The 40,746-nt window shown below is 70.7% G+C and carries 39 protein-coding genes; 14 read left to right on the forward strand and 25 right to left on the reverse strand.

Annotation, left to right across the window (positions count from 1 at the left end):
• Positions 1-96 precede the first annotated feature (96 nt).
• Entirely contained in the window at positions 97-1,353 is a 1,257-nt protein-coding gene (locus ACWDR3_RS31505; RefSeq protein WP_450355970.1) for an MFS transporter, read from the forward strand.
• Positions 1,354-1,434: 81 nt separating this feature from the next.
• Here ACWDR3_RS31505 and ACWDR3_RS31510 read toward each other — a convergent pair whose 3' ends face one another.
• Positions 1,435-1,965, reverse strand: coding sequence for a DUF6790 family protein (locus tag ACWDR3_RS31510; RefSeq protein ID WP_450355971.1), 531 nt, complete (start codon positions 1,963-1,965; stop codon positions 1,435-1,437).
• Between the two features lie 57 nt (positions 1,966-2,022).
• On the opposite strand from ACWDR3_RS31510, the gene ACWDR3_RS31515 reads away from it, so the two are divergent.
• Complete coding sequence (locus tag ACWDR3_RS31515) at positions 2,023-2,457, forward strand: MarR family winged helix-turn-helix transcriptional regulator (RefSeq protein ID WP_450355972.1); 435 nt, start codon at positions 2,023-2,025, stop codon at positions 2,455-2,457.
• A gap of 32 nt (positions 2,458-2,489) precedes the next feature.
• Here ACWDR3_RS31515 and ACWDR3_RS31520 read toward each other — a convergent pair whose 3' ends face one another.
• The 5 genes from ACWDR3_RS31520 to ACWDR3_RS31540 form a co-directional block, all read right to left on the reverse strand.
• Positions 2,490-4,049 (reverse strand): carboxylesterase/lipase family protein, encoded by a 1,560-nt coding sequence (locus ACWDR3_RS31520; protein WP_450355973.1) that lies wholly within the window; start codon positions 4,047-4,049, stop codon positions 2,490-2,492.
• A gap of 15 nt (positions 4,050-4,064) precedes the next feature.
• The gene (locus ACWDR3_RS31525; RefSeq protein WP_450355974.1) at positions 4,065-4,706 is read right to left on the reverse strand and encodes a GOLPH3/VPS74 family protein; all 642 of its coding nucleotides are present in this window, start codon (positions 4,704-4,706) and stop codon (positions 4,065-4,067) included.
• Positions 4,707-4,820: 114 nt separating this feature from the next.
• Positions 4,821-5,480, reverse strand: a complete 660-nt coding sequence (locus ACWDR3_RS31530) for a response regulator (RefSeq protein WP_450355975.1) — start codon at positions 5,478-5,480, stop codon at positions 4,821-4,823.
• Positions 5,477-6,646, reverse strand: coding sequence for a sensor histidine kinase (locus ACWDR3_RS31535; protein WP_450355976.1), 1,170 nt, complete (start codon positions 6,644-6,646; stop codon positions 5,477-5,479). The genes ACWDR3_RS31530 and ACWDR3_RS31535 overlap by 4 nt, the downstream gene beginning before the upstream one ends.
• A 97-nt stretch (positions 6,647-6,743) precedes the next feature.
• Complete coding sequence (locus ACWDR3_RS31540) at positions 6,744-7,856, reverse strand: serine hydrolase domain-containing protein (RefSeq protein ID WP_450355977.1); 1,113 nt, start codon at positions 7,854-7,856, stop codon at positions 6,744-6,746.
• A 159-nt stretch (positions 7,857-8,015) separates the two neighbouring features.
• Here ACWDR3_RS31540 and ACWDR3_RS31545 point away from each other — a divergent pair, with 159 nt between their 5' ends.
• The 5 genes from ACWDR3_RS31545 to ACWDR3_RS31565 all read left to right on the forward strand — a co-directional run bounded on the left by ACWDR3_RS31545 (position 8,016) and on the right by ACWDR3_RS31565 (position 12,088).
• A complete protein-coding gene (locus tag ACWDR3_RS31545; RefSeq protein ID WP_450355978.1) occupies positions 8,016-8,483 on the forward strand; it encodes a GNAT family N-acetyltransferase in 468 nt (155 codons plus the stop codon).
• A 112-nt stretch (positions 8,484-8,595) separates the two neighbouring features.
• Positions 8,596-9,015 (forward strand): YciI family protein, encoded by a 420-nt coding sequence (locus tag ACWDR3_RS31550; protein WP_450355979.1) that lies wholly within the window; start codon positions 8,596-8,598, stop codon positions 9,013-9,015.
• Positions 9,012-10,157 (forward strand): RNA polymerase sigma factor, encoded by a 1,146-nt coding sequence (locus tag ACWDR3_RS31555; protein ID WP_450356006.1) that lies wholly within the window; start codon positions 9,012-9,014, stop codon positions 10,155-10,157. Before ACWDR3_RS31550 ends, ACWDR3_RS31555 begins: the two co-directional genes overlap by 4 nt.
• 76 nt (positions 10,158-10,233) lie before the next feature.
• A complete protein-coding gene (locus ACWDR3_RS31560; RefSeq protein WP_450355980.1) occupies positions 10,234-11,445 on the forward strand; it encodes a 4-hydroxybenzoate 3-monooxygenase in 1,212 nt (403 codons plus the stop codon).
• A 172-nt stretch (positions 11,446-11,617) separates the two neighbouring features.
• A complete protein-coding gene (locus ACWDR3_RS31565) occupies positions 11,618-12,088 on the forward strand; it encodes a hypothetical protein (protein WP_450355981.1) in 471 nt (156 codons plus the stop codon).
• A 14-nt stretch (positions 12,089-12,102) separates the two neighbouring features.
• Here the strand turns inward: ACWDR3_RS31565 and ACWDR3_RS31570 are convergent, their stop codons facing one another.
• The 4 genes from ACWDR3_RS31570 to ACWDR3_RS31585 form a co-directional block, all read right to left on the reverse strand.
• Positions 12,103-14,208 carry a bifunctional serine/threonine-protein kinase/ABC transporter substrate-binding protein gene (locus ACWDR3_RS31570; RefSeq protein ID WP_450355982.1) on the reverse strand — a complete coding sequence of 702 codons (2,106 nt, stop codon included), beginning with the start codon at positions 14,206-14,208 and terminating at the stop codon, positions 12,103-12,105.
• 5 nt (positions 14,209-14,213) lie between these two features.
• A complete protein-coding gene (locus ACWDR3_RS31575; RefSeq protein ID WP_450355983.1) occupies positions 14,214-16,379 on the reverse strand; it encodes a bifunctional serine/threonine-protein kinase/ABC transporter substrate-binding protein in 2,166 nt (721 codons plus the stop codon).
• On the reverse strand, positions 16,372-17,232 hold the full coding sequence (locus ACWDR3_RS31580; RefSeq protein ID WP_450355984.1) for a hypothetical protein: 861 nt from the start codon (positions 17,230-17,232) through the stop codon (positions 16,372-16,374). The genes ACWDR3_RS31575 and ACWDR3_RS31580 overlap by 8 nt, the downstream gene beginning before the upstream one ends.
• 152 nt (positions 17,233-17,384) lie before the next feature.
• Positions 17,385-18,161 carry a polysaccharide lyase family 7 protein gene (locus tag ACWDR3_RS31585; protein ID WP_450355985.1) on the reverse strand — a complete coding sequence of 259 codons (777 nt, stop codon included), beginning with the start codon at positions 18,159-18,161 and terminating at the stop codon, positions 17,385-17,387.
• 268 nt (positions 18,162-18,429) lie between these two features.
• Between ACWDR3_RS31585 and ACWDR3_RS31590 the strand changes: the two genes are divergently transcribed.
• Complete coding sequence (locus tag ACWDR3_RS31590) at positions 18,430-18,711, forward strand: hypothetical protein (protein ID WP_450355986.1); 282 nt, start codon at positions 18,430-18,432, stop codon at positions 18,709-18,711.
• Positions 18,712-18,718: 7 nt separating this feature from the next.
• Here the strand turns inward: ACWDR3_RS31590 and ACWDR3_RS31595 are convergent, their stop codons facing one another.
• Positions 18,719-19,510, reverse strand: a complete 792-nt coding sequence (locus ACWDR3_RS31595; protein WP_450355987.1) for an SAM-dependent methyltransferase — start codon at positions 19,508-19,510, stop codon at positions 18,719-18,721.
• Positions 19,511-19,622: 112 nt separating this feature from the next.
• Between ACWDR3_RS31595 and ACWDR3_RS31600 the strand changes: the two genes are divergently transcribed.
• From ACWDR3_RS31600 to ACWDR3_RS31610, 3 genes are all read left to right on the forward strand, one after another.
• On the forward strand, positions 19,623-19,865 hold the full coding sequence (locus ACWDR3_RS31600; RefSeq protein WP_450355988.1) for a hypothetical protein: 243 nt from the start codon (positions 19,623-19,625) through the stop codon (positions 19,863-19,865).
• A 251-nt stretch (positions 19,866-20,116) separates the two neighbouring features.
• Positions 20,117-22,102, forward strand: coding sequence for a galactose-binding domain-containing protein (locus tag ACWDR3_RS31605; RefSeq protein WP_450356007.1), 1,986 nt, complete (start codon positions 20,117-20,119; stop codon positions 22,100-22,102).
• A gap of 27 nt (positions 22,103-22,129) precedes the next feature.
• A complete protein-coding gene (locus ACWDR3_RS31610) occupies positions 22,130-22,738 on the forward strand; it encodes a TetR/AcrR family transcriptional regulator (RefSeq protein WP_450355989.1) in 609 nt (202 codons plus the stop codon).
• Positions 22,739-22,766: 28 nt separating this feature from the next.
• Here ACWDR3_RS31610 and ACWDR3_RS31615 read toward each other — a convergent pair whose 3' ends face one another.
• Positions 22,767-23,243 (reverse strand): RrF2 family transcriptional regulator, encoded by a 477-nt coding sequence (locus ACWDR3_RS31615; RefSeq protein WP_450356008.1) that lies wholly within the window; start codon positions 23,241-23,243, stop codon positions 22,767-22,769.
• A gap of 155 nt (positions 23,244-23,398) precedes the next feature.
• On the opposite strand from ACWDR3_RS31615, the gene ACWDR3_RS31620 reads away from it, so the two are divergent.
• Positions 23,399-24,133: an SDR family oxidoreductase gene (locus ACWDR3_RS31620; RefSeq protein WP_450355990.1), complete on the forward strand. Its 735-nt coding sequence runs from the start codon at positions 23,399-23,401 to the stop codon at positions 24,131-24,133.
• A 35-nt stretch (positions 24,134-24,168) separates the two neighbouring features.
• On the opposite strand, the gene ACWDR3_RS31625 is transcribed toward ACWDR3_RS31620, so the two are convergent.
• The 13 genes from ACWDR3_RS31625 to ACWDR3_RS31685 all read right to left on the reverse strand — a co-directional run bounded on the left by ACWDR3_RS31625 (position 24,169) and on the right by ACWDR3_RS31685 (position 38,106).
• Positions 24,169-26,232 carry a SpoIIE family protein phosphatase gene (locus ACWDR3_RS31625; RefSeq protein ID WP_450355991.1) on the reverse strand — a complete coding sequence of 688 codons (2,064 nt, stop codon included), beginning with the start codon at positions 26,230-26,232 and terminating at the stop codon, positions 24,169-24,171.
• Positions 26,233-26,760: 528 nt separating this feature from the next.
• Positions 26,761-27,261, reverse strand: a complete 501-nt coding sequence (locus tag ACWDR3_RS31630; RefSeq protein ID WP_450355992.1) for a flavin reductase family protein — start codon at positions 27,259-27,261, stop codon at positions 26,761-26,763.
• Complete coding sequence (locus ACWDR3_RS31635; protein WP_450355993.1) at positions 27,258-27,758, reverse strand: NAD(P)H-dependent oxidoreductase; 501 nt, start codon at positions 27,756-27,758, stop codon at positions 27,258-27,260. The genes ACWDR3_RS31630 and ACWDR3_RS31635 overlap by 4 nt, the downstream gene beginning before the upstream one ends.
• Positions 27,758-29,164 (reverse strand): MFS transporter, encoded by a 1,407-nt coding sequence (locus tag ACWDR3_RS31640; protein ID WP_450355994.1) that lies wholly within the window; start codon positions 29,162-29,164, stop codon positions 27,758-27,760. Before ACWDR3_RS31640 ends, ACWDR3_RS31635 begins: the two co-directional genes overlap by 1 nt.
• Before the next feature lies 1 nt (position 29,165).
• Positions 29,166-30,500, reverse strand: a complete 1,335-nt coding sequence (locus ACWDR3_RS31645) for an NtaA/DmoA family FMN-dependent monooxygenase (RefSeq protein ID WP_450355995.1) — start codon at positions 30,498-30,500, stop codon at positions 29,166-29,168.
• The gene (locus ACWDR3_RS31650) at positions 30,497-31,156 is read right to left on the reverse strand and encodes a cysteine hydrolase family protein (protein WP_450355996.1); all 660 of its coding nucleotides are present in this window, start codon (positions 31,154-31,156) and stop codon (positions 30,497-30,499) included. The genes ACWDR3_RS31645 and ACWDR3_RS31650 overlap by 4 nt, the downstream gene beginning before the upstream one ends.
• Positions 31,156-32,217 carry an LLM class flavin-dependent oxidoreductase gene (locus tag ACWDR3_RS31655; RefSeq protein WP_450355997.1) on the reverse strand — a complete coding sequence of 354 codons (1,062 nt, stop codon included), beginning with the start codon at positions 32,215-32,217 and terminating at the stop codon, positions 31,156-31,158. Before ACWDR3_RS31655 ends, ACWDR3_RS31650 begins: the two co-directional genes overlap by 1 nt.
• An 81-nt stretch (positions 32,218-32,298) precedes the next feature.
• A complete protein-coding gene (locus ACWDR3_RS31660; protein ID WP_450355998.1) occupies positions 32,299-33,408 on the reverse strand; it encodes an ABC transporter substrate-binding protein in 1,110 nt (369 codons plus the stop codon).
• A gap of 70 nt (positions 33,409-33,478) precedes the next feature.
• Positions 33,479-34,339 (reverse strand): ABC transporter permease, encoded by an 861-nt coding sequence (locus ACWDR3_RS31665; RefSeq protein ID WP_450355999.1) that lies wholly within the window; start codon positions 34,337-34,339, stop codon positions 33,479-33,481.
• 17 nt (positions 34,340-34,356) lie between these two features.
• The gene (locus ACWDR3_RS31670; protein ID WP_450356000.1) at positions 34,357-35,184 is read right to left on the reverse strand and encodes an ABC transporter ATP-binding protein; all 828 of its coding nucleotides are present in this window, start codon (positions 35,182-35,184) and stop codon (positions 34,357-34,359) included.
• A 150-nt stretch (positions 35,185-35,334) separates the two neighbouring features.
• Positions 35,335-35,781 (reverse strand): hypothetical protein, encoded by a 447-nt coding sequence (locus tag ACWDR3_RS31675; protein WP_450356001.1) that lies wholly within the window; start codon positions 35,779-35,781, stop codon positions 35,335-35,337.
• An 82-nt stretch (positions 35,782-35,863) separates the two neighbouring features.
• Positions 35,864-36,463: a TetR/AcrR family transcriptional regulator gene (locus ACWDR3_RS31680; RefSeq protein ID WP_450356002.1), complete on the reverse strand. Its 600-nt coding sequence runs from the start codon at positions 36,461-36,463 to the stop codon at positions 35,864-35,866.
• A 137-nt stretch (positions 36,464-36,600) separates the two neighbouring features.
• Entirely contained in the window at positions 36,601-38,106 is a 1,506-nt protein-coding gene (locus ACWDR3_RS31685; RefSeq protein ID WP_450356003.1) for a glycoside hydrolase family 3 protein, read from the reverse strand.
• A gap of 500 nt (positions 38,107-38,606) precedes the next feature.
• Here ACWDR3_RS31685 and ACWDR3_RS31690 point away from each other — a divergent pair, with 500 nt between their 5' ends.
• Entirely contained in the window at positions 38,607-39,671 is a 1,065-nt protein-coding gene (locus ACWDR3_RS31690) for a phytanoyl-CoA dioxygenase family protein (protein WP_450356004.1), read from the forward strand.
• A partial coding sequence (locus ACWDR3_RS31695) for a DUF6271 family protein (protein WP_450356005.1) occupies positions 39,653-40,746 on the forward strand: 1,094 nt, incomplete at its 3' end. The genes ACWDR3_RS31690 and ACWDR3_RS31695, both read left to right, overlap by 19 nt.

Raw genomic sequence — 40,746 nt, forward strand, 5'->3', positions numbered from 1 at the left:
GGCCCACAGCGGCCGGTGACGACACCACTCCTTTCGTCCAATCGCCGCCGCTCTTTGTCCATGGACCGGTCCCTCACCTCGGGTGAGGGTTGCCCCATGACCGAATTCGGGCTCAGGGACAGGGAGTTGCCGCCGCGGCTCCAGGCGCGTCGACGGACGCCGATCGGCTTGATCGCGCTGGCGCTCGGCGGGTTCGGCATCGGTCTGACCGAGTTCCTGATCGCCGGGCTGCTGCCGCAGGTGGCGTCGAGTTTCGCGGTGTCCGAGGCGGCGGCGGGCTGGCTGATCTCCGGATACGCGCTGAGCGTGGCCATCGGCGCGATCGCGCTGACCGCGGCGACGACACGACTGCCCCGCAAGGGCGTACTGGTCGGCCTGGTGGCGCTGTTCGTCCTCGGCAACCTCCTCTCCGCCGTCGCGCCGAGCTACCAGGTGATGCTGCTCGGCCGGATCGTCGCGGCCCTGTGCCACGGCTCGTTCTTCGGCATCGGCTCACTGGTCGCCCGCAGTCTGGTCACCCCGGAGCGGAAGTCCCGTGCGGTGGCGGTCATGTTCGCCGGTCTGACGGTCGCGAACGTGCTGGGCGTCCCCTTCGGCGCGCTGGTCGGTGAGCGCTGGGGCTGGCGGGCCGCCTTCTGGGCGGTCACCGGGATCGGCGTCCTCGCACTGGCGGGCATCGCGACGCTCGTGCCCGAAGGCGCGGGGGAGACGGGTCCTGCGTCGACAGGGAAGAACCGCTCGCCCTCGCTGCCACCCGTCACCCTGCGGGACCAGTTCCGCGCCTTCCGCTCCTGGCAGGTCTGGCTGACCCTGACGGCCACCGCGCTCGGCTACGGCGGGATGTTCGGTGCGTTCAGCTACATCGCCTACACGTTCACCGAGGTCGGCGGCTTCTCACCGTCGGACGTCGCCTGGCTGCTGATGGTGTACGGAGCAGGCCTGGTCGTCGGCAACGTCATCGGCGGGAGAGCGGCCGACCACGACCGCGACCGCGCCCTGATCCTGGCCCTGCTCGGCCTCACGGTCACGTTGACCTTGTTCGGCCTGCTGGCGGACAGTGCCACGGCGTCGGTGATCCTGGTGTTCCTGATGGGGCTGTTCGGTTTCGCCGCGGTCCCAGGGATGATCACACGCGTCACCGACCACGCCCATGGCGCGGCCCTGGCAGCCAGCGCGAACGTCTCGGCGTCCAATGTCGGCAACGCCCTGGGGGCTTGGCTCGGGGGCTTGGCCATTGCGGCGGGGCTGGGCTATGCGGCGCCGCTGTATGTGGGCGCCGGCATTGTGCTGGTCTCCGTTGTCGTCATGGGAGTGGCTGCGTACCTGGTGAGGTCGCCGGTGGCGGACTCATGACCTGCGGACATGCTGGCGGCCCGGACCTGCGGCTGCGGGGTTGCGCACGGTGCCGGGGCGCGCCGGCATCCTGGTCGACCTTCAGGCGAGCACTGGTGTCGCGGTCCGCTCGACGGCAGGCGACCGTTGCGAGCGCCAGGCCAGGATGATCATGACCGCCGGGATGAGCGTGTCGTACACCAGAACTCCTCCGGTGTTGCCCGGGGCGTGGTCACCCTGGGCGAACCACTGGTAGAGGTGACCGATCACCGCGCCCCAGAGGAACATTCCGGCCCCCAGTCCGATGGTGATGCGTTCCCTGGCCGAGGCCGAGGGGGAAGCGGCGCGAAAGCCCATGACGGCGAGCCCGAGGTTGGCGAAGGCGATCTCGAACTCGAACGGCGTGCGGTCGAAGCCGATCGCGGTGGCCATCGTGTCCGGGATCGTGACGAACGAGATGGTCATCCACAGGCTTCCGCACCCCAGCGCGGCGATCGCCCACCACCGCTGCCAGGTTTCCAGCCTGGCTCGGCCGGAGGTGCTGTGCCGGGTGCGGATCAGTGCGCCGATGACGGCCACCAACAGCCAGGTCATGGGGAATGCGGACTGTGCGAGGTACGAGATCGTGTCCATGCCTTCGAGTCTTGCATGGTTAATATTAACAACGCAACATTGAGGTACGCTGCTCTCATGGACGACGGACTCTCAGATCTGCTGCACCGGGTGGTCTCTCAGTTGGGCGATCTCGCCCGCCGGTATGCCGACCCGGAAGGTGACCTCACCTATAGCCAGATCAGGCTGCTGGGTGCGCTGGAAGACGTGGAACCGGCGACACAGCATCGGCTCGCGCAGGCTCTGGGTGTCTCCGATCCGGCGATCAGCCGGGCCCTGCGACCGCTGGAGGAGGACGGACTGGTCCGCGTCACCCGCGACCCGCTGCACGCACGGCGTCGCCTCGTCGAACTCACCGCCACCGGCCGGGACGCCTACCATGCCGGCGGAAAACCCCTCGCCGAGACCCTCCGGCGCGGCTTGCAGGAGCAGGACTTCCCCTACGACCGATATCTCGCCGACACTCTCAGACTGGCCGAGATCCTCGAAACCGCACGAGCGGCCCGCCCCTGAGCCCAGGCTCGCGCTGTAGGACGCTACCTCGCTCAAAGCGCGCCCCAGAAACCGCAGTGATGCCGAACCCCCGCCGTGCCGGTAGGAACCACGTGATCCGGTGCCAGCGACAGCACCGTCCCTCGGGGCCAGCGCGGCGACGCCGGACCGTTCGGGTCGGCGGTGCCGGCGAATCGCGTCCAGTAGTCGATCATCGTGTCGGCCAGCCGGTGCTGTGCGGGCGTGAGGTCGCGGGCGCGGCCGCCCAGGTCGAAGAGGTAAGGAAGCTCGCTCGCGTGCGGTGCGCCGAGTGGGAACGGTGGTGTGCCCGAGGTGAGCGGCGGAGCGTGCTCGTCGGCGAACTCGTAGCGCCAGGTGGGCACTTGGGTGGAGAGCAGGGCGTCGGTGCGTGCCGTCGGGCAGGCGAAGTTCGCGTCTCCGATGACCGCGCCGAAGACCGGGCCCCCGTCGGTGCGGTGCACCGGGTATTCGTGGACGATCGCCTTCGCCTGGCCCGGGGAGGGGAAGAACGCGGACACGACGTCGGGCCAGGTGGCGGGGGTGACGGGGTTGCCGGCCTGGATGATGCCGGCGGCCCAGCCGTTGCCCTCGTCGTGGTTGTTGCCGATGAGGACGGGGACGTGGTGGAAGCGGTCGGCCGAGATCGCCGCCCCGGGGTCGCTGGGCAGCAACGGCGTTGCATAGGCGGGCTGTTGGTCGGTGTCCTGGGCCGCGAGCAGGCGCGGGACCGGCACCCGGCGCAGGCAGGACAGCACGTCACGCGCGGAGCCGCAGCCGAGCTTCGCAGCGAGGTCCGCGCCCGTGGCGCGCGCCGTGGACAAGGGGACCGAGGACGGCGCGAACGGGCGGTCCGGACTGCCGGTGCACGGGCCGCTCTCGATGATCGCTCGGTCGAAGAGTCCCGCGGCGGCCGGTGAGGCGAGCTGCGCGCACACGCTGTAGCCGCCCGCCGACTCGCCGGCCAGCGTCACGTTGTGCGCGTCGCCGCCGAACGCGCCGATCTCGGCACGGACCCACCGCAGCGCCGCCTGCTGATCGGCGAGGCCGAAGGTGCCCGAGCCGGGCAGTCCGCCCTGTGCGAGGAAACCGAGGGCTCCGAGGCGGTAGTTGACGGTGACGACCACGACGTCACCGCGGGTCGCCATGCGGTGGGCGTCGTACGAACTGCCCGCTCCCGTGGTGAAGCCGCCGCCGTGCAGCCATACGATCACCGGCCGGGGGCGTGCCGGGTCCGCGCCGTCGGGCGTGGTGACGTTCAGGTGGAGACAGTCCTCGTCGATGCTGCCGCCGGGCACCTCGCCGGCCGGCTGCGGACAGGCGCTCGCGGGCTCGGTCGCGTCCCGTACCCCGGACCAGGGGAGCGTGCGGTGGGGTTGTGCCCAGCGCAGTCCGCGCACCGGGGGAGCCGCGTAGGGGATGCCCTCGAAGGTGCGGTAGTCGGCGTGGGCGGTACCCCGCAGCACGCCGTCGTGGATATGCACCGTCGTGCCGACAGGCAGGGTCGGCTGGGTCGGCGGCACCGCGGACCAGGCTGTCGCGAGTACCGCGGTCAGGGCACAGCCCAGAGTGGTCAGGACGCGCTGCATGGTCATCGTCTCCCCATCGGGTCAGCTGCCGCCCATGCCGCCCTGCGCGGCGATCATGGTCGTCGGCAGGGCGCGTACGGTCTTCTCCAGACCGGGTCCGCCGAGGGCGGCGAGCCGCCCGGTGCAGGCGTCGATTCGGGCCCGGTAGGTCTTCTGGTCCTGCCGCGACACGACCGAGCGGATGCGCCCCGCCGCGGCCAGCGCCAGCAGCGCGGCGTCGGTGACGGGGACCTCCCGCGCGGGACCGTCCCCGTGCAGCGCCGCCGACACGCGGGCGCGGAGCGCGGTGGGCACGGCGTGATCCGTCACGGTCGATCGCCGACTCCCGAAGGGGGTGCGAGGCGCCCGCACGGTGAGGAGTCCCGCCGCGGCGAGCCGGTCCTCCACCTGCGTCAGCGTCCGCTTGCGGCGGCGGCGTACGAGGTGTCGCCAGCCGTGTCCGCCGGCGGCGTCGCGCAGCACGCCGTCCAGGACCGGGTCGCCGATCGGTTCCGTGCCGGACACGGTCACCGTGCCGCCCGTCTCCCGCAGCCGACCGCGCGACGCGAGGTCGACCAGGGCGGCGGCCCGGAGCAGCAGTTCCGTGCGGGAACGGTCGTAGGGGCCGCTCGCCCCCTCGTCGTGGGCGAGCAGATACATGAGGCAGGGCAGGTCGTCGATCACACCTCGACGCTAGGGCCGGACGCCCCGGCGACGGATCGGCCGGGGGAACGGCCCGGTACTGGGAGCACAGGAGGACGGCGGCCCGGTCTCCTCCTTGAGGAGGAGGCGGCGCCGTCAGGGGCGACGGGCCCGCACGAGGCCGTGGTCGTAGGCGGCGACCACGGCCTGGACGCGGTCGCGCAGGCCCAACTTCCGTAGCACCGCGGTGACATGGTTCTTGACGGTGGCCTCCGACAGCCGCAGCCGCTCGGCGATCTCCGCGTTCGACAACGCCTGCCCGATCAGCGTGAGCACCTCCCTCTCGCGCGACGAGAGGTCCCGCAGGGAGGGCGGCGGCGCCTGGTCGGGTGCGGTGCTCAGGAATCGGTCCAGAACGCGGCCCAGCACGGACGGCGCCAGCAGCGCGTCACCGCGCGCGGTCACGCGGATCGCGTCGACGAGTTCGGTGGGCCGGATGTCCTTCAGCAGGAAGCCGCTCGCCCCGGCCCGCAGCGCGGCGACCACATGCGCGTCCACGTCCCAGGTGGTCAGCACGAGCACCCTGGCCCCACTGCCCGATGCCACGATCTGCCGGGTCGCCTCGATGCCGTCCACCACGGGCATGCGTACGTCCATCAGCACCACGTCGGGCGCCAGTTCCCGCGTCAGCCGCACCGCCTCGCGGCCGTCGGACGCCTCACCGACCACCTCAAGGTCCTCCCGCGCGTCGATGATCATGCGGAATCCGGTACGGACCAGCACCTGGTCGTCGGCCACCACCACGCGCAACCTCACCGCGCCCCCTCCACCGGCAGCCGCGCCGCCACCTCGAAGCCGCCCCCGGGCAGCGAACCGGCACGCAGGCTGCCGCCCACCAGCCGCGCGCGCTCCTTCATCCCCACCAGACCCCGCCCCTCGCCCGCCGCAGCCGAACTCCCTTGCTGCACACGCCCGTTGTCCACCACCGTGACCTTCACGCACTCCCTCTCCGCCGTCACGCGCACGCTCACCTCGTCCGCGTCGGCCGCGTGGCGCAGCGTGTTGGTGAGCGCTTCCTGGACGATCCGGTACGCCGCGAGATCCACCGCGGCCGGCAGGCTGTCGGTGGCGCCCTCGCGCCGGACGCTTACGGTCATCCCGGTCGCGCGCACTGTGTCGACGAGCTCGTCCAGCCGTGCGAGCGAGGGCCCCGGCTCGCGCTGCTCCTCGGCCCTGTCGTGCGCCGCGTCGGGGCCGAACGCGCGCAGCAGCAGGCGCAGTTCGCCCAGTGCCGACCGGGCGCCCGTCTCGATGGCGCGCAGCGACTGCCGGGCCTGCTCGGGCTGCTGGGTGAACACGTCGTCGGCGGCGCCCGCCTGAATGACCATCACCGACAGCGTGTGCGCCACGACGTCGTGCACCTCACGCGCGATGCGCGCACGTTCCTCCACCACGGCCCGGTGCAACTCGGCTCTGATCCTTGCCTGTTGTGCTCTTCGCCACTGCCCCGCGGTCCACGCCAGAGCCACCGCCAGCAGATAGACCGACAGCCCCGCGCCGCCGCCCGCCCCGAACGCCAGCGGCGCGGGCAGACACATCGCCGCGAGTGCCCGTACCGACACCTGCCGCGACCTGGTGGCCGACAGCACGCACAACGTGACCTGTGCCGCGAGCAGCGCCCCCGTCAAGGACACCGCGGGCAGCAGCGCCCAAACCGCGAGGCCCGTGAGCGCGTTCGCGGCCAGGACGGCGGCCGGGGCGCGCACCTGCCATCGCAGGGCGCAGACCTGGACGAGGACCAGCGCCAGGGCCGCGGGCAGCCGTCCGCCGTGCTCAGCGCCGACGACGAGCACCGAGGTGCCCAGGACGGAGAGCACCAGGCCGGCGGAGCCCCACCACAGCGTCCGGGCCGCGCGCGGTGACAGCTCGCCCCGCGCCTCACCTGCGAACGCGTCGTCGGACTGGCCACGGCTACGATCCACGCCTCCGAGCCTATCGAGGCGGAGCGCGCTGTTCAGCGGGGTGAGCCGTTCAGGGGACCACCGTGTGTACGACGGCCGGCGAGTCTGTCGGGCACGCTCAGCGGATCCCCGCCAGATGGTCGGCCAGGATCGAGGTCACCGACAGCACGGTGTCGAAGTTCGGCGTGAGCCGGGTCTTCGTCAGCGCGAAGGCGACACCCCGCGCGGGGTCGGCGTAGGCATAACTCCCGCCTCCGCCGGGCCATCCGAAGGCTACGGAGTTCTCCTCGACGGGTGCGCCGATTCTGCCGATCGGGAACCCCAGCGCCATCCGCGCCGGAGTGCCGAAAACCTGGTCCGTGCCCTCGAAGGCGAGCCCGGCCAGTTCCGCCAACCGTGCGGAGTCCACGAGTTCGCCCTGCAGAAGGGCGTCGAACATCGCGGCAAGGCCGTGCGCGGTGGCGGTGCCCACCGACGGGATGTCGGCGCCCAGGATCTCGTCCCTGTTGCCGAAATCGGCACTCGGCCGGCTTTCCCACGGCGCGAGGATCGCATCCCCGTTCTCCGGGTCGGCGGGCGCGTCTCCCGGGTCGGCGGGCCACTCGCCCGCCTGCTGCTCCAGGCGCGCCAGCCCCGGCAGCGCCTCCTTCGGAGCACCGAAGTAGATCTGCCCCTCGATACCGAGCGGCCCGGTGATCCACTCCCGCAGCAGTTCGTGCGCGGTCCGGCCGGTCGCGCGGCGGGCCAGCTCACCGACGAGAAAGCCGAAGGTGTACGAGTGATAGGCCATAGTCTCGCCCGGGCGCCAGCGCGGCTCGGCGGCGGCCAGCGAGTCACACACCCGGGACCAGTCGGGCAGCTCGGCAGGGGTGATCTCGCGCGGCATGGCCGGCAGTCCGACCGTATGGGTCAGCACGTGCCGGAGCGTCGCCGTGTCCTTGCCGTGCGCGCCGAACTCGGGCCAGAGGTCGGTGACCGGGCTGTCGTAATCGACGAATCCCCGCGCCACGAGCAGATGCGCGAGCGTGGCCGCGACGTTCTTGACCGTGGAGAAGCTGAAGATCGGCGTGCCGGAGGTGATCGGTCGCCCGGTGGCCGAGTCCGCCGCGCCGGCCACCGCGTCGACGATCAGCTCGCCGCGTTGGTGGACGGCGACCTGCACGCCTGTCTCCGTGCCGGTATCGACCAGCACATCGAGATGACGCTGAATCCGTTCCTGCAGCTCACTCATCGCCGTCCTCGTCGCTTCCCCGACCGGGCGGAGGAACCGAACCACCGCTCCGGCCTGTGCGGTGTCCTCCCGCCCACCATGCCAAATCGGCCGCCGCGGCGCCGGAGGACTGCCATCCCGATGGTCCGGGCCGAAAACCGGATCGGTAGCGTGCCGATCATGGCGGACTGGAGCATGCGACCGGCGCAGGAGTCGGACGTCGAGACGGTGGCCGAGTTGCGTGCGGTGGTGATGCGGCCGGACCTGGAGCGACTCGGGCGGTACGACGAGCATCGTGTACGGCAGCGATTCCGCGATGCCTTCGACCCTGACCACACGTGGATGATCGAGGTGGCCGGCGCCTTCGCCGGCTGCGTGGCCCTGCGCCCGGCCGAGGACGCCCACTGGCTGGAGCACTTCTGTCTCGCCCCGCATCTCCAGGGCAGCGGCATCGGTTCGGGAGTGATCAGCGAACTGCTGGAGCGGGCCGACCGCGACGGCGTCCTGGTCCGACTGAACGTCCTCCAAGGCAGTCCCGCACGGCGGCTGTACGAGCGCCACGGATTCACCGTCGAGACCGAGGACCCGGTGGACGTGTTCATGCTGCGCAGGCCGCCGGAGCGAGGAGTCGCTACCGTGCGGCCATGACCGACGACCGATCCGAAGAAACTCGGCCGGCGATGTCGAGAACCCCCGCCCGGCTCCGTCCCCGCGGTGAACGCGACCACAATGGGGCGTACGAGGACCGAGGAGAACCACGATGGCCAAGTACCTGCTGCTGAAGCACTACCGAGGCGCCCCGGCACCGGTCAACGACGTGCCCATGGACCAGTGGACGCCCGAGGAGATCTCGGCGCACGTGCAGTACATGAGCGACTTCGCGGCCCGGCTGGAGAAGAGCGGCGAACTCGTCGACAGCCAGGCGCTGTCGCCCGAGGGGACCTTCGTCCAGTACGGCGGTGAGGGGCGCCCGCCGGTCACCGACGGGCCGTTCGCGGAGACCAAGGACCTCATCGCCGGCTGGATGGTCATCGACGTGGACACCTATGAGCGTGCCGTCGAGCTGGCGGGGGAGCTGTCGGCAGCCCCCGGGGCCGGTGGCGAGCCGATCCACGAGTGGCTGGAGCTGCGCCCGTTCTACAGCTCGCAGCCCACGGCCGTCGATTGCCCTTGGAAGTGAACGAGGCCCTGCTCCGGGGCCTCACCCCGAACGTGCTCGGTGTCCTCGTCCGTCGTGGAGCCGATTTCGCGGCGGCCGAGGACGCCGTGCAGGACGCGCTCATCGAGGCGGTCCGGGTGTGGCCCGCCGACCCGCCGCGCGACCCGAAGGGCTGGCTGGTCACGGTCGCCTGGCGCAAGTTCCTCGACGCGACGCGCGCGGAGACCGCCCGCCGTCGGCGCGAGGACCTCGTCGAGGAGGAACCGGTGCCCGGGCCCGCCCCGGCCACGGACGACACGCTCCAGCTCTACTTCCTGTGCGCCCATCCCTCGCTGACCCCGTCGTCGGCGGTCGCGCTCACCCTGCGTGCCGTCGGCGGGCTCACCACCCGGCAGATCGCCGAGGCCTACCTGGTGCCGGAGGCGACGATGGCCCAGCGCATCAGCCGGGCCAAGCGCACCGTGTCCGGCGTGCGCTTCGACCAGCCCGGTGACGTTGCCACCGTGCTGCGCGTCCTCTACCTGGTCTTCAACGAGGGCTACTCCGGCGACGTCGACCTCGCCGCCGAGGCCATCCGTCTCACCCGGCAACTCGCCGCCGTGATCGACCATCCCGAGGTGTCGGGCCTGCTCGCCCTCATGCTGCTCCACCACGCCCGGCGCACCGCGCGGACCGCACCCGACGGCAGCCTCGTGCCGCTCGCAGAGCAGGACCGAAGTCGCTGGGACACCAAGGTGATCGCCGAGGGCGTCGAGATCCTTCAACGGGCCCTCGCCCGCGACCGGTTGGGCGAGTTCCAGGCCCAGGCGGCCATCGCCGCCCTCCACGCCGACGCGCCCACCGCGGAGGAGACCGACTGGGTGCAGATCGTCGAGTGGTACGACGAACTCGCCCGCCTGACCGACAATCCGGTCGTCCGGCTCAACCGCGCGGTCGCCGTCGGTGAGGCCGACGGCCCGCGCGCAGGCCTGGCCGCCCTCGCGGCACTGGACGACTCACTGCCCCGCCACACCGCGGTGGCCGCCCACCTCCACGAGCGCGACGGCGACCTGGAGTTGGCGGCACGCCTGTACGCCGAGGCGGCCCACAAGGCACCCAACCTCGCCGAACGCGCCCACCTCACGCGCCAGGCCGCCCGGCTCAACTCCCGTCGCACTCAGTGACCGCGGCGCCCCCGCACTCGCAGCAGGCCCGCTGATCCATTCGGATTGCCGTTACCCTGCCGCAGGGGGTGGTCAAGTGGCCGACATCGCAGGGGAGTTGGGTGAGGCTCCTTCGCCGGAGTCCACGACTGTCGTCGTGATCGGCGCCGGGCCGGCCGGGCTGACCGTCGGCAACCTGTTGCGGCGCAGCGGCATCGACTGTGTCGTCCTGGAGCGCCAGACCCGCGACCACGTGGCGCAGCGCCAGCGTGCGGGCATCGTCGAGACGCGCGCGGTGCGGATGTTCGACGCCTGGGGGCTGGCCGACCGGGTCCTCGGCGGATTCCCGTCCGAAGGGATCCTCGAGTTCCGGGTGGACGGGGAGAGCCACCTGGTCTCCGACAGCGACGGGTCCGAAGGTCCCGGAGCCCGTATCTGCCCCCAGCAGGTCCTGGTCCAGAAGCTCACCGACACCTACCTCGCCGACGGCGGCGACCTGCGCTTCGAGGCCGCCGACATCTCCCTGCACGACCTGACCGGCGAGCGCCCGACGGTCCGGTACCGCACGGCCGACGGCGGCCTTCGGGCCATCACGTGTGACTTCGTCGCCGGTTGCGACGGGGACCACGGCATCAGCCGTACCGCAGTCCCTGAGGGCGTCCTCACCGCGCACGCCCTCGACCACGGCATCGGCTGGCTGACCGTTCTCGCCGACGCGCTGCCCCCGAGGTATCCGCTTCTGGCCGTCAGCGCGCAGGGCTTCGCCGCGCACTTCCCCCGAGGTCCGTACACCAGCCGCTACTACCTCCAGTGCCCGCCCGACGACGACCCCGCCGCCTGGTCCGACGATCGGGTCTGGGACGCCCTGCGCACCCGGCTCGGCGACCCCGCCCTCGGCTCCGGGCCGATCACCGACCGGGAGATCTTCCGGCTCCGCAGCCTGGTCCACGACCCCATGCAGTACGGCCGCCTCTTCCTCGTCGGCGACGCGGCGCACATCGTCTCCCCGATGGGCGGCAAGGGGATGAACCTCGCGCTCTACGACGCCGACGTCTTCGCGCGAGCGGTGGCGGACTTCGTTCGGGACGGCGACGAGAGCGCACTGCGGACGTACTCGGAGCGCTGTCTGCGGCGGGTCTGGAACGACCAGGAGTTCTCGCACTGGCTGACCCGGACCGTCCACGACGCCGGCGACGACACGCACTCCGGGCCCTTCGAGCGGAACCTGGCCCGGGCCCGGCTCGACCGGCTGTTCACCTCTTCCGTCGCCGCTCGGTCCTTCGCGGAACTCATGACGGGAATGTACTGAGCGCCTGACGGCGAACGGCGCTTGTTCGTTCCGTAGTCGAATGCCTGTTCCGTAGCAGATGCCGATCCGGCGGAGATTTCGTGAAAGCCGGAGGTCTGCCCCGCCACAGACGGTGCATTCCGACTACACATGTCATGGCCCTGCTTAACGACATCTCACGGGGGACTCACAGATGAAGCGTTTGCGCAGAACACAGCTGCTCGGCCTCGGCGTCATGGCGCTGATGCTCGGCCTGGTCGCCGCTCCCACCGCACAGGCGGCACCGGGACAGGCGGCCGCCGCCCCCGCGGCCGTCGAGTGCAGCGGCAGCTGGGACGGCAAGACGTACTGGGCCAAGAGCCCGTCGGGAAGCAACGGCGGCGGCTACGCCCGCACGTACTGGAACGCCTCGACCAAGCACAACTGCGCCAAGTTCTGGTCCAGCCCCTATGACGGCCTGGCCTCGAACATCACGCTCTACCTCTTCGACGAGAGCGGCGACTACGCCGCCGACCCGCCCCCCGAGCACCCGGCGAACTACCACTACTACGCGGGCCCGGTCTACACGTGGTTCGACGCCACCAACAAGTGCATCCGCCTGGGCGGTTCGCTGACCCGGGGCGGGGTGAAGTACACCCTCAGCACCGGGAACATCCGCTGCTGACGCGCTGACTCGTCTCACACGCCCTTGCGGATGTCGTCGTGGCGTGCGGCGAACCGCAGCCTGCCGTCCGTGACTTGGTACAGGAACAGGCCGCCGTCCTTGTCGGTCTTGAGGAACTGGGACTGGCTGTCGTACGCGAACAGGCGGGTGATGCCCTGCCAGGGTCTGCGCAGGAGTTCGGCGCGCAGCGATTCGCGCTTGCCTCCCTGAGCGGTGAGCCCCTGGGCGGCGTAGCGGACGGCGTCGTACGCCTCGGCGGCCCACGGCGGTGGTGCGGTGCGGTAGCGGGCGCGGAAGGCGGTGGCGAAGGACCGGGTGGCGGGATCCGCGGCCGCGTCGCAGTAGCCCGTGCTGATCCACCAGCCATCTCCCGCCTTGAGGAAGGAAGTTGAGAGGATGTGTTCGTCGGCGCCCCGGACGCCTCGGTAGCCCGCGGCGTTCAGGGCCCGGGCGCAGGCGGCGGCGCGGGCCGGGGTGGCACCGGCGAAGATCATGGCGTCGTACGAGCCGGAGGCGACGTCCTGGGCGGCGGCGGTGAAGTCGTCGGCGGCGGCCACGTCCAACTGGTCGACCTTGCCGTCGAGTTTGCCGTACACGGTGACCACGCGGACGATGGGGAGGGTCTCCTCGTCGTCGGTGAGGTCGTGGACGACGACGCTGCGGGTGGGCTTGACGACCCGGTTGAGATAGCGCACCACGGAGCCCGGACCGACGGTGCGGGTGGAGCGCAGGACGAGCGTGCTGGTCGTGTTGGCGGCGAGGACGTCGGTGTCGGCGCGGGTCACCAGCAGGCACAACCCGGCCTCGGTGCACACCGGTACGGCGGCGGGCACGGCCGCACTGCCGCCCGCGGCGATCACGGCGTACACGTCCGTGTCGGCGACGAACCGAGCCGCGCCGGCGGCGGAACCGGCCGCCGTACCCCCGTCGTCGACGGAACGCAGCGCCAGATCGAAGGCCCGGTCGGCGCGCGCGTTGTGCTGGGCCACCGCGAGCTGCGCCCCGCGCTGCTGGGACCGGACCTCGGCACTCGACAGGTCGCCCAACAGGCCGATCACGCGACGCGGCAGGGTGGGCTTCCCGGCGCCGGTCGGGGTACCGGACCGCCCCCAGCGCCACCAGGCCGAGCCGCCGCCGACCGCACTGACGCCGATCGCGGCCGACGCGACGAGCAGCCGCCGGCGGGACGGCCAGGGGACGGCGGTGGGAGGGGAGTCGGCGAAGGACAGGGCGGTGGGTTCGGGCACCGGCAGGTCGAGGACGGTCGCGGCGCGGTCCGCGACCAGTGCGGGCAGCCCGGCCGGCAGCCAGGAGTGCGTGCTGAACTCGCCGAAGATCGCCCGCAGTTGGGCCACCGTGGGCCGCGCGGACGGATCCTTCGCCAGACAGGCCCGCAGGGTCGCGTCGAGTTCGTCGGGGAGTCCGGTCAGGTCCGGCTCCTCGTTCACGGTCCGGTACAGCACGGCCGCGGCGCCCCCGGTGCCGAACGGGGCCCGCCCGGTGGCGGTTCGGGCCAGCACGCAGCCCAGGGAGAAGACGTCACTCGGCGATCCGACCGCCGTACCGCGTGCCTGTTCGGGGGAGAGATAGCCGGGGGAGCCGATCACCGAGCCGTCCGTGGTGAGGGCCGTCGCCCCCACGGCCCGGGCGATCCCGAAGTCGATCAGCCGGGGCCCGTCGGCGGCCAGCAGGACGTTCGCCGGCTTCACGTCACGATGGACGAGCCCGGCCCGGTGCACGTCGTCCAGCGCCGCGGCGAGTGCGGCGCCGAGGGTGCGGACCTGCGCCGACGGCCAGGGGCCGCGCAGCGCGAGCGCGTCGGAGAGCGGCAGGCCCGGCACGTAGGCGGTGGCGAGCCACGGTGAACGGGCGTCCGCGTCCGCCGTGAGGACGGGCACCGTCCACCGGCTCGACAGGCGGGACGCCAGCTCCGTCTCGCGGCGGAACCGCGCCAGGAAGCCGGGGTCCTCGGCGTACTCCTCGCGGATCACCTTCAGCGCGACCCAGGCACCGTGCGGCGAGCGTGCCAGATAGACCACGCCCATGCCGCCGGCCCCGAGCCGCCCCACGAGCCGGTGCCCACCGACGGACGACGGGTCGGCGGGCAGCAGCCGCTCCAAGACCCCTACTCCTGCTTCGGGATGACCGGCCCCAGCTGCTGGAAGCGCCCGTCATGCACCTGGTGGACGTAGATCTCGGAACCCATCTGCTGGTAGGTGGTGTCGTACTGATTGAAGTCGTTGAAGGTGTACGTGTGCGAGATGCCTTTGTAGGTGACCTTGCGCAGCCGCTTCGCGAGCGCGAGCCGGTCCGGGCGCCCACCTCCGGAGGGCAGGGTACGGGTGAACTCCCGCACCATCATGCGGACGCTGTCGTAGGCCTCCGTACCGTACGGATCCGGTGCGTCGCCGAACCGCTTGCGCCAGGCGGCGGTGAAGCGTTCGGCCTCCTTGGTCTTGAGTGCCGTGGGGTCGACGATGGACGACACGAGGTACCAGCCCTCGCCCGCGGTCCCCGCCTGCTTCGGGAAGTCGCTCCCGTACAGGACGTGCGACATCCACCGCGCACCCGTGAAGCCGGTCGCGGCGACCTGCCGTGCCGCGCGGACCGTCGCGTCCAGCGGTCCGAAGTACGCGAAGTCGTCGACGTCCTGCGCGAGTACGTAACTCACGGCGCCCGGCGCGTCGTTGGAGTCCTCGGCGACGATCCGCGGCACCACCTGTCCTTTGAGGGAGTCCCGCCACTGGACGGCCAGGATGCTGCCCTGGTCGTGCATGACGGAGCCGCCGGACCGGTCGATGACGACGCCGAGCCGGCGGCCGCTCTTGCCGGAGATGAGCGCTTGCAGCGCGACCCCGGTGCCCTCGGCCTGCTCGCCCGCGGCGGTCTGGAAGGAGACGGTCGGGGACCAGACGTAGAAGTCGTTCTGCCCGGTCGCGCTGGAGACGTGGGTCAGCTTCGCCGCTCCGTAGACGCGCGAGGCGGCGCGCATGGTCAGTTCGGTGACCGGCCCGAGCACCGCCATGACGTCGTTGTCCGCGGCGAATTCGTGGGCGACGGAGGTGGCCTTGTCGAGGTCGCCGCGGTCGTCGAGCACCCGCACGCGCAGGTCGAAGGCGCGGCCGGCGGTGGCGTTGTGCTCGGCGACGGCGAGCCGCGCGGCCCGCTCGCAGGCCCGGCTCACCTCGGCCCGGTCGCCGGTGCGGCTGACCTGCACTCCGAGGACGTACGAGGGCCGGGTGGCCGCCTTGTCCTTCTTCTCGTCGTCGCTCCCCGAGGCCCATACCGCGGCGCCGGTGCCGCCGCCCGCCAGCAGCAGCGCGCCCCCGACGACCAGCAGGCGCCGGCGGGACGGGCGCGGTGGCTGTGCCGGTTCGGGGTCGTCCACCACGGTGGGCTCGATGTCCGGCAGTGCGAGGCTCTCCGCCGAGCGGGCCGCGACGGTACGCGCGACCGGGTCGGGCAGCCAGGCGGAGGGCGACTCGGGGACGTCCGCGGCGAGCCGCGCCCGCAACTCCTCGGGACTGGGCCGGAGTTCGGGGTCCTTGCTCAGACAGGCGCCCAGTGCCTCCCTCAACTCGCCGGTCACGCCGTCGAGATCGGGTTCGTCGTGGACGGTGCGGTACAGCAGCGCGTCCGGGGTGCCCGTGCCGAACGGGGGTCGCCCGGTGGTGGCGTAGGCCAGTACGCAGCCCAGCGCGAAGACGTCGCTCGCGGGTGAGGCGTCCTCGCCGCGCGCCTGTTCCGGGGCGAGGAAACCCGGGGTGCCGACCACCACGCCCGAGGCGGTCAGAGCGGTGTCGTCGGTGGCCCGGGCGATGCCGAAGTCGATCAGGCGGGGGCCGTTCACGGCCAGCAGGACGTTGCCCGGCTTGACGTCACGGTGGATCAGTCCCGCCGCGTGCACGGCGGCCAGCGCCTCACCGAGGAGCGAGCCCAGCACGCGTACGGCGGACTCGGGCAGCGGTCCGTGCTCGCCGACCGCCTCCGCGAGGGAGGGCCCGGCGACGAAACCGGTCGCCAGCCATGGATCGTGGGCGGTGGCGTCCGCGCCGAGCACGGGAACCACCCAGGGGTTGTCGACGCGGCCCGCGAGGTCCGCCTCCCGCGCGAACCGGGCGCGGAAGCCGTCGTCGGCCGCGCTCTCCGCCCGGATCACCTTCACGGCGGCCAGCGCCCCCGCCTCGGAGCGGCCCAGATAGACCACCCCCATGCCGCCGGCGCCCAGCCGGCGCAGCAGTCTGAAACCGCCGACCGCGGACGGGTCGGACGGACGCAGCGGCTCACTCATCGTCCGATCCCTTCGCCTCGGCGGACGCGCCGGGGCCGGCCCCGTCCTCGCTCCTGCCGATCCGGTCCACGTCGGCCGTCACGAAGTCGACGCCCCCCAACGCCGCCTGGGTCACCGCCACTTGCTGCTCCTCCGTGGTGCCGGCGGCGTGTCGCACGGTCGCGGCCACCGTCACCGGGCCGAGCCGGTGCTTGTACCAGTCGAAGCGCCGCGCCTTCGGGTCGCCGTCCACGACGTAGTGCCCGTACTCGGTGACGTCGTCGTCCGACGTGCCCGTCCGCTGCTCGATGTACGGATCGCCCCGCGAGGTCATGTCCTGGACCACGTCCGTCGCGTTCAGCCGCTGCTGCGGGCAGCGCAGCGGCTCCTCCAGGGACATCGCCATGTCCCGGCGGGCCTGGAGCGTGGAGGTGTGCACGGTCACGGTGAGGGACACGTACACCGCGCCCTTGCCGTCCGTGCCCGGTCGTACGAAGGAGCGGGTGAGGCTCGCGAGGACCGTGTCCGGGATCGCCTCGCGCCGCCACAGACAGTCCTGGCCCAGCACCGCCCAGGAGAAGGGACCGGCCTCGTACGGGTCACGCTTGCGGTAGCCGGAACCGAAGTAGTCCGGGCGCACGGTCACGTCACGGACGAAGGCCTCCGCCTCGGCGCGGGTCTTCGGCGCGTCGGCCTCGGCGATCGTGTACGGCTCGTTGGCCGTCGTCTCCGACGGCGAAGGACTCGCGCTGTTCCCCCCGGTCGCGCTCGGATCGCTCTTCGGCGCCGCGTCCTTGTCCGCCTGTCCGTTCGTGCACCCCGCCAACAGCACAGTCGCCGCCGCCGCGGACAGGACTAATCCATGTCCTCTCACGCTCACCCCCAACGCAATCGGCCAACGGTCCCCCACCTGGGAACCGTTGGCCGAACCGTAGCGCCATGTGACGCCAACTGGGGCTGCGGGAGGCTGAGTTGAGGTAAACGGTAACCCCTTGGCCATCGCTTGGTGACACTTCGCCGGAAGTGTCAGCTGTGGGAGACGGTCAGCCCGTAGAAGGCGACGCGCGCGCCCTTGGTGGTGCTGTCGGAGGACGACTGGTTGTAGGAACCGGCCTTGAAGTACTGCTTGTACGGGAAGAACGACGACGGGATCGAGTAGTGCGTGGTGGAGCCGTTCACCGTGAGGTCGATGGTGTTCCCGCCGGAGACGGCGATGGTGTACGTCCAGGTCTTGCCGATGCCGACGTTGGTGATGGGGTGCAGGGTCTGGCCGCCGGCGGGGGAGTTCTCCGTGCCGATGAGGATGTCGCCGTTGGAGCGGTAGTAGAGCTCCATGAGCGGCTTGGTGGAGGTGCCGCCGGTGCCGAGGTGGATCTGGCCGACGCACACGTTGGACGTCACCGACACCACACGCAGGGTCGCGCTCAGCTTGTGGCTTCCGCTCAGCGACCAGTTGGCGGCGCTGCCGCTGCGGTTCATCTCCCGCAACTCGGAGCGCGCGTAGTTGGAGTTGGGGGTCGTGACGCCCTTCTCGGGCGCCCAGAAGGTCATCGCTCCGTCACGCGTGTCGGTGTAGAAGTACGAGTCCTGGAACCCGTTCGCGCCCTGGAGCCGGGCCGAGGAGATGGTGGTCGGCGAGCCCGGGGAGCCGACCGGCTCCTGGAGCTGCCATATCCCGAGGTCGAAGTTGCCGCCGGGGGCCTTGGTGGGGTCGGCGGCCCCGGCACTGCCGGTGCTCAGGACCACGAGGGTGCCGATGACGGCCGAGAGGGTCATGCCTGCCCGGACTTTGGAACGGATCATGGGCGTGCCTTTCGACGACGTGGGGGAAGAAGGCGAGCCGAGCGACGCCATGTTTCACGTACATGAACAACAAGTTCATTCATGAACCATGCGCATGCAGGAGAAGTTAAAGGTCTGAACCATACGCGTCAAGGGGTGAAACGGAGTTGGCGTCTCAACTCCGGTCCGGGGTGCGCCGACCGCACGGACCGCGCCGACCGCGCGGGCCTGGTGGGGCGGGTTCTCGTCGGCCGTTGACCGGGACGCGCCGTCGCCCCATCATCGTCACGTGCTCGACTTCGCCGCGTCGGCGGCCTTCGTGCCCGCGTTCATGGTCGTCCTCGGCCTGGCGTTCGCGTGCCTGGGCGCCTACCTCCTGTCCGCGCGGGGCGCCGCGCGGACGCGTGACCGGATCGCGGCGGAACGCCTTCGGCGGCCGGTGGCGGTCCGAGGCTCACGGGCGTGGGCGCAGGGACGCGAGGAGCGGCTCACGCGGCTCCTCGCGTTCACATGGGTGGCGGGCGGCTGTCTCTTCGCCCTCGTGGGCGTGGTCGTGCTCGCCGTCGGCTGAGCCCGGCTCAGGCGACGACTCGCGCCACCCCGGCGTAGATCCCGCTGCCCTCCGGCTCCACCGCCGAGCCCGACAGGTTCCACTCCGGCGCCGTCACCAGCCCCGGCGCGACGAGGTCGAGGCCGTCGAAGAAGCGCTCCACCTCCGGCCGGGTGCGGAAGCCGAGCTTGATGCCGCCCTTGGCGTACTCGGCGGTGACCTGTGCGGCGAGTTCCGGATACAGGTCGGACGCGGCGTGCGACAGCACCAGGTAGCTGCCCACGGGCAGCGTGGCGACCAGGTTGCGGACCAGGCCGTGGGCGTCCTGTTCGTCGGGGATGAAGTGCATCAGAGCGATCAGCGACAGGGCGATGGGACGCTCGAAGTCCAGGACGTGCCGGGCGTGTTCGACGATCAGCTCGGGCCGGCGCACATCGGCCTCGATGTAGTCGGTGGCCCCCTCGGTACGGCTGACCAGCAGGGCCTCGGCGTGCCGCAGGACGATCGGGTCGTTGTCGGCGTAGACGACCTTCGCCGTCGGCACGATCTCCTGGACGACCTGGTGGAGATTGGGCTCGGTGGGGATCCCCGTGCCGATGTCCAGGAACTGGTCGATGCCCTGCCCGGCCAGCCAGGCTGCCGCACGGTGCATGAACTGCCGGTTCTGCCGCGCCGCGTCCTTCGCCTCGGGCGGCAGCTTCTCGCCCACGGCCTCGTCCACCGGGTAGTTGTCCTTGCCGCCGAGCAGCCAGTCGTAGACCCGCGCGGGATGCGCCTTGCTGGTGTCGATCGACAGGGGCGGCTGGGGGTCGGTCGTCATGGCAACTCCATCGCGCCGGGGGGGGCGGGGCAGGTTCGATGACGATCACTCTACTGCTCGATTCCGCGGGGTAATTCCTGGGGAGACTCTGCCTTCGCGAGGGGGTGAGGGGATGTCGAGCTCCGGCGAGATGTTCGTGCTGATGATCGTCACCCAGGTCGTCGGCTGGCTCGGCCTCGGTCTTGTGGGCCTGGTGCTCCTCGGCGTCTACCGCGGCGTGCGGGCGCTGTTCCGCGCGATCACCGGCCGCCCTCGCCCGGCGGTGGAATCCGGCGAGCCCGAGGACGCGGCCGTGGAAACGGCCGAGCCCGAGGACGCCGTCCCGCCCGGATACGACCTCGACGGAAGCGGCTGAGCGACCCCGCGGCGATCTTCCGCCCGTCGACAGGCGCCGCACAGCTATCAGGTCAAGCGTCCCGGACTCTTGACTCGGAAGCCGCCCGCCCCGATCCTCAAGCCATATCTTGCGCAGGTCATGACAACCCCATGGGTTGGTCAACCGCGCCATCCCGCCGACCCAGGGACGTGGCCGTGACGCTGATCGCTCGTTCGTACCGCAGACGCAAGCACGTCACCGTGGTGTCGCTGCTGCTTCTCTTCCTGGCCATGGCCCTTGGTCCCACACCGAGTTCGGCCGCCGGCAACGACTGGTGGATCCCCACCTCACGGCCCACCCCGGACGCCCAGATCAACGTCACCGGCGAACCCTTCACCGGCACCAACTCCGCAGGCGAGGTACAGGGGTTCGTCGACGCGCACAACCACCTCTTCGGCAACGAGGCCTTCGGCGGACGGCTGATCTGCGGCAAGGTGTACTCCGAGGCCGGAGTCGCCGACGCGCTCAAGGACTGTCCCGAGCACTACCCCGACGGCACGCTCGCGATCTTCGACTACATCACCCACGGCGGCGACGGCAAGCACGACCCGGTCGGCTGGCCCACGTTCAAGGACTGGCCCACGTACGACTCGATGACCCATCAGGCCAACTACTACGCCTGGGTCGAGCGGGCCTGGCGCGGCGGGCAGCGGGTGCTGGTCAACGACCTCGTCACCAACGGCATGATCTGCTCCATCTACCCCTTCAAGGACCGCAGTTGTGACGAGATGACCTCGATCCGGCTGCAGGCGAAGCTCACTTACCAGCTCCAGGCCTACATCGACGCGCAGTACGGCGGCACCGGCAAGGGCTGGTTCCGGATCGTCACCGACAGCGCGCAGGCCCGACAGGTCATCGAGCAGGGCAAGTTGGCGGTGATCCTGGGCGTCGAGACCTCCGAGCCGTTCGGCTGCAAGCAGATCCTCGACATCGGCCAGTGCAGCAAGGCCGACATCGACAAGGGCCTCGACGAGCTGTACGCGCTCGGCGTGCGCTCGATGTTCCTGTGCCACAAGTTCGACAACGCGCTGTGCGGCGTCCGCTTCGACGAGGGCGGCCTCGGAACGGCCATCAACGTGGGGCAGTTCCTGTCCACCGGCACCTTCTGGCAGACCGAGACGTGCAAGGGACCGCAGCACGACAACCCCATCGGCACCGCAGCCTCCGAGGCCGAGGAGGACCTGCCGGCCGGCGTGGCCGTCCCCTCGTACGCCGAGAACGCCCAGTGCAACACCCGAGGGCTCACCGAACTCGGCGAGTACGCGGTGAGCGGCATGATGAAACGCAAGATGATGCTGGAGATCGACCACATGAGCGTCAAGGCCGTCGGCCAGGCGCTGGACATCTTCGAGGCGGCCTCCTACCCCGGCGTCATCTCCTCGCACAGCTGGATGGACCTCAACTGGACCGAGCGCGTCTACTCGCTCGGTGGCTTCGTCGCCCAGTACATGCACGGCTCCGAGGCGTTCGCCGCGGAGGCCGGGCGGACCGACGCGCTGCGCGACAAGTACGACGTGGGCTACGGCTTCGGCACCGACTTCAACGGCATCGGCGACCACCCCGCCCCGCGCGGCGCCGACGCCACGAACAAGGTCACGTACCCCTTCAAGAGCGTCGACGGCGGCTCGGTCATCGACAAGCAGACCACCGGCTCCCGCACCTTCGACCTCAACACCGACGGTGCCGCCCATGTCGGGCTGGTCCCCGACTGGGTCGAGGACATCCGGCTCGTCGGCGGCCAGGACGTGGTGAACGACCTGTTCCGGGGTGCCGAGACCTACCTCGGCACGTGGGGCGCGACCGAACAGCACCAGGCCTCGGTCAATCTCGCCAAGGGGGCGTCCGCCAGGGCCAGTTCGTCCGAGTCGAACCCCTTCACCAGCTACCAGCCCGGCCGGGCCGTGGACGGTGACGACGACTCGCGCTGGGCCAGCGACTGGAGCGACGACCAGTGGTGGCAGGTCGACCTGGGCTCCACCCACCTGGTCAGCAGGGTCACGCTGGACTGGGAGCGCGCGTACGGGAAGTCGTACGCCGTCGAACTCTCCAGCGACGGCACCAGCTGGCAGACCGTCTGGTCCACCACCTCGGGAGACGGCGGCCTGGACACCGCCCGCTTCACCGGCACCCCGGCCCGCTATGTGCGGGTGCACGGCCTCGACCGCGGCACCGACTGGGGATACTCGCTCTACGAAGTGGGCGTCCACAGCGCCTGAGCCACCTCACCCCACCCGAGGACACCCATGGCACGCATGCCGTCGGCCGAGCGCCGCGGACAGCTGACGGCAGCGGCGATCAGGGCGATGGCCCGGGACGGCGTCGCGAAGACGACGACCCGGTCCATCGCCGCCGAGGCGGGCGTGTCCCTGAGCGTCTTCCACTACTGCTTCGACTCCAAGCAGGCACTGATCGAGTCCGTCATCACCACCCTCACCGACGACTCGGTGCGGGTGGTGAAGCAGGCACTTCGCCCCAGGGCCACGCTCGTGGAGACCGTCCGGGCCGGCTTCGAGGCGTACTGGGACCACGTGCGCGCCCACCCCGACGCCCACATGCTCACCTACGAGCTCACCCAATACGCCCTGCGCGAGCCGGGGTTCGAGCATCTGGCCCGCAGACAGTACGAGCTGTACGGCGCCGCCTACGCCGAACTCATCGACCAGCTGCGCGACGGCATGGACCTCCAACTGGCCGTACCCGTCTCCGTGTTGGCCCGCTATCTGGCCGCCATGACCGACGGTCTGACCCTCAACTACCTTGTCCTCGGCGATGAATCGGCCTGGGCCGACATCCTGGACACGGTCACCGCGCACATCGCGGGCCTGGTGCAGGACGAGGCCCGCCGAGCCTGACCCGTAGGCCCTAAGACCCCAGGCCCGCTCAGGTGCCCGTCGTACGCAGCCAGGTGCCGACGGCGTTCAGGGCGCCCGCGCCGGAGTCGGACACCACGTCGTTCGCCAGGTCGGCGATGGAGATTGCCCTGAGGGCCTCGCGGCGGGCGGTTTCGGCGGTGGCCATGGCGCGGGAGATCGGGCAGGGCTTCGTGCAGGCCTCGGCCGGGGTGGCCATCGGACCGCGCTGACGGATCTCCGTGCACACGAAGGCGGGGCTCGGACCGTCCACGGCGTCGACCACGTCGAGGACGGTGATCAGTTCCGGGGACCGGGTGAGCGCGTAGCCCCCCGACTTGCCCTGCGTCGAGTGGACGAGTCCGGCCCGGGAGAGGGCCTGGAGCTGCTTGGCGAGGTAGGTGGGGGAGACGTCGTGCAGTTCCGCCAGGCGCGCGGCCGGCACCGGCTCGCGCACCGACGTCAGCACGACACAGCAGTGCAGCGCCCACTCGACCCCACCCGACATTTTCACGCTGATCACCTTACCCAGCCGCTTGACTCGGACACTTACTGTCCGAGTATAGTTCCGGATAGAAAATGTCCGAGTATCGCGTCGGCAAGGTGTTCCGTGCCGACCTACGGTGAGGGCATGGCGGTGCAGAAGCGACGAAAGGAACGATCATGAAGATCGCGGTTGTCGGTGGCACGGGCCTGATCGGCTCGCAGGTGGTCAGCCGGCTGAACGAGCAGGGCCACGAGGCGACGCCGCACGCCCTGTCGACGGGTGTGGACGTCATCACGGGCGCGGGTCTCGACGAAGCGCTCGCCGGCGCGGACGTGGTCGTCAACCTCACGAACTCGCCGACCTTCGACGAGGCCTCACCGGCGTTCTTCCAGACGTCGATGGACAACCTGCTGGAGGCGAGCCGCAAGGCGGGCGTCGGACACGCGGTGATCCTGTCCATCGTGGGCGTGGACGAGGTGCCCGAGCTGGACTACTACCGGGCGAAGGTTCTCCAGGAGGACCTGCTCAGGGCCGGCCGCGTGCCGTTCTCCATCGTGCGCGCCACCCAGTTCATGGAGTTCATGGGCGCGGTCATGTCCTGGACCTCGAACGACACCACCGTCCGGCTGCCCAGCACACCCATCCAGCCCATCGCCGCCGCAGACGTCGCGGCCACGGTCGCCGACGTCGCCGCGGGCGCGCCCGTGGGCGGCATCGTGAACGTCGGGGGCCCCGACGTCTTCACCCTCGACGAGGTGGGCCGGATCACCCTCGCCGCCAAGGGGGACCAGCGCAAGGTCGTCGTCGACGAGAGCGCCGGCATGTTCGGCGCCGTCAAGGGCGACGTCCTGACCGCGCCGAGCGACGCCCGCATCGCGCCGACCCACTACCGGGACTGGCTGGCGTCCTGAGCGGACGACCGGACGGGGCGACGCGAGCTGATCACCTAGCCGTCGTCGCCCGCCGGGACGGCGGACGCGGCCTGGGCGCGTGGGAACTCGAACCAGACGATCTTGCCGGTGTTCAAGCGGGTCGCGCCCCAACGCCTGGCGAGCCGGTTCACCAGATACAGGCCGCGTCCGTTCTCGTCCGTGGTCCCGGCCTGCCGCAGCCGCGGCAGCTGCGGCACGTCGTCGCCGACCTCGCAGCGCAGCACATCGGTGCGCAGCAGCCGCAGGGTGATGGGCCGGGTCGTGTACCGGACGGCGTTCGTGACCACCTCGCTCACCAGCAGTTCGACGGAGTCGCTGAGTTCCTCCATGCCCCAGCGCGCGAGCGTGCGGCGGGTGAGCCGGCGGGCGCGGGCGGGGGCAGTGTTCTCGGGTTCGAGGAGCCAGTAGGCCACATCGCTCGCGGCGATGCCGTCGAAGCGGGCGGCGAGCATCGCGATGTCGTCGTCCCGGTCCCCGGCGCCGGGCATGGTGAGCGCCTCGTCGCACAGGGCTTCGAGAGACGGCGGATCGTCCGGGCCGGTCGCCTGCGCCGCCGCGCTCAGCTTCTCCCGCAGCTGCTCGATGCCGGTGACGACGTCCCGCAGCCGGGACTCGACGAGGCCGTCGGTGTAGAAGAGCAGGGTCGCTCCGGCGGGCGCCTCCAGCTCCACGGTCTCGAAGTCGACGCCGCCGACGCCGATCGGGGCGCCCGGCGGGACCTGCAGCACCTCGGTGTGACCGTCGGGGTGCAGCAACAGCGGCGGGGGATGGCCCGCGTTGGCGATGCTCAGGCGGTGGGAGATGGGGTCGTAGACCGCGTAGAGGCAGGTGGCCATGCGGTCGGTGCCCATCCGCTGGGTCTGCTCGTTCAGGTGGTGCAGGATCTCCTGCGGGGGCAGGTCGAGTCCGGCGAGGGTCTGGACCGTGGTGCGCAGCTGGCCCATGACCGCGGCCGAGGTCATCGAGTGGCCCATGACGTCACCGATGACCAGCGCGATGCGGCTGCCGGGCAGCGGGATGGCGTCGTACCAGTCGCCGCCGACCCGTGCGGTCTCGGCCGCGGGCAGGTAGCGGAAGGCGAGGCGCACACCGGCGCTGGTCGGCAGGGTCTGCGGCAGCATCGTGCGCTGCAGCTCGTCGGCGATGAACGCCTCGCGGCCGTAGAGCACGGCCTTGTCGATGGCGAGGGCGGTGTGGGTGGCGAGCTGGGCGGCGACCAGGAGGTCGTCGTGCTCGTAGGAGGGCTGCTCGGCGCGGCGCACGAAGAGCGCGGCACCGGTCACCCGGCGCCGGCCGCGCAGCGGCGCGAGGATCGCCCGCTGTCCTTCGGGTACGGCGAACTCGTCGCCGTCGCCCAGGAGTTCGGGCAGCGCGGCGTGGGCCGCGGGCATGTCGATGAAGACGGGGCGCACCGCGCGCAGCACCTCGGCGAGCGGACCGCCGGGCGCCACCGGACCGCGATGAGTACCGCGCAGGAGAGGAGCGGACGGGGCGAGCAGGGGCCCGGCGGTGGTCACCACCGTCTCCGCCGGGATCTTCTCCTGGGTCGCGCTCTCGGCGCGGTGCAGCCGCAGCACCAGATTGTCGGGCGGGCGTTCGTCGCCGACGGGCATCGGGTCGCGCAGATAGACCAGGACCGAGTCGCAGAAGGCCGGCACGGTGGCTCGCACCAGCCCCGTCACGATCTCCTCCAGATCCAGGCCACGCGCGATCCGCCGGGTCGCCGAGCCCACGAAGCGCAACCGCTCGTCGGTACGACGGGAACCCGCGGGGGCCGACGGGCGGGGAAGAGGCTGCTGGAGGGCGGACGTGGGCGCGTCGACGTCGGTGAGCGGAGCGAGCACGTCCGCGACCGCGCCCTCGGGGGTACGGGCGACCTGGGCCACGGTCGCCTCGTCCGGGGTCAACGGCTCCGCCCGAGCCGGCGAGGCATCCATCGGCGTACGCGGATCCGGGTCGGGAGCCGACGAGAACGTCGCCGGGCCGAGCTCCGGGTCGGGAACCGGCGTGTACGTCACGGGTTCCTCGCCGCGTGCCGTGACGTGGACGGCGCGCACCTCGGCAGGCGTATCAGCCACGATCCCCTCCCTCCTCGTCCTCCACGACTCCGAGCTGACATAACTCGCGGCGCAGCGGCTCCACCCTGTGTCCGGCCCTCGCCGGACGAGTCTGCACGGTCGACGGCGTCATGCCCATCTCCCGTCGGCGCGAGACGTCCTTGATCCGGATCGTGATCGACATGTCTCGTACCGGCGCCACCCCATCGTGTCGGCCCAGGCCGAACGGTACCCCGGGTCCCTGGGGGCGCAGCGGTTCGGGGCCTCGGGCCGGTGGTACGGGGGATCGAAGACGTCGACACTCACTCCGGCCCGTCCCCTTCCCGCCCGCTCGGGCGCACTGTCCTGGTGAGCCCGCGCCTCCTCTGCCACCGGCACGCTACCCCCGCGCCACCCCATTTCGGCCAGCACAGCCGACATTGTCTTGCGCCGGGCCTGCTCGCGCAGACATACAGGGAAAGCCGGGGCCACGGCTCGCCGAACGGCTCATGATCCGCTACGAGTTCGACCGCGCCCCGGGACCGCGTCCGACCCGGGGCGTGCACCGGCTCAACCGGCCAGCAGCTTCAGCCTCCGCCGGTGCCACACCACCGGATTGCGCTCGTCGTCGGTCATCATCGCCAGGACGCGCAGCACGATGATGTCGTGGTCGCCCGCCGGATAGGTGTGCTCGATGGCGCACTCCAGCAGGATCGGGGCGCCCTCCAGGAAGATCGCGCCGGAGGCGGCCTCCGTGGTGCCGAGGCCGACGAATCGGCCCTCCTTGCTGCGGGAGGCGAGTTGGCGGGCCTTGTCGCTGTGTTCCTCGCCGAGGACGGAGACACCGATCGCCTCCGCGCCCGACAGCTCCGGCCAGGTCGTCGAGCTGTGCTGAATGGCGAACGAGACCATCGGCGGCCGGTGGGAGACGCCGACGGCGAAGGAGGAGACGATCATGACGGTCGGTTCGTCGCGGACGCGCGCCGCGAGGGCGGCGACTCCGGCCGGGAAACCGGAGAACGCCCTGGTGACTTCGTCGGGATCGGAGGTGAATCCCTCCAGTGCCGTCATCGGGCCGCCCTCGTGCGGGCGATGTCGAGCACGGTCCGGCCCCACCGCTCCAGCCAGCGGGCGAGCGAGTCGTCCGTCGTGTACGTGGAGTCGAGCTGGTAGAGGCCCTGCGCGGGGCAGATCGCACCGAGTTCGACGAGCACCGGTTTGAGGGTGAGCTCGGGGGCGAGCGCGTGCGCGGGCCCCGCACCGAGCATCAGGGGCAGCGCCACCTGACCGGCGAGTCCCGTCGCCGTGGGGAACTGATCGAGGAAGACCTTGAGCAGCCCGGTGTACGTCCCCTTGTACGTGGGCGAGGCAGCGATCACGACGTCGGCGGCCCGCACCCGCTCGACGGCCGCGGCGACGCCCGGGTCGCCCCAGCCGAGCAGACCGGCCCCGAGCGAACCGACTTCGAGGACCTCACAGTCCAGCCCGAGTGCCTCGGCGAGGCGTTCGGCGGCATCGCGGGTGCGCGAGGCGGCCTTCGGATTTCCGACGACGGCGACAGCCTTCATCAGGCGACTCCTGTGGGTAGCCGGGGCCCGGCGGCGGCTGCCGCGCGGGAGTTCGCCCCGGGGTGGTCGACTCGGAGGAGCAGGGAGGCGAGGAGACAGACGAGACCGACGGCGGCTAGTCCGCCGAGGGCAGCGGTGTAGCCGAGTCCGCTGAGCAGCACGGCACAGACCGCACTGCCCAGCACCGCCCCGAGTTGCTTCACGGCATTGAAGGTGCCCGACGCCGCCCCGACCAGATCCGGCGCGACCGAGGTCACCGCCGCGATCGACAGCGGCGACCAGACGAACGAGTTGGCCACTCCGTACACGGCGAAGACAGCGGTCAGTGCCGCGACCGGCGCGTCCGTGGCGACGAGCACCGCCGACGCCCCGATGGACAGCACGAGCGCGGACGACCCGACGAGGGCGACGGCACGCGCGCCGACCCCGTTGTTCAGCCGGGCCGAGACCGGGGCCCCGAGCACACACACCACACCCATGGGTACGAGGGTGAGGGCCGCGGCGCCGGGAGTGAGGGCGCGCTCCCGCTGGAGGTAGAGCATCAGCGGGATCATCGCCGAGCCCGAGCAGAAGGCCGCGGCGGCACCTCCCCAGGCCGCGGTGACGAACCTGCGGCTGCGCAGCAGATCGATCGGTACGAGCGCCCGCGTCCCGTCGGCCCGTTGCACCCGGACGACGGCCGCGACGAGCAGCGCCCCGGCGACGGCGAGCAGCCAGCGGGGGACTCCCCATACCTCGGCGCTCCCGGCGTCCGTGCCCTGGACGCCGAGGACGAGCGCGCCGAGACCGGTCGCGTTCGCGCAGATCGCCCAGATCGGGATGGCCGCGCGCTGGCGGGGGAGGACGGGGACGAAGACGGCCACGGCGATCAGCACGGCGACACCGACCGGGACGTTGACCCAGAACACCGCCGGCCAGCCGCCGACACCGACGAGCAGTCCGCCGACCAGGGGTCCCGCGGCCACCGCGGCGCCGCCGGCCGCACCCCAGACGCCGAGCGCGACAGCGAGCCGCGGCGGGCGGAACAGGGCCTTGATGATGGTCAGGCACTGCGGTGTCATCAGCGCGGCACCGAGGCCCTGCGCCAGGCGCCAGCCGATGAGGGCCTCGACGGTGGTGGCCAGCGCGCACAGCAGCGACCCGAGCGTGAAGACCGCGAGTCCGATGAGGTGGACGCGCCGGTGACCGTAGCGGTCCCCGAGCCGTCCCGCGATGATCAGGGGGACGGCGTAGGCGATGAGGTAGCCGCTGTTGACCCACAGTGCGAGGGTCTCGCTGGTGTGCAGGCCGGTGACCAGCGCGGGCAGGGCGACCGAGGTGACCGTGCTGTCCAGCAGCAGCATGAAGAACCCCGCGCACAGGCTGGTGAGGGCGAGCCAGTGGCGGCGCTCGCTTCCCGCGCTCATCTCACCTCGCCAGGTTCTCGCGCAGCGTGGCACCGGGACGAGGGGGCGCGAGCGCGCCGCGCCGGCGCAGCTCGGGCAGGAGCAGCTCGCCGACCTCGGCGAAGCCGGCGGGCATGGCCGACGGGCAGGAGAACATGTACCCGCCGAGCGATCCGGTCGCGGCGAAGTTCTCCTCCAACGCGTCGGCCACGGAGGCCGCGTCACCGACCAGACTGTGATCGAGGCCCGTCGCGCGACTGCGGCCGTGCGCGAAGAACTCGTCCCGGCTCATCGTGTGCTCGTCCCCGAACTCCGCGACCAGCGAACCGACCAGGCCCGCGGGGCTCGCGTTGGCCGCGATCAACTCGTCCCGCAACTCGGCCAGTCGGAACGAACTCGGGAGCGTCGACAGGTCGTAGCCCATGTTGTGCGAGAGGTAGGTGGCGACGGCCTCCTCGTGCCAGAACTCGTGCACCGCGTCGCGGCGCTCCCGCGCCTCGGCCGCCGTACGCCCGACGACGACCTGGGTCGCCCACAGGATGCCCACCCGGGCCGGGTCGCGTCCCTCCGCCAGCAGCGCCTCGTCGAGCAACTTGCGGTGGCGCTGCTGGGAGCCGAGGTTGCCCCCGAAGCCGAAGATGAGATCGGCGAACCGGGCCGAAGCGGCAATGCCGCGCGGGGAGTTGCCCGCCTGGACGATGAGCGGGTGGTGCTGCGGGCTGGGCACCGACGCGAGCGGGCCGCGCACGGTGAAGAAGCGCCCGTGGTGGTCGATCGCGTGCACCTTGGCGGGGTCGGCGAAGCGTCCTGTGGCCCGGTCGCGCACGATCGCGTCGGGTGCCACGGAGTCCCACAACGCACGGCACACGGCGATGAACTCCTCCATCCGCTCGTAACGCAGGTCGTGGTCCATCAGCTCGCCGAAACCGTAGTTCGCCGCGTCCGCGCCACGCGTCGAGGCGACCACGTTGAAGGCGATGCGCCCGCCCGACACATGGTCGAGCGAGTTCAACAGCCGGGCGACGTAGAAGGGATGCATGAACGTCGAGGAGTACGTCAGCCCGAAGCCGATCCGCTCGGTCACGGTGGACATCGCGGCGATCACGGGCGCCATGTCGTGCCGCGGCCACTGGATGCCCCACTCCACGGCCGGTTCGATACTGCCCCGCCAGGTACTGGGTATGCCACTGCCGTCACCGAAGAACAGCAGGTCCACACCGGCGCGTTCGGCCGTGCGGGCCAGCTCCATGTACATGCGTACGTCCGGGAAGTCGAGCCCGACCCAGGAACCCGGCCGGGCCCACGCGCCCTCGGTGTGGGTGAAGGAGAGGTCGTAGCCGATGTGCATGCCGGTCATCGCGCGGCCTTCTTCCACAGCTCGACGACCTCGTCGGCGTCGCTGAGCACGGCCACGTTCAGTCCCAGCTGGAACAGCGCGGCGGCGTTGACGTGGCGGTCGTAGGCGGCCGTCGTGTCCTGCGGTACGACGACGGGCCAGTCGAGTTGGACGGCGTCCTGTGCGGTCGCGTACACGCAGCACTCGCTCGTCAGGCCCACCACGGTGAGCCAGTCGCAGCCGGCCGCGCGCAGGCGCGGGTCGAGATCGGTGCCGAGGAACCCGCTGTAACCGCGCTTGACGACCCGCAACTCACCCTTGATGGGCTGCATTTGATACCACTCGGCGCCGGGCGTCCCGATGCGGCACGGCTCGTCCGGACTCATGGGCGCGTCGAAGTCGCCCTCGCGCAGCCAGTTGCTCGACCGCCAGGGCCGCGCCGGATCACTGCCCAACTCGACCCACACCACGGGTACTTCGGCCGTCCGTGCGGCATCGACGAGATCGCCGATGCGGGTGACCGTCCGGTCGAGCGTCGCCAGCGTGGCGTCGGTCAGGCCGTACGCTCCCAGCCGGTCGGGATCGGCGAAGTCGCGCTGCACGTCGACCACGACGAGCGCCGGCCTGCTCTCGGGCCGGGCGAGCCGGGCGAGTTGTCTCTCCCGCAGTTCGGACATCAGGCCGCCACCTCGTCGCGGGCCCGCAGCGCGGGCAGCACGGTCTCGCCGAACAGCAGCATGTCCTCGTCGTACTCCGGGAAGATCAGCATGAGTCCGTCGAGGTCGGCCTCCCGCACGATGTACTCGATGTGCTCGGTGACGGTACGGGCGCTGCCGGCGACGTACGGCGTCTGGAAGGCCGCCTCCCCGTCGGCGCCGTCGGCCCACGCTCGGGCCTGGTCCTCGGGTACGCCCCAGGTGTGCCGCATATGGGCGAGCGCCTCGCGGTCGACGCCCACGCCCCACTCCTTCACCTTCTTGACCGCCAGTTCGTCGGTGTCGTCCTGGACGACGGTGAGCATCGAATACGTCTTGCACACACGGCCGTTGGCCCTCGCCCGGGCATGGACGTCCGCGGACAGGGACCGCATGTCGTCGAGGCTGTCGGCGGCGAGGAAGGCGCCGTCGGCGTACCGGGCCTGGAACCGGCGCGCGTCCTCGGACCGCCCCGCGCTGATCAGGGTCGGCCGGGTCGCCGGATGCGGCCGGGACTCGCAGTCGACGAGGTCGAAGTACGGGGTGCGCATCGTGACCGAGTCCTCGGTCCACAGCCGGGTCACGGCCTCCGTCCAGAGTTCCGTCATCCGGTAGCGGTCCGCGTGGCTCAACTCCGGGTCCCAGTCGCCGAACTGCTCGAACTCCCCGGCGTACGAGCCGTTCACGATGTTCATCCCGGCCCGGCCGCCGGAGATGTCCTGGAGGGTGGTCAGCATCTTCGCCGCGACGGCGGGATTGTGGATGTTGGCGTGCAGGGTGGCCCAGATCCTGACCCGGCTGGTCGCCTCGGCGAGCGCCGCCATCATCGTCATCGACTCCAGCGAGCGGCCCCAGTGGTCCGTACTCCCGCCGAAACCACGCCACTTGGCCATCGACATCACGAAGTCGAGCCCGATGCTCTCCGCGTGCACGGCGGCACGCCTGTTGTACGAGTAGGTAGCCTCGGGATGCGGCGCGGTGGTCGACAGCATCCAGCCGCCGTTCCCGATGGGAAGGAAGATTCCGTACTCTTTCGCGGACACGTCAGGGGCCTTTCTGCGGCTCTTTCAGGGTTTTCCCACGGCTCTCCGGCCATGGCTGCACACCTCTACGGCTCTACGGCTTCACGGTGCGGGCCAGACGAGCTTGTCGCCGCTGTAGATGTCCTTGACGAAGGAGGTGTCGAACCACCCCTCGGCCTTGGCGGCGGTCACACTGCTCGGCACGATCTTGAACTGGTGCAGCATGTCGACGAGTTTCCCGACATTGGCGGTGTCGATGCCGCCCAGCGGCTGCCCGGGCGCCGGATTCTCCTTCACGACCTGCGTCTCGGTCTTCCAGATGGTCGCGTTGAGCTTCTTGTCGTAGGTCGGCCCTGACAACTTCGCCGCGTAGCCCACGCATTCGGTGATGTGCGCCTCGCTGGACGAGCAGTACTCGTAGGCATGCAGGGCGGCCCGCAGGACGTCCTCGACGGCGTGCGGGTGCGCCTTGGCGAACGCCGGGTTCACCGCCATGGCGCCGATCGAGCTGGGGATGTCGTAGTCGACCGGCTTCCACACGGTGACGTCCTTGCCGGCCGCCTTGAGCTGGTTGGGCTCGTTGGAGACGAACCCGGTGAGCGCTTCGAGGCCGCCCTGCTTTCGGGGCAGTACGGAGGGGTCGTAGCCCTCCTTGACCAGCTTGAGCGAGTCCCATTTGACGCCGGCCTTGACCATCATCGCCTCGACGGTGGCGGGGACGTAGCCCTTGTGACCGACGACCTTGCCGTCGAGCTGGGTCAGATCGGTGATGTCCTTGTTGGTCATCAGAATGTCGAGACCGGCGTTCGAATACGAGGAAATCCCCTTGATGTCGATCCCGTTGGCCTGCGCCTGGATCAGATCCTGCTCGGAGATCGCGGACACCGTCGCCTGCCCGCTCGCCAGCAACTTGGTGTTCTGCGCGGTGTCCCCGGTACCGGGCTTGAGATCGACGGTGAGGCAGAGGTCCTTGAAATAGCCGAGCTTGGCGGCGGCGACGTATTCGAGGATCGAGACGGAGGACTGGAACTGGTACCCGGAGAGATACGTGATCTTCCCGGCGGCCTTGTTCTCGGCGCAGCGCTTCGCGGAAATGGCGGAACCGGCGGCACCGGCGGAGGAACTGTCGTCGGAGCCGGAACCACATCCAGCGAGTCCGAGTACCAGCACGGCGGCGACAAGGGCGGATCTGGTGAGTCGATGGGAGGGCATGGGTGACTCCAAACTGGCGTTGACGCCGAGAAGTTGAGGAACACGGGTCCGGAGCAGCGCCCCGTCAGATTCAGTTCGTGCTGTCGTGCCAATGGAGGACGCGGCGCTCGACGACTGTCACCGCGAGCAACAGCAGAACGCCCATCACCGCGAGAACGAAGATCGAGGCGTAGACAACAGGAAGTTGATTCATGGAGGAGGCCACACTGATCGCAGTACCGAGGCCACCCGTGGAACCGGACGCCGACATCTCCGCAACCACCGCCCCGATGATCGACAGCGGAAAGACGATTCGCAGCGCGGCAAAGAGATAGGGCAGTGCACTGGGAACACGCACATGCCACAACAGCTCGAACCGACTCGCATTCATCGTCCGATAGACCTGCAACACCTGCTGAGGAACGGACCGCAATCCCGTAGCCGTGTTGATGAGAATCGGAAAGAAACAGATCAGCCCGGTGATGATCAGCTTGGGCATGGGCCCGAACCCGAAAGCCACGACCAGCGCCGGCGCGATCGCCACCAGCGGGGTCACATTGAGGACGACCGCGATCGGCATCACCGCCCGCCGCACGAGCGGGAGTTCACTCGTCAGCACCGCCAGGACGAACGCGGCGACGAACCCCATCCCCAGCCCGGCCGTGGCCTCGCCCAGGGTGACCAGCGCGTTGTCGACGTAGTAGCCGAGCTCGTCGGAGAGCGAGCCGCCGACATCCGACAACGGCGGCAGCAGATACGGCAGTTTCTCGGCACCCCAGTGCCAGAGAGCACCGAGGATCGCCAGCATCACGACGAGAGGCAGCCATACGGCCGGCCGGATCCACGCGATCCGGGACCTCGGGTGCTTCAGGCTGAACCGGGACGGCTCGACAGGCGGTCGCGTCCCCGGCGTCGGCGGGGCTGCGGTGGTGCGTTCGTCGGCTACGGTCATCTCCCTCACGCCCCCACTCACGCCGCTTCGCTGTGCCAGGCGCGCCGCAGCCGCTCTCGCACCAGGTCCTCGTACTCGTGGAACCGCCGTTCCCCGAAGAGCCGTTCACCGCGCGGCCGGGGCAGGTCGACGTCGATGCTCTCGACGATGCGACCGGGGCCCGGCGCCATCACGACGACGGTGTCGGAGAGCCGTACGGCCTCGGAGACGGAGTGGGTGACGAACAGGACCGTCGTCCGCAACTCCTCCCACAGATCGAGGAGTTGGTCCTGGAGGCTCTCGCGGGTGAACTCGTCGAGCGCCGAGAAGGGCTCGTCCATCACGAGCACGTCGGGTCGCAGGCCGAACGCCCGGACGATCGCGGCGCGTTGGCGCATGCCGCCGGACAGCTGGGCCGGGAGCTTGTGCAGGGCGTCGCCGAGACCGGCCTTGACGAGGAGTTCCGTCATGTCGGGGTCGGCTGCCGTCTGCCGCTCGGCGAAGTCGGCGATGCGTTCACGCCGCTTGCCCGCGCCCCGGTTGATCTTCTGCGGCAGCGTGACGTTCCGCAGGACGGACAGCCACGGCAGCAGCGCGGGGCTCTGCGGCACGAGTCCGATCATCTTGGCCGCGCACGCCTGCGCCGGCGTCACGCCGTGCACCGACACCTCGCCGTGGTCCGGCTGTTCGAGCCCCGCGACGAGACGCAGCAACGTCGACTTGCCGCAGCCGCTGGGGCCGATGAGACTGACGAAGCGGCCCGACGGTACCGTCAGGTGGACGTCGTCGAGGGCCGTGGTCGCGGTCGACCCGAACCCGTAGACCCGTCGTACCGACCGCAGTTCGAGTGCTGGCGTACCAGTCACCTTCACGCTCCCATCCATGTCGCGGGCACGAGTGCCCGATCCTGGAAGTCGGAGAGCGTGCGTAGCGAGTGCGACTGACTGCCACGCGGAAATCCGCTTAGGTGCCCCCGACCGTAGGAAGATTGTGTTTCGGGACAACGCGGGCGTCTGTTACGGGCGTTTTACGTCTGGCCGCGACGAGGGGCGCAGTGGGGCGACCGCGCTGCCGTCGAACACGTAGATCTCGATCCCCAGGTCCGCCGCGGCCCGGGCCACCCATCCGCCGAGCGCCTGCACGATCAGCTCCGTGACCACCAGCACCGTGCGCTCCGCGGTCGGCACCGAGTCCCGGAGCCAGAGCAGCTTGAACATGTCCGCCATGACCTTGTTGCGGTAGGCGGGCTTGTAGGCGCCCTGGTTGCAGACCAGTTGGACGAGGACGCGGCCCGTGGCGTCGATGCCCTCCACCTCGACGCGGCTGCCGTCCGGCAGCATCAGCGGCTTCGGGCGCAGCACGAGACCGAGCCCGTCGCCGAGTGCGAGCAACATGCGGCGCTCCATGGACCCCTCGGCGAACCGGCTCCACTCGGTGGGGGAGTCGAGTACTTTCAGGCGCACAGCCCGGAGTCTAGGAATGGGCCGTTTCCTCGGTGTTTCGTGGTGCCGGTGGGACTTCCGCGCCGGGTTCGAGGTGCCGGGTTCAGGCGCGTCGCAGCAAGCCGTGTGCCAGTAGGCGGGTCAGGGCCTCGACCGCCGCGTTGCCCTCCTCCTCGCTCTCGGCGGGCGCCGCGAGCTGGCAGAAGCGCTCGATCATGGCCACCACCGCGAGCGCGGTCAGCCGCGTGTCCCGGTCCGGGGCGGCGAGATCGCGCGCCTCGGTCACATGCGCGGTCCAGATGTCGACGTGCCGCGCCCGCATCTCCTCCCAGTGGGCGGCGAACTCCGCGCTGACCAGCGATGCCTCGTAGACGGCGGTCAGCTCCGGGCGGTGGGCGCGGTAGGTCTCCCAGTAGGCGCGCACGTGCCCGCGGATGTCCTCGACCCCGTCGAGCGCGTGCGGCCCGCCCGCCTGCTCGGTCACGCGCTCGCGCAGGGCGCCGGCGAAGTCGTCGACGACCGAGCGCAGCAGGTCGTCCTTGTCGGTGAAGTACCGGTAGAAGACCCCGGCCGACTTGCCCGCCTCCGCCGTGATGTCGGCGATCTTCGTCGACAGGTATCCCTGGCGGCCGATGACCCGCAGGGCGGCGGCCTTGAGCTCGGCGGCCGAGCGCTCGCCCTTGGACGTCACGGGTGCGGGCATCGGCCCTCCTGCACTCTGGAGAACGGGCGGTCTTGGAACGGGCACTGCGGGGAACAGCAGCAAATGTGAATTCAGGTTCAGTTATAGCACCTGATGCCCATCTCCCCGCGGGACCGTCCCGCCGCGTACCCATGCGTCTACCGCGCCCCCGTCAGCACCTCCGCCGCCGCCACCCCGGAGGCGGCTGTGGCCCCGTGGGTGAAGATCTGTACCGCTCCGCTCAGGCCGGCGCCCGGCAGGCCCATCTCCACCACGATCGCGTCGGGGCGCTCCGCGATGAGGTCGGCGAGGGCGGCGGCCATCCAGGCGTGCCGGGAGACGTCCCGCACCACGACGACGAGGGGGCGGCCCGCGGCGGGCTCCAGTGCGCACGTCCTGAGGGTGGCCGCCTGGAGTTCCTGGCGCTGGACGCGGACGGTGGTCGTGCCCGGCAGCCGCTCGCTCAGGGGAGCCGCCACACCCCAGGGGGTTTCCTTGCCGATGGCCAGGTTCGTGGTGGGTGCGAGTTCCACGACGTGCGGGGCGGCGGAGAGCGGCAGGGCCGCGTTGACCGCTCCGGTCAGGCGGATGGCGCGGCGGGCGGCCGCGAAGCCGATGTCCCCGCCGGTCGTGCCGCCGCTGTCGGCGTGCGCGAGGCCTGCCGACCAGGTGGCGAACTCCCGTACGCGCGCGGCCGCTTGCTCCAGCCGCTCCCGGGTGAGGCTTCCGTCGGCCACGGCGTCGACGAGGGCGCCGGCGAGTCGGCCGACCATCGACTCCTCGGCGTTCTCGCCCCCGACGCACACCGCGTCGGCGCCGGCGGCGACCGCTCGCACTGTCGCGCCCTCGATGCCGAACTGGTCGGCGACGGCGCCCATTTCGATGGCGTCGGTGACGATCATGCCGTCGAAGCCGAGCTCGTCGCGGAGCAGGTCGCCGAGGATGCGCGGGCTGAGCGTGGCGGGCAGGTCGGGATCGTACGCGGGCACGAGGAGGTGGCCGCTCATCACCGCGCGCACGCCCGCGTCCAGGGCGGCCTGGAACGGTGGCAGGGCCTGGGCGGTGATCTCGTCGCGGTCGGCACCGTAGACGGGCAGGCCGTGGTGGGAGTCGACGGCCACGTCGCCGTGGCCGGGGAAGTGCTTGGCGCAGGCGGCGACGCCGCCCGACTGCAGGCCCCGGATCCAGGCTGCGGTGTGCCGGGAGACGACCTTGGGATCCGCCCCGAAGGACCTGACCCCGATGATCGGGTTGTCCGGGTTGGAGTTGACGTCCGCGCTGGGCGCGTAGTCCAAGCTCACGCCGACGGCGCGCAGTTGGCGGCCGAGGTCGGCGGCGACGGACTCGGTCAGCTCGGTGTCGTCGACGGTGCCCAGCGCGAGGTTGCCCGGCCGGGTGGACCCGGTCGCGGACTCGATCCGGGTGACGTCACCGGCCTCCTCGTCGATCGCGATGATCAACTCGGGGTTCTCCGCGCGTAGTTGTGCGGTGAGCAGGGCGACCTGTTCCAGCGACACGATGTTGCGGGAGAAGAGGACGACGGACGCCAGCCCGTCCCTGATCTCGCGCAGTACCCAGTCGGGGGCCTCGGTGCCCACGAACCCCGGTTGCAGGACGGAGAGCGCCAGCCGTCGCAACTCCGTACTGTGCTTGCTGGAGACCATCGAGTGTGTTCGCCTTCCAGGTGGCCGACTTGGTACAGACCAATCTCCGCCCAGGCTAGCGGCTCATGTCAAGAGGGAGCCCTGGCGCGCCCCGGCTTCGCGCGCGGCCGGGGGTTCGCCCTGCCGTCGACCGTCCGCCCGCGCCCTGTCGTGATCCCTTCAAGTCCCTGTGGATATCGCCGATTTGGTGGCGACACGCGATCAACGGGCATGTTTGACACGGCGAGATGGTCTAGTCCAAATTGGTGGCACGCGAGTTCGAAGTGTGGCTGGTGCGGCGCGTGGTGCAGCAACCCTGTAGGCCGCCCGCCCTTCTTCGGGCCGTGCGGCAGCGCGCTGTTCGCCAGGCGCCGTCGCTCGGCACCGGTGCGCGTCCGGATGCAGGTGTCAGGTGTGCAGACCGCCGCACGCCCGCATTCCTGTGCCGCGGCCGGCACCTCGCACAAGCGGTGGCCTCCGGCCGGTGGCCACCGGTAAGAGATCGAGGTCTGGAACACTGCATGCCCACGCCTGACCGTTATCTCCACCGTGCCGCTTCGCCCGTCCCCTACTTCAGCCCGGACGGCGAGATCTACCTCGCGCAGACCGCCTTGCGCGACCTCAAGAAGACCGTTCCCCTGCGCGTGCTGTCCGAGGCGGACTTCGCCTCCTGGCAGAACTACGGCTACGTCGTCGTGAAGCAGGCGATATCCCCGTCGGCGGCCAGTCAACTCGTCGATTTCGCCTGGGACTTCCAGGGGCTCGACCCCGAGCGCCCGGACACCTGGTACGAGGAGCGGGAGTACCGCTCGGACCTCGACCGCGACCTGCACATCTACGGGTTCGTCGAGGCGTACCAGCACCAGTTGATGTGGGACAGCCGCCAGACCCAGCGGGTCTACGACGCGTTCGTGGACGTGTGGGACTGCGAGGAGCTCTGGGTCACCCTGGACCGCCTCAACCTGAACCCGCCCAACGTCAAGAACCGCTCCCGGGCCCTGATCCCGAGCACCGAAGAGGGGTTCGACATCGAACTCCACTGGGACGTCGACACCACCCTCGGTGTCCCGCCGCAGCGCGTCCAGGGGATCATCGCCCTGAACGACACCACCGCGGAGCTCGGCGGCTTCCAGTGCTGCCCCGAGCTGTTCCACCGCTTCGACCGCTGGAAGGCCCTCCAGCCCGACGGCCGCGACCCGATCCGCCCGCGCATCGACCGCGCCGAATACCCGGTGGTGCGGCCCGAGTTGGAGGCCGGCGATCTGCTGATCTTCAACGGCATGCTGGCCCACGGAGTGGCCCCCAACACCTCGAAGAACGGCGTCCGGGCGGCCCAGTACCTGTCGATGATGCCGGCGCTGGAGACGCACCAGGCGCTGCGGCGTTCCCGGGTCGAGTCCTGGCGCACGCTCAGCACCCCGGAGTGGAACGGGACGCTGCTGGGCGACGCCCACGAGCACGAGTCGCTGCGCTACGGCAGGGCCACCCTCGACGACCTGGGCGCCAAGCTGCTGGGCCTCGCGTCCTGGAGCGGCGTAGAACTGGACGACTCGGTCGGAGAAGCCGCATGCGCCGAATATGTCTGACCCTGCCCACCAACCGGCCCTGCTCGGCGACGATCGAGGCCATCTCCGATGAAGCGGCCTACGCCGTCCAGCACTTCGACACCGAAGTGCACCTGCTGATCCTCGACTCCTGTGACGTGCCCGCCTACGCGGAGCACGCCGAGACGGTGCGCCGACTCCCGCACGACCCGCGGATCGTCGTCCACCACCTCGACGAGGATCGCCAACGCGCCTTCCTTGAGCGGGCGATCGGCCGGGCCGCGGCCACGAAGCCAGACCTCCTGCTGGAGTTGATGCTCCCCGAGAAGCTCTCCTACGGGGCCTGCACCAACCGCGCGTTCCTGATCGCCGCCGCGCTCGGCTGCGAGTCCGTGCACCGCAGGGACTCCGACAGCCGCTACCAGACCCTCGACGGGAAGACCCTCTTCCCCGTCCACCACGAACTCACCTCGCTCGGCCGGCGTGCGGCCGACACGGCGTCCGACGTCACCGAGAACATGCTGGCGGAGCGGCACGCCGAGAAGACGGTCTCGATGGTGGCCGCCTCCTTCGTCGGTGAACTCTCCGTCGACATCGGCGAGATCCTCGACATCGACGCCGGCGTCTACCACGACATGGTCAGCCTCTGGGCGCCCATGGAGTGGTCCGACGACCAGAAGAAGCAGCTGGTCGAGGAGTCCTTCCGGGGCGCCGGCACCGACCCGTTCGTCCAGGACCACTCGACCCTGGCCCTGGTCGACCCGATGCGCGTCGACATGTGCAACATCAGCTTCCACGGGGTGCACGAACGCGTGCCGCTGCCACCGGCGACCGACACGATCGGCAGCGACTACTTCCTCATCCACCTGGTCCACGACGCGGCCCTGCCCGGTGTGCTGCACAACCGGCACATCGTCAACTTCTACACGGGGGAACGCCGGACGGACGCCGGCTTCACCGCGTACCAGATGCGCTTCGTCAAATTCCTGCTGTCGATGCTCTACTTCAACGTCATCTACGACCGGATGGCCCAGGCGGGACCGGAGTTGGTCGACGAGCGGGGACAAGTACGAGCGCCTACTCCCCGCTGCTCGACGAGTTCGGCTCCACCGAGTAC

It is taken from the genome of Streptomyces sp. NPDC001002, assembly GCF_053599215.1.

Bases quoted from the DNA above. Each gene is read 5' to 3' on its own strand.
- ACWDR3_RS31505 (WP_450355970.1), top strand. From the start codon at position 97: ATGACCGAATTCGGGCTCAGGGACAGGGAGTTGCCGCCGCGGCTCCAG.
- ACWDR3_RS31510 (WP_450355971.1), bottom strand. From the start codon at position 1,965: ATGGACACGATCTCGTACCTCGCACAGTCCGCATTCCCCATGACCTGG.
- ACWDR3_RS31515 (WP_450355972.1), top strand. From the start codon at position 2,023: ATGGACGACGGACTCTCAGATCTGCTGCACCGGGTGGTCTCTCAGTTG.
- ACWDR3_RS31520 (WP_450355973.1), bottom strand. From the start codon at position 4,049: ATGACCATGCAGCGCGTCCTGACCACTCTGGGCTGTGCCCTGACCGCG.
- ACWDR3_RS31540 (WP_450355977.1), bottom strand. From the start codon at position 7,856: ATGAGTGAGCTGCAGGAACGGATTCAGCGTCATCTCGATGTGCTGGTC.
- ACWDR3_RS31545 (WP_450355978.1), top strand. From the start codon at position 8,016: ATGGCGGACTGGAGCATGCGACCGGCGCAGGAGTCGGACGTCGAGACG.
- ACWDR3_RS31550 (WP_450355979.1), top strand. From the start codon at position 8,596: ATGGCCAAGTACCTGCTGCTGAAGCACTACCGAGGCGCCCCGGCACCG.
- ACWDR3_RS31565 (WP_450355981.1), top strand. From the start codon at position 11,618: ATGAAGCGTTTGCGCAGAACACAGCTGCTCGGCCTCGGCGTCATGGCG.
- ACWDR3_RS31575 (WP_450355983.1), bottom strand. From the start codon at position 16,379: ATGAGTGAGCCGCTGCGTCCGTCCGACCCGTCCGCGGTCGGCGGTTTC.
- ACWDR3_RS31585 (WP_450355985.1), bottom strand. From the start codon at position 18,161: ATGATCCGTTCCAAAGTCCGGGCAGGCATGACCCTCTCGGCCGTCATC.
- ACWDR3_RS31595 (WP_450355987.1), bottom strand. From the start codon at position 19,510: ATGACGACCGACCCCCAGCCGCCCCTGTCGATCGACACCAGCAAGGCG.
- ACWDR3_RS31600 (WP_450355988.1), top strand. From the start codon at position 19,623: ATGTCGAGCTCCGGCGAGATGTTCGTGCTGATGATCGTCACCCAGGTC.
- ACWDR3_RS31605 (WP_450356007.1), top strand. From the start codon at position 20,117: ATGGCCCTTGGTCCCACACCGAGTTCGGCCGCCGGCAACGACTGGTGG.
- ACWDR3_RS31610 (WP_450355989.1), top strand. From the start codon at position 22,130: ATGGCACGCATGCCGTCGGCCGAGCGCCGCGGACAGCTGACGGCAGCG.
- ACWDR3_RS31615 (WP_450356008.1), bottom strand. From the start codon at position 23,243: ATGTCGGGTGGGGTCGAGTGGGCGCTGCACTGCTGTGTCGTGCTGACG.
- ACWDR3_RS31620 (WP_450355990.1), top strand. From the start codon at position 23,399: ATGAAGATCGCGGTTGTCGGTGGCACGGGCCTGATCGGCTCGCAGGTG.
- ACWDR3_RS31630 (WP_450355992.1), bottom strand. From the start codon at position 27,261: ATGACGGCACTGGAGGGATTCACCTCCGATCCCGACGAAGTCACCAGG.
- ACWDR3_RS31635 (WP_450355993.1), bottom strand. From the start codon at position 27,758: ATGAAGGCTGTCGCCGTCGTCGGAAATCCGAAGGCCGCCTCGCGCACC.
- ACWDR3_RS31640 (WP_450355994.1), bottom strand. From the start codon at position 29,164: ATGAGCGCGGGAAGCGAGCGCCGCCACTGGCTCGCCCTCACCAGCCTG.
- ACWDR3_RS31645 (WP_450355995.1), bottom strand. From the start codon at position 30,500: ATGACCGGCATGCACATCGGCTACGACCTCTCCTTCACCCACACCGAG.
- ACWDR3_RS31650 (WP_450355996.1), bottom strand. From the start codon at position 31,156: ATGTCCGAACTGCGGGAGAGACAACTCGCCCGGCTCGCCCGGCCCGAG.
- ACWDR3_RS31660 (WP_450355998.1), bottom strand. From the start codon at position 33,408: ATGCCCTCCCATCGACTCACCAGATCCGCCCTTGTCGCCGCCGTGCTG.
- ACWDR3_RS31665 (WP_450355999.1), bottom strand. From the start codon at position 34,339: ATGACCGTAGCCGACGAACGCACCACCGCAGCCCCGCCGACGCCGGGG.
- ACWDR3_RS31680 (WP_450356002.1), bottom strand. From the start codon at position 36,463: ATGCCCGCACCCGTGACGTCCAAGGGCGAGCGCTCGGCCGCCGAGCTC.
- ACWDR3_RS31685 (WP_450356003.1), bottom strand. From the start codon at position 38,106: ATGGTCTCCAGCAAGCACAGTACGGAGTTGCGACGGCTGGCGCTCTCC.
- ACWDR3_RS31690 (WP_450356004.1), top strand. From the start codon at position 38,607: ATGCCCACGCCTGACCGTTATCTCCACCGTGCCGCTTCGCCCGTCCCC.